We start from the raw sequence: 57,671 nt of genomic DNA on the forward strand, positions 1-57,671 counted from the left end.
CGTCCGGTCGGGGAGTGCTTTTTTAGGATACTCGTCATTCGTTCGTTTTAAAAGACCGTATCGACGAACGACGCCGGCGCACATGTAGCGCGATATCCATGACGACGGTGTGGCAACGCGCGATATCCGGGCGGGAGCGAAACTTGCGCGCGCGCTGCGAATACGGCGTACGCGCATGCGATGCGGCGGAGCGGACGAACGACGCGCGATCGCGCGTGACGTCCTGCATGCGCGCATGACGGCAAGCGGATTCGCTGCCGTGACTCGTGACGCGCGACGCGTCTGCGTCGATGCGCGATCTACATGCCGGCGTGCCGGGAACGTGCGGCGCGGACCGGCGATGCGCGCCGTCGTGCGTGCGTGTTACTCGGCGCACCGGATGGCGACGATGCGCAGCTGAACCGCATGCCGCGCGTGGCCGCGCATCGTGCGGTGCGTGCACGCGCGACGCAGGCGGACAGGCGGAACAGCGTGCGCATCGTCTCCTTCTCGCCGCGTTCCGTTACGCGGCGGCCGGCTGCCAGTGCCGCATGCCGGGTTCCTGTGCATGCATGCCCGGCTGCGCCGCCTGTGCGCCGGACGGCATCCTGAACGCGGCGACCGTTTCGGACAACTCGCGGCCCTGCGCTTCGAGCGACTTCGATGCGGCCGCCGCCTGTTCGACGAGCGCCGCGTTCTGCTGCGTCGTCTCGTCCATCTGCGTGATCGTCAGGTTCACCTGGTCGATGCCGCGACTCTGCTCGGCCGATGCGGCCGCGATCTCGCCCATGATGTCCGTCACGCGCGCGACGGCCTGCGTGACGTCGGACATCGTCTTGCCGGCTTCGCCCGCGAGCGCCGAGCCGTCCTGGATCGTCTGCACCGACGCGGAGATCAGCTCCTTGATCTCCTTCGCCGCTGTCGACGAGCGCTGCGCGAGACTGCGCACCTCGCTCGCGACGACCGCGAAACCACGGCCCTGTTCGCCCGCGCGTGCCGCTTCGACGGCCGCATTCAGCGCGAGGATGTTGGTCTGGAACGCGATGCCTTCGATGATGCCCGTGATGTCGGCGATCTTCGACGAGCTGTGGCCGATCTCCGTCATCGTGTCGACCACGCGGCCGACCACCGAGCTGCCGCGCTGCGCGACGTCCGACGCATTCGCGGCCAGCGTGCTCGCCTGTTGCGCGTTTTCCGCATTCAATCGCACCGTCGACGTGAATTCCTCCATCGTCGCCGCGGTTTCCTGCAGCGACGCGGCCTGTTCCTCGGTGCGCTGGCTCAGGTCGAGGTTGCCCGATGCGATTTCGCTCACCGCGTGCGCGATGCTGTTCGACGAGTCGCGCACGCGGCCGACGATCCCGATCAGCCGCTCGTTCATCGTTCGCAGCGCGTCGAGCAGGTCGCGCGTTTCGTCGTTGCCGCTCACCTGGATGCGGCTGCCGAGATCGCCGTCCGCCACCGTGCGGGCCACGTCCACCGCCGAGCCGATCGGCACCGTGATCTTGCGCGTCAGCCACAGGCCGCCGGCGACGGCCACTGCGACCGCGATCAGGCAGATGCCGGCCAGCAGGTTGCGCTCCGCCGTGTAGCGATCCGAGAATTGCTGCGCGATCGCGAGTTCGCGTTCGTGCGTGTAGGTCGCGTATGCGTCGGTCGCGCGCACCAGCTGCGCGAGCAGCGGGCGGCAGTTGTCGTCGATGTCGGCGGTGGCCTCGTCCTTCTTGCCGGCCTGCGCGAGCCCGACGATGCGCAGCGCCACGGGCCCGTAGCTGGTTTCGACACGCACGATGTCGGCCACCAGTTCGCGTGCGCGATCGGACGTGTCGGTCGCGTTCGCCATCATCTCCTTGAGCTTCGCGAGGTGGTCCTGCACGTCCTTGTGCGCCTGGTTGACTTCGGCCAGTTCGAGCTCGACGTCGGACGGCTTCGTCACGAGCACGAGGTTGCGCGCGGCGATGGCGCGACGGTCGACCGCAGTGCGGATTTGCGCGGACAGGGTTGCCCGCGCATTGATGCCGTTCATGTAGCGTAAAAACTCGGCGTTCGTATCGGACAGCGCCTTGAGGGCCATGCCCGACACGATCACGACGACCGCGGCGAGCAGGCCGAAGCCGCCAAGGAGTTTCGTCTTGATGCTCATTCTGGCGATTTTCACGTTGTGCCTCTGCGCGAGTGGTTGGCAAATGGAATTTATTGTTCGACCAGATACGGGCTCGTGCCGGCATTAACGGGTATTTGGAATGGTTCTTTACCCTTCGAAAACCCTGATATTCGTTTTTTTAGCGATGAGAGCCTTGTCGCACGGGCATTCTTGATCTCGATCAAATACCGTCCGGATCGGCCTTGATTCAAAGGGTTTATACGCAGAATTTGAAACCGGTTTTATTGGTGAAACAAAAATCGTCTTTTTGATAATAATCGTATGATGAATTTGTTCTGATTTATGGGTGAATAAAGGAATTTCGTTGCGGGGGATTTGGGGCGGGACCCGATGCGCGTGATCGGATTGCGCCAATTCAATGGATTGGTGCAATTGGCGGATAAACGGATATTCGCGGCGGAGGGGGCGCGCCGGAAAACGGCCCGCGGCGGGCGCCGCGAGCCGTGAGAGGGTCAGAACGTGGTGCGCAAGCCGGCCATCACGCTGCGGCCGCCTTCCGGTGCGAAACCGCGTACGACCGACGTCGCGTAGCGGATCTCCTGGTTCGTCAGGTTGTCGCCGCGCAGGTACGCGAGCCAGTGCGTCGCGCCGAAGCGGAACTTGTAGGTCAGCATCACGCCGAGCGACGTGTAGCCGTCCGTCGAGAAGTCGTTGTCGGGCACGCGATGTTGCGACCATGCGTGCGTGACCTGCGCGCGCGCACCGAGCGGGCCGTAGCCGTAGTCGGCCGCGAGCGTGGCGCGCAGCGGCGCGATGCGCGGCAACGGCTGGCCCGTGTCGACGTTGCGTGCGTGCGTGTAGTCGGCCGTCAGTTCGAGATCGACCGTGTGGCCGCGCCGCGAGAACGCGCGCCACTTGCCGTCCAGCTCGATGCCGTAGAACTCGGCGCGCACGCCGCGATAGATCGCCTCGTTGAGCGAGCCGTCGGTGCCGGGCGCGACGGGCTCGCCGTCGTCGTTCACGACGCGGCCCGTGTTGTACTCGGCCAGGTAGTTCGAGAAGCGGTTGTAGAACACGCCGACGCTGCCGCGGTTCGGCCCGCTCGCATAGCGCAGCGACAGGTCGGTCGACACGGCCTTTTCCTTTGATGCGTTCGGGTTGCCGATCAGGAACTGGCCGGTCGCATCGTGCGGGCCGTTCGAGTACAGCTCGTAGAAGGTCGGCGCGCGCTCGGTGTACGCGACGTTCGCCGCAACCGACCATACCGGCGTCAGCGAGAACAGCGCGCCGGCCGACAGGCTGCCCGCGTTGAAGTCGCGCGGCTGCGCGCCCGCGAATTTCTCGACGCCGGCCGGATCGGGGTCGACCTTCACATGTTCGAAGCGGCCGCCGAGGCTCAGCTTCAGCGCGGGGACGACCTGCCATTCCTCGAGGCCGAACAGCGCGACGCTGTTGGTGCGCGTGGACGGCACGAGCATTTCGTCGCCGAGCGCGGAGAACGTGTTCTGGCCGAACTGCACGCCGATCGCGCCTTCGAACGGGCCGATCTTGCGATGGCGCGCCTCGATGCGCGCCTCGTAGCCGCGGTTGCGGAAGGTGGTCGCCGTTTCGCCGTTGTCGACTTCCTTGTGGCGGTAGTCGGTGTACGCGAAATCGAATTTCAGCTTCGTGAACGGCCCGCTGAGGTTGCGCACCTCGGAGGCGAGCGCGAGGCGTTCCTGGCGCATCCGCAGCCGCACGTCGCTTTCCGCGACGGAGCCGTAGTTCGATTCGTAACCGCTGTACGACAGGCCCGCGAAACCGTCGGCCCACGTGTACGACGCGCCGACCGCGCCGCCGTGCACACGGCCGTCGCTGTTCGGTACGTTGCCTTCCGGCTGCGGCGTGTCGGGGCCGTCGATCGCGCGTTGCTGGCTGCTGCGCGCGTAGCCGGGAATCCGCAGCTTGCTCGTTTCGCGGTCGAACGCGTCGACGTGGAACGCGAACCGGCCGTTGCCGCCTTCGACCTGCGCGGCACCGGCACGCACGGAATTGGCGCCGCCATAGCGTGCGTCGAGCGCGCCGGTCACGCCCTGGATCGCTTCGCGCGGAATCCGGTTGTCGATCGTGTTGACCACGCCGCCCACCGCGTTGCCGCCGTACAGCAGTGCGGCCGGGCCGCGCACGATTTCGACGCGCTCGATCGACAGCGGATCCTGCGGCACCGCATGGTCGTACGACAGCGATGACGCGTCGTAGGCCGCGACGCCGTTCTGCAGCAGCCGGATCCGGTCGCCGTCCATTCCGCGGATGATCGGGCGGCCGACCATCGGCCCGTAGGTGGTGGTCGACACGCCGGGCAGCCCGTTGAGCGTCTCGCCGAGCGAATCGGCCTGGCGGCGCGTCAGCGCATCGCCGGAGAGCTGGACGGTCGGTGCGATCAGCTCGGTGTCGCCGAGCGGGTTCGCGGTCACGAAGATCGGTGCGAGTGGAGCGGCGGCCGGCGCGGGGTTCGACGACGCGGGCGCATCGGCTTGCGCGTGCGCGACGGCGGCGAACAGCATCAACGAAAGGGACGAAAGCGGGCGAAGCGGTAAGCGAGGGAGGTCGCGCATGGTCGGTGAATCGGTTGGAATCGGATCGGATAACGAGCGATGCGGGCCACCGTAAGATACGATATATTGTTGCGTCATTGACGCGCAGTGACCCGTTGGAACATGGCTCGGCGAGGCTCGGCCACCCACAGTGGAACGCGTCAGACGGACGAGCCTCCAAAATGATATGTTATATCATTTCAAATTCCAAGCTTGCTGGCAGGAAGTCGTATGTTTTCCGTCGGATCGATGAAAAGCTGGCTGGAGCGGCGCGCCGCTCCCGGGAAAGGCGGGATGGGGGTGTCGAGGGCACGAGGCGGGCGGATGGCGCCGCAGCGCCCGCACGACGAGAGTGTGATAGATTTCCGGCGCGGCCAAGGTGCCGCGAACGTTCTCAGGGCGGGGTGAAATTCCCCACCGGCGGTAATCGCGCGATTGCGCGTAGCCCGCGAGCGCTTGCCGACACGCATGTGCACGGCAAGGTCAGCAGACCCGGTTCGATTCCGGGGCCGACGGTCACAGTCCGGATGAGAGAGAGCGGGGTTCGTTGCGTACGCAAGGTACGCGGCTTGTCCCTGTGCGCCCATTCAACTCACACAGGACCTATCGATGACCCAACCTGCTTCCCTTTCCCAAACCGCCGCTCCGCGTATCGCCTTCGTCCAGTCGTGCTGGCACAAGGAGATCGTCGACCAGTGCCGAAACGCGTTCGTCGACGGGCTCGCCAACGCGAACCTGAGCCAGGCGGATTGCGATTTCTTCGAAGTGGCAGGCGCCTTCGAAATTCCGCTGCATGCCAAACTGCTCGCGCAAACCGGCAAGTACGCGGCCATCGCGTGTGCCGGCCTGGTCGTCGACGGCGGCATCTATCGCCATGACTTCGTCGCGCAGGCGGTGATTTCCGGTCTCATGCAGGTGCAGCTCGAAACCGGCGTGGTGGTGCTGTCGGCGGTGCTGACGCCGCATCATTTCCACGGGGCCGAGCATGTCGCCTTCTTCCACGAGCACTTCCTCGTGAAGGGCGCGGAACTCGCGCATGCGTGCGTCGATACGATCGGCAAGGTCGCGGCGCTGAAGGCGGGATCCGTGGCTGCGGCGATCCCGCAGGCGGCCTGACCGCTTTACCGTGTGCGTACCGCTGCGTTGCTTGCGCGGCGGCACGCATGCCGGTTTGGGCGGGATGTCTTCGAAGGGGGCTGCGACACCGCGTTTCAGCCGTCGCTCAGCGCTCCGTCGGAAACCGCTCCTGCAACGTGTGCAGCCAGCGCGCGACGACATCGAGTTCGTCGTCGGAAAACCCGTCGCACAGCTTGCCGTTGAGTTCGCGCAGCAGCACCCGTGCGCGCTTGAGCGCCGCATGGCCTTCGTCGGTCAGGTACAGCCGCGTCGCGCGGCCGTCGTCCGAATCGGCATGACGCGTGATGAGGCCGGCCTTTGCCATCCGGTCGGCGAGCCCCGTCATCGCGGATGGCGCGAGCTGCAGCGCGGCGCCGACTTCACCGATCAGCGCGCCATCCTGCTTCGCGAGACAGAACAGCGCGCCGGCCTGTGCGGCGCTCGCGCGCGTTTCGGTTTCGGCCTTGCGGTCGATCCAGCGCTGCACGCGCCGCTGGCCGATGTTCAACATGAAAAACAGTCGTCGGTCTTCGCTCAAGCTGGGTTCCCGGCTGCAATGGAAAGGGAGGGACGGCCCGTGGTGCGTGGCGTGTCGAGCGCCTGCGCGAGCCAGTCGGCGACGCCCGGCCACAGCACGGTGCCGGGCCGGCTGCGAAAGAAGCCCATGTGCCCGACCGGGCCGCTGCCCGCCGCGTGCGGATCGATCTGGCGGCGTTCGACCTTCGCGCGGGTCAGATAGCTTACCAGCAGGCCGATCGCGGCCGGGTTCGCCCATGGATCGTCGTCGAAGCCGAGCGCCAGGATCGGCAACTGCTGCTTCGAGAAACGCTCGGCCGCGCCGAGCGTCGGGTCGTCGAAGAAATAATGCGGCAGCGTCGTCCAGCGGCTCCACTCGCGGAACACGCCGGCCGGCAGATCCTCGCCGAGCCCGAGCCGCTTGCCGGGCACGTAGCCGAGCAGCGCGGACATCAGCGGGCCGAGCACGCGCAGGATGAGCCGTACCTTCACGCGTTCGGCCGCCTGCGCGATCAGCCGTGTGCTGCCCGCATGCGCGGCGACGAGGACGGCCGCGCGCAGATGGGGCGTGGCGCCGGACAGCCCGATCGCATGCCCGCCGACGCTGTGGCCGACCGCCAGCAGCGGCAGCCCGTCATAAGCCTGCCGCGCCCACGCGGTCGCGGCACCCACGTCGAGTTCCATCCAGTCGCGCATGCGCGCCTGCAGCGCGCCCAGGCGCGCGGGGCGCGACGCGCCGATGCCGCGATAGTTGTAGGTCAGCGCCGCGAAACCGCGTTCGGTGAGGAAGCGCGCGAAGCCCGCATACAGCCGCTCGGGCACGGCCGTGGCCGGATGGATCAGCACCAGCGCGCGGGGCGCGACATCCGGCGACCACAGCGTGCCGTGCAGCGCATAGCCGTCGGCGGCGGAAAATTCGATGGGTTGGGAGGTCATGGCCGTCCTCGTTCCGGGTATTTATTTCGTATGCGAAATATAGTCCAGATTTATTTCGTGCGCGAAATATATATCGAGGAATCATTCGAATAGCAGACGGCGAATGACGGTGGCGGACAGAGTGAGGTCGAGGTCATTTCATAAAATATTTGCATCTTTGCATAGCAGAATATTGCGTTTGTCTCATGAATCGGATCGACGTATCTTCACCGGTTCCATCCGTTCCGCCTGCCGTCGTGCATGGCGGACACAGGGCGACGCCATCGCGCCGCCGCCCGCCAACCCTCCGGGAGATCATGTTGTCGAGCCGAATCGTCACGGCGCTCTTGCTGGCGCTTGCCGCGCAGCCGGGCATCGCCAAGGACACCGTCACGCTGCGCGTCGGTGAACAGAACTACTTCAACATCCAGGCGTCGATGGAGGCGTCCGGCGTGTTGAAGGACCTGCCTTACACGATCGAGTGGAAGCACTTCCAGGCCGCCGCGCCCGTCGCCGAAAGCCTGAACGGCAACGCGATCGACCTCGGCTTCCTCGGCGATTCCGCGCTGCTGACGCTGGCCGCGCGCGGGGCGCCCGTTAAAGTCGTCGCGGTGTCGCGGCAAAGCCTCGACGGCGTCGCGATCCTCGTGCCGAAGAATTCGCCGGTGCGTACCGTGGCCGACCTGCAGGGCAAGACCATTGCGGTATGGCGCGGTGCGTGGAGCCAGCAGCTCGTGCTGCGTGCGCTCGAACACGCGGGGCTGCGCGCCGATTCGGTCAAGTACGCGTACCTGATGCCGATCGACGCGACCAACGCGCTCGCGAACGGCTCGGTCGACGCGGTGTCGCTGTGGGAGCCGTTCGTCAGCACGCTTGCGTTGCGGCAGGGTGCGCGGCCGGTGACGACCGCGCAGGGGTTGATGCCCGCACTGAGCTTCGTCGCCGCGAACGAGCAGGCCGCCTCGGGCAAGCGCGCCGAGATCACCGATTTCCTGCGGCGCGTGGTGGCCGCGCGCCAGTGGGTCGACAGCCATCCGCGCGAATACGCGGATCTGTGGGCGAAGCGCGCGAAGCTCGAACCCGACGTCGCGTACCGCTGGCTCAACAACGCGAAGCAGCGCGTGGGCCCCGTCGACGAAGCGGCCGCGAAGGATGCACAGAACACGGCCGACTTCCTGCACAAGGCCGGGGTGATTCCCGCCGCGTACGACACGGCGAAGCTGCTCGACCGTTCTTATGCGGGCGCGTTCGCGGCACCGGTGCAAAAGACGGCCGCCGCGCAGTGACCGTGCGGCCACGTCCGCGATTCCCACGATTTCGTCGATCCCAGATCGACACACCCGAGGACATTCAGACATGCCAGTCGACATCATCGGCATGATCACCGCGACGCCCGGCGCGGAGGTCGACGTACCGGGCGGCGCGGCCGTTCAGCCCGACTACGTGCGCCGCTTCGCGCAGGCGCACGAGGCCGCCGGCTTCGACCAGATCCTGGTTGGCCATTTCAGCAACGCGGCGGACGGTTTCATCGTCGCGTCGTTCGCGGCCGCCGCGACCGAACGCATCCGTATCCTTCTCGCGCACCGGCCCGGGGTGATCGTGCCGTCGGCCGCCGCGCGGCAGATCGCGACGCTCGACGTGTTCAGTGGCGGCCGGCTCGCGCTGAACGTCGTGTCCGGCGGCGACGATGCGGACCTGCAGCGCGACGGCGATTTCGTGCCGCACGACGCACGCTATCGCCGCACCGGCGAATATATCGACGTACTGAAGCGGGTCTGGCTGGCCGACGCGCCGGTCGATCACGACGGCGCGTTCTACCGGCTGCGCGGCGCGTCGCCGCTGGTGAAGGGCGCGCAGCGGCCGCACGTGCCGATCTATTTCGGCGGGTCGTCACCGGCCGCGCTCGCGGTCGCGGGCGAGCACGCGGATGTCTACATGACGTGGGGCGAGCCGCTCGATGCGGTGCGCGAGCAGATCGCGCGCGTGCGTGCCGCCGCCGCGCCGTTCGGGCGTGCGCCGCGGATCAGCGTGTCGTTCCGGCCGATCGTTGCCGATACCGAGGCGGCCGCGTGGGAGAAGGCCGAGGCGATCCGCGAGCGCGTGCGCGCCGCGCGGCTCGCGAACGGTCAGCCGATCGCCGGCCACACCCCGCAGAATGCGGGTTCGCAGCGGCTGATGGCGGCCGCCGCACAGGGCGACGTACTCGACGAGCGGCTGTGGATGGGCGTCGCGAACCTGACCGGCGCGCGCTGGAATTCGACCGCGCTGGTCGGCACGCCCGAGCAGGTCGCGCGGGCGCTCGGTGCGTATTACCGGCTCGGTGTATCGACGTTCCTGATTCGCGGCTTCGATCCGCTCGACGATGCGCTGGCCTACGGGCGCGACCTGATTCCGGCGATTCACGCCCATGTCGCGGAACTCGACCGCTATCACGCAGCGGTGCCCGCGTAGACTTCACGTCGCCCCGGCATCGCCGTCATGGCGTGCCGGGGCGATTGCATTGAAGGCTCAGAACGACGGCAACCCCGGCGGGTTGGTCTCCGCCCGCGCGACCGCCTCGCTCTGCAACCCCCAGCGCGCAAGCGCCTGCCCGTAGCGGCCGCTGCCGATCAGCGCATTGGTCGCGAGCGTCAGCGCGGGCGCGAGCCCGCTGCCTCGGCGCGTCGCGATCGCGACATCCGCATTGGCCGGCCAGCCCGCATTGACGACGCCGACGCGGCGGATCTTGCCGCTGCGCGCGGCCTCGTACGCGAGCGACGCGTTCGGGTTCAGCTCCGCGTCGGCGCGGCCCGACAGCAGCGCGACGCGCGCCGTCGCATCGTCGTCGAAATAGAGCAGTTCGGTCGGCTTCAGCCCTTGCGCGACGTTGCGCTTGCTCCATTCGAGCAGGATGCGCTCCTGGCTCGTGCCCGCGCCGGTGATGATCCGCAGGCCGGCGATGTCCTTCGGCCCGGCGATCTTCGCGATCGGGCTGCCGGTGCGCACGTAGAAGCCGTGCAGCCCGAGCCGGTAGGTCGTGAAATCGTATTTCTCCTTGCGCTTCTCGGTCACGCCGACGTTCGAGATCACCGCGTCGTACTTGCCGGACGTCAGCCCGAGCGGCCAGTCGGCCCACGCGGTCGGCACCAGCACGAGCGTGCGGCCGAACGCGTCGGCGACGAGCTGTGCATAGTCGGGATCGGCGCCGACCACGGTACGCGCGTCGGTCGCGTAGGTCGACACGGGCGGCGCGTGCGGCGTAATGGCGACCGTGAACGCGCCGTCGCGTACCCAGCGGTAGCCGCTCGCCGCGCGGATCGCCGCGTCGTCGCGTTCCGCACGCAGGCGGCCGGCCTGGCGCGGGTCGAGATCGGCGGTCGCCGCCGCCGCGTGCGCAGTCCGCCAGGGCAGGATCGTTGCCGCAGCCAGCGCGGCGCTGATGAATTGACGCCGGTCGGTCATCGTGCGGCACCTCGCAGATCGGGAGCGGTGCGCATCACAGCACCCGCGACAGGAAGGCGCGCGTGCGCGGATGCGACGGCGCGTCGAGCACGACGGCCGGCGGCCCGGCCTCGACGATGCGCCCGCGCTCCATGAACAGCACGTTGTCGGCGACTTCGCGTGCGAAGCCGATCTCGTGCGTGACGATCACGAGCGTCGTGCCCGAACGCGCGAGTTCCTTGATCACGTCGAGCACTTCGTTGACGAGTTCGGGATCGAGCGCGGACGTCGGCTCGTCGAACAGCAGCACCTTCGGACGCAGCGCGAGCGCCCGCGCGATCGCAACGCGTTGCTGCTGGCCGCCGGACAACTGGCGCGGGTATGCGTCGGCCTTGTCCGCGAGGCCGACACGCGCGAGCAGCGTGCGGGCGGTGCGTTCGGCCGCGTCGCGCGCGACGCCGGCGACGGCGATCGGCGCTTCGATCAAGTTCTCGAGCACCGTCAGGTGCGGGAACAGGTTGAAGTTCTGGAACACCATGCCGACGGCCGTGCGCCGCTTCAGCACGTCGCGCTCCTTCAGTTCGTAGAGCACGTCGCCGTCGCGGCGATAGCCGAGCAGTTCGCCGTCGATGTCGATGAAACCGTCGTCGACGCGTTCGAGATGGTTGATCGTGCGCAGCAGCGTCGACTTGCCGGAGCCAGACGGCCCGACGATCGCGGTCACGCTGCCGCGCGGCGCGACGAACGACACGTTGTCGAGCACGCGCTGCATGCCGAACTGCTTCGATACGCCATGCACGACCACTTCGCCGCCGGTGCGCGGCGTGGCGGCTACCGTATCGGCGAGCGCATTGCCTTCGGTTTGTTCGGTCGGTTCCGTGTTGCGCGACGCGACCCGCTGCCACAGCGCGCCGATGCGCGCGAGCGCGAACGTGAGCACCGACGGCGGCGGATTGCGCAGCGCGCCGCGGGCGTAGTGCCGCTCGACCTGCACCTGGATTGCCGACAGCACGGTCAGGATGATCAGGTACCAGACGGTCGCGACCATCAGCAGCGGGATCACTTCGAGGTTGCGGCGATAGATCACCTGCACCGTGTAGAACAGCTCGGGCATCGCCAGCACGTACACCATCGACGTACCTTTCGCGAGCGAGATCAGGTCGTTGAACGCGGTCGGCAGGATCGCGCGCATCGCCTGCGGCAGCACGATCCGCGACGTCTGGCGGCCGCGCGGCAGCCCGAGCGCGGCGGCGGCTTCGAGCTGGCCCTGGTCGACCGCGAGAATGCCGCCGCGGATCACCTCCGCGGAAAACGCCGCGTGGTTCAGCGTGAGGCCGAGCACGGCCGCGAGGAACGGGCTGATCAGGTCGGTGGTCGGCGTGTCGAACCACACGATGTCGGTGAACGGCACGCCGAGCCGCACGTGTTCGTACAGGTAGCCGAGGTTGTTCAGGATCAGCAGCAGCACGATCAGCGGAATCGAGCGGAACAGCCACACGAAGGTCCACGCGCTGGCGGACAGCAGGCGCGAGCGCGACAGCCGGGCCAGCGCGACGAACGCGCCGAGCACGAAGCCGAATACCGCGCCCAGCAGCGTCAGCACCAGCGTGCGGGCGAGCCCCGACAGCACCGGCGGCGACAGGAACCATTCGGCGAACACCGGCCAGCCCCATTGCGGGTTGCCGAGGATCGAATGCAGCGTGATCGCGATCAGCACGAGTGCGAGCACGGTGCCGGCCGTGCGCGCCCGGTGGCGCGCGGGCACGATCCGGAAACGCGTGTCGGCGTTGCGCGCGCCGGGGGAAGAGAGCGGCGGCAGCGCGCCGCCGAGGTGGGTCGTGTCGCTCATGTCGTTGAAAGTCCTCGATTCGGTCGGGCGGGCGCGCCGCGCACGGGCGGCGCGGTGGCGTCAGGCGTGCGCTTCGGCCGCCGTTTCGTGCGGTGCGTCGGGCGCCGCGTGGCGGCTCGCCTTGCGCGGCAGGCCGAGGTGGTCGCGCAGCGTCGCGCCGGGCAGGTCGCGGCTGTAGCGGCCGCGCGCCTCCAGCGCCGGAATCACGAGTTCGACGAAATCGTCGACACCCTGCGCCTGCACAGGAAAACCGAGGATGAAGCCGTCGCCGGCGCCCGCGTCGTGCCAGCGGATCAGTTCGTCGGCGACGTGCTCGGCCGTGCCGATGAAGTTCGGCCGAGGCGTGGCGACCGCGAGCGCGGTCTCGCGCAGCGACAGGCCTTTCTGCTTCGCGTCGGCCTTGATCCGGTCGGTGGTCGAGCGGAAGCTGTTGCGGCCGAGCTCGCCGAGTTCGGGGAACGGCGCGTCGAGCGCGTACTGCGTGAAATCATGGTGATCGAAATAGCGGCCGAGGTACGCGAGCGCCTCGTCGATCGTCAGCAGGTCGCGGATCGCCTGGTACTTGTCTTCCGCTTCGGCGGCCGTGCGGCCGACGATCGGCCCGACGCCGGGGAAGATCTTCACGTCATCGGCTTGCCGACCGTGCTCGATTGCGCTCTGCTTCACGCGCTTCGTGAACGCAGCCGTTTCCTCGATCGACGGCGAATGCGTGAACACGGCATCCGCGTACTTGCCCGCGAGGCCGATTCCGGTGTCGGACGAGCCGGCCTGGAAGATCACCGGCTGCCCTTGCGGCGAGCGCTGGATGTTCAGCGGGCCCGCGACCTGGAAGAAGCGGCCGTGGTGATCGAGCGTATGCAGCTTGTCGCGATCGAAGAAGCGGCCGGTCGCGCGGTCGCGCACGAAGGCGTCGTCGTCCCAGCTGTCCCACAGGCCCTGCACGACGTCGAGGTATTCGTCGGCGATCTCGTAGCGCAGTTCGTGATCCGGGTGCGCCTTGCCGAAATTCTTCGCGGTGCCTTCGAGCGGCGTCGTCACGACGTTCCAGCCCGCGCGCCCGCCGCTGATCGCATCGAGCGACGCGAGCTGGCGCGCGACCGTGAACGGTTCGCTGTACGACGTCGAGATCGTGCCCGCGAGCCCGATCTTCTTCGTGGCGACCGCGAGCGCCGACAGCACGGTCAGCGGCTCGAAGCGGTTCAGGAAGTGCGGGATCGACTTCTCGTTGATGTAGAGGCCGTCCGCGACGAACGCGAACGCGATGCCGGCGGCTTCCGCCTTGCGCGCGACGCCGATCGCGAAGTCGAGGTTGATGCTGGCGTCGGGCGGGTTGCTCGGATGCCGCCATGCGTTCATGTGGCTGCCTGCGCCTTGCAGCATCAGGCCGAAGGGAATCGATCGTCGGGTCGTCATGGGAGCGTCACGCGTTCTGGTCAGGGGAGAAGGAGCGGTCGGCCGCGAGGGCCGCCTGCAACGGGGTGGCCGACAGCGTGCCGCCGAGCCATTCGGCCGATGCGAGCCGCGCCGCGTAGTCGGACACCGGCGAATCGATCACGAATGCGTCGACGTCGAGCCGCCGGCTCAGCGCGTCGAGTGCGCGATGCACGCGCTCGGGCGTATCGGCCAGGACCGTCGGGCGCAACTCGTCGATCCGGTAGTCGGACGCGCCGCTTTGCCGCGCGAATTCGGCGGCCGCCTGCGCGCTGGCGAGATTGAAGCTCTGGCCGCCCGCGAACTGCAGCTTGAAGATCTTCAGCGACCCGATCAGTTGCTCGGCTTCGTCGCGCGTCGGCGCGGCGACCGCATACAGCGCGACGAGCGGTTTCATGCCGCCTGCGCCGCGGTATGCGTCGAGCGAGCGCTCGAGATTCGCGTCGTCGCCGTTGAAATGCCCCGCGTAGCAGAAGCGCCAGCCGTTGCGTGCGGCGAGCGCGCCGCTGTCGGGCGAGCCGCCGAGCAGGATGCGCTCGGGCGGCTGCGGCGGCACCGGCATCGCGACCGCGCCGGCGAGCGGATGATCTTCGGCGACACCCCAGCCGAGAAACGCGTCGAGCTCCGCGAGCTGGCCCGCGAAGTCGGGCTTGCGCGCCTTGTCGTGGAACCACTGCAGCGCGCGCGTGGTCAGCGGCAGCCCGCCGGGCGCCTTGCCGATGCCGAGGTCGACGCGGCCCGGCGCGAGCGCGGCGAGCAGCTTGAACGTCTCGGCAACCTTGAACGGGCTGTAGTGCTGCAGCATCACGCCGCCCGAGCCGACGCGGATGCGCGACGTGTGCGCGAGCAGGTGCGCGACGACGACCTCCGGGGCCGAGCTCGCGAAGCCCGGCGTTCCGTGATGCTCGGCGACCCAGAAGCGTTCGTAGCCGAGCTGTTCGGCGCGTTGCGCGAGCGTCGTCGTGAAGCGCAGCGCATCGGCGGCGGTCGCACCGTCGGCGATCGGACTCTTGTCCAGCAGCGAAAGCGAATAAGACATGGTGAGCGGCGTTCCTGCGTGAGCGTGGATGGACGGTGGCGTGCGGCGTTCAGCTTTTCGGCAGCCCGGGCGGATTCGTGCGCGACTGGTCGATCGCTTCGGACGCGAGGTTCCAGCGGTCGAGCACCTGCTGGTAGCGGCCGCTCTTGATGAGCCCGTTCAGCGCGACGGTCAGCGGATCGGCCAGGCCGCTGCCGCGGCGCGTCGCGATCGCGATGTCGGCCGTGCGCGGCCAGCCGCCACTGATTGCGCCGACGAGCCGTGTCTTGCCTTGCTGCGCGCTCTGGTACGCGAGCACCGAGTTCACGCTGAACACGGCGTCGGCGCGGCCCGACTGCACGGCGACGATGCGCATCGCCTGGTCGTCGTAGTACTGGATCTGCACGGGTTTCAGCCCGTGCGCGACGTTCTCGCGGTCCCACGCGAGCAGGATCTTTTCCTGGTTGGTGCCGGCGTCGGTCACGATGCGCAGGCCCGCGACGTCCTTCGGCTCGCGGATCGCCTGGATCTTGCTGTCGTTGCGCACGTAGAAGCCGACCTGATCCTTGCGGTAGGTCGAGAAGTCGAGCTTCTGCTTGCGCTCCTCGGTGACGGTCACGTTCGAGATCACCGCGTCGACCTTCCCCGATTCGAGCGCGAGCGGCCAGTCGGCCCACGCGAGCGCGACGATCTTCAGCTTGCGGCCGAGGCTGTCGGACACGAGCTGGCCGATGTCGGCGTCGAAGCCGATCACGGTGCGTGCGTCGGTCGCATACGAGCTGATCGGCGGCAGGCTCGGCGCGATGCCGATCGTCAGCGTGCCGGCTTCGGCGAACTTGAACGACGCGGGCACCGCGCGCTCGACTGCCGCATCGGCCGTGCCGCGCGGGCGGCCGCGCTGTTCGGGGCTCAGGTCGAACGTCGAGGCGGCGGCTGCCGTGGCGAAGGCGGTCAGGCCGATCAGCGCGGCGGCCAGCGTGCGCACGGCACGGGAGGAAAGCGGTACGGCTCGTTGCATGAAAACGTCCTGTCGTGGAAGGCGGAATGTGCGAGGTGAAAGGCGGGGCGTCAGCGCGGCAGCACCGGTTCCGGCACGGGCGCCCACAGGTCGGTGAGCGTCGACGTGCGCGACGGATCGACGAGATCCTTGCCGAAGCGCAGGTGGAAATACGCTTCGGGGTCGATCGACGAATCGAACAGCCGCGTATAGCCGGTGCGGTCGTACAGCGCCCAGGCTTCGGGCTGGCGAAAGCCGGTGGTCAGGTAGAGGCGCTGGTAGCCCTGCTGCGCGGCGCGCAGTTCGAGCGCATCGACGATGCGTCGTGCGAGGCCCTGGCGGCGCAGGTCGGTGTGGGTCCAGATGCGCTTGAGCTCGGCGGTCCGTGCGTCGTAGCGCTTGAATGCGCCGCCGCCGATCGTTTCGCCGTCGCGCAGCAGCAGCACGAACGCGCCTTCGGGCGGCGTGAACAGTTCGGCCGGGTAGCGTGCGAGTTCGTCGCGGGCCGATGCGCGGCTGTCGGGGCGGTATGCGTTGTAACGCGTCGAATACTCGTCGATCAGCGCGTCGATCAGCGGCTGCGCGCGGACGTCGAGCGGCGTCGTGTCGATGAGGCGGTCGTTCGTGGCCATGGGCATCGCGGAGGGCGCGCGATGCGGACGTTCCTGGCGGGGTGCGGGCACGCGGCCCGTCCTGTCTGTTCCGCTATCGCGACGCAGTTGTCGTGATGGCGGCGGTCGCCGTGCATCCTGCGATGCCGTTGGCGGGCCGCCGCCGTTTCGAACACGTTAGCGGGGCGGCCGGCAAAGGCGAACGAAGCAATTTCGATAAGGATTTCGCGGTAAGCGTCAGAAGGCTTGCAGCGGGCGTGGGGTGGGGCGAGGCGAACGGGTGTGGTGGGAAGCCGGGCCCGTTCGGCGTGCGGGCAACGCAGACGAACGTCGCGGAACAGCGGGGTGCGGTGGTTTCGATGATCGGCCAGCCATGCCGATTCGAGACTGGCGCTTCAGGGGCGCCGCGACCCGCCGGCACGGTGGCGGCGGTCCTCGTCGAATGATCGCGTCAGCGCGAAACCCCGCCGTCGCGGGGCGATGATCCCCGGCGACGACGGCGTTCAGGCCGCTGCCGCCTGATCGACCGAGTCGTGCCGATCGCCGCCCAGGATATCGACCAGACCGGTCAGCATCCGCTCCAGTTCACCCGTCATCAGCGTGACGTCGGAGTCGAAGCGTTCATCGTCATTCTGCGCGGTGGGATCCGCCGCCTCCTTGATCACGTCGAGCGGCGTGACACGCTTGATCGTCAGCGACGGTGTCAGCACGAAGGAGATCCGGTCATTCCAGGTCATCGCGAGGCGCATGCATTGCTTGCCGGTTTCGATGTGCCGGCGCATGTCGTTCGCTTCCAGCGCGTGGCCGACGTACCGCACCGTGGCGCCGCCTTCGCCGCTCGAGCGCAGCTCGGCATCCTGGTCGACCGTGAATCCGCCCGGCGCTTCGCCGGACAGCAGCCAGTCCGTCATCGCGGCGACCGGCGAACGCGCCACATGAACGCCGGCGAGCGGCAGCGAGTCGATCGATTTGACGAGCAGGCTGCGAACGTCGTCGCCAAGCGCCTGTGCCGCCGCATCGATGACGAGCCAGCCGTTCACCGTGTCGATCCACACGCGGGTATCGCGGCGAATGCTGAACGCGCGCGGCAGCAGTTCGTCGACAACCTGCTCCTTGAGTTCGCGCAGCTGTTTTCGGCCTACCTTGAAGCCCTGCTGTTCCTCGACTTCAAGCGCACGTGCCTTGGTCACCTGATTGACGACCGACGCCGGGAGCAGCTTCTTTTCGGCACGAAACACCAGCAGCATCTGCCGGTTGATCGAATACACGAGCGCGCCGTCGTCACGCGGCGACGCCCATCCGGCGCTTTGCATGTCGACGCTGTTGCCCGGCTGGAACGCGTGAGGCGCCAGCCATTTTTCCATCTGGTCGGGCGTTACGGCCCAAGGTGCCGGAAGACGATGAAGCTGAAGGTTCTTGAACCACATAGGAGGACGGGCAAAGCGCGTCATTCTATCTTACGTTGACGCTCCCGGCCGGAAGCAGGCGCTTGCGGAAGACCGCGTTCGCGCGGCAAATCGACAAGTCGGCGGTAAAGTTCCCGGCAGAGGCGAATCGGCTTGCGCTAGTCCGTTCCCGGTTTCGGATCGCGAAGGGGATACCGGATCAGAATGTCGCGACATTGCAAGATGATTGCCGGCAGGTACGATTGGTCGATCGATTCCTTGAATTCGTGCCGCTCCAACAAGTGGTCGGGCGTGATGTCGATCTGCACGTCGATGTGCCCGCCTGTTCGGGCTGCCAGGGTCGCGCCGAGATTGGGCTCGATGCAATCAAGCTTCGCGACGCCAGACAGCGATGCGTAGAGATGTTCGGATTCGTCAAGGAACCGCGCCACTTCACCCAAGTGAACGATGGCACCGGCTGTTGAAACGGATGAGTGTCCAGAGTCGTATCGCGCCGTTACGTGCAACCAGTTTCCATCCCAGTAATCCTGCGCCAACGGAAATTGACGGCCATGGACCCAGAGTTTCAAGCGCCCGATCTGCAAGCAGGGTTCACTCGGATCCACATGAGGTTGCTTGGACATTTCAGCTGAATCACTCGACGACCCGCGCCGGCGTCGACAACTCCGCCAGCTGAAACAGGCAATCCCCACGCTGCACCTGCGCGGGCACGCGCTTGCACACCACCTCGCCATCGCCCTTGAACCGGTGCAGCACCGGTTCGCGTAGCGGCGTATCGGGGAAATGCACCCATGCAGCCGGTTGCCCGGCCTTCACCTGGTCGCCGAGTTCGACGAGCGGCTCATATAGCCCGCGCTCGTATGCATAGACGAAATGGCGATCGCCGTCGACGCGCATGAAGCGCGTGACCGTCGGCGGCGCGTCGGGCACGAGTGCGCCATGCAGCAGGCCGATATACCCGAGGTAATGCAGCAGCCCGTGACGGCCGAGCCGGATCAGCGACGGATCGGCCATGCCGGCGCCGCCGAGTTCGGTGACGATCGAGATCGCGCCTTGCCGGCGCGCGGCCGACGCCGAATGCACGGGATTCGGCGCATGCAGCAGCGCATTCTGCAACCCGAACGCGACCAGCAGCCCGTTGAGTTTCTCGGCTTCGGCAGCGTCGAGCGGATCGATCGCGAGCATGTTGCCGCCCTGGTACAGCAGCGAGCTGCCGCCCGAGTGCAGGTCGACCAGATACTGCGCGCGCGACAGCAGCGCGTGCTCGATGTAGTGGGCGATCATCTGCGTCGGCGTGCCGGTCGGGTCGCCGGGGAAGCTGCGGTTCAGGTTGCCTTCGTCGAGCGGCGACACGCGCAGGCCCGCGTCCGCCGCCGGGAAATTCGCCATCGGCAGCAGGATCAGCTGCCCGGCGACCATCTCGGGTTCGATCTCGCGCATCAGTTGCGACACGATGATCTGGCCTTCGTACTCGTCGCCGTGGTTGCCGGCCATCACGAGCGCGACGGGGCCGTCGCCGTTGCGGATCGACGCGATCGGGATCGGCAGCCAGCCGTATGCCGAGCGGTGCACGGAGTGCGGCAGCCGCAGGTAGCCCGCGTGCTTGCCTTGCGCGTCGAGATCGATTTCGCAGTGAATGGGATTTCGGTGTGAGGAGGAGGCGGTCATGGCAGCGTCGTTCGATGAACGGAATCTGCCATCTTATCGGGAAACGACCGCCGCGCGGCGCACCGGGCGCGCGCACCGCGGAACGTCCACGCGCGCTCAATCGAAATACGGCGCCAGTACCGGCTCGATCCAATCCATGAACGCCCGGACGCGCGGCGAGAAATTGCGCCGATGGGCCACGACGAGCGACGCGGTGAGCGGTTCCGGACGCAGGTCGGGCAGCACCTCCACCAGCGCGCCGCTCGCGATGTGATTCGCGACCCCTGAATAGCCGGCCTGGATCAACCCGATGCCGGCAAGCCCGGCCGCGTGATAGGTCTGCACGTTGTTGACCTGCATCGCGCTCGGCAGCGCCAGCGTCGCATAGCCGTCGCCGCTCGGATATTCCCAGCCGGCATGCCGGGCGCCAAGCGTCAGCGAGTAGTGGACCATGCAGTGCCCTTGGCCGAGCAGATCGTCGAGCGTGAGCGGCACGCCATACCGCGCCAGATAGTCGGGACTTGCCGCATTGATCATGCGCAGCCGGCCCAGCGGTCGGGCAATCAGCGTCTCGTCCACGATCGGGCCCATGCGGATCACGCAATCGAATCCTTCCTGCACGAGGTCGACACGCCGATCGGTGCTGGACAGCTCCAGTTCCAGCTCCGGATGTGCCGCCATCAGCTGCGGGAGCGCCGGCACCACGACGCTGCGCGCCAGCTCGGTCGGCATGTCGACGCGCAACCTGCCGCGCAGGCGCGTGCTGCCGCCGGAGAACATCGATTGCAGTTCCTGGACGTCGGCCAGCAGGTCTCGTGCGCGCGAATAGAACGCGCGGCCGTCGTCGGTCAGCTGCACGCTCCGCGTCGTTCGATGCAACAGCGCGACCCCCACGTCGCGTTCGAGTTGACGGACCACCGTCGAGACACGCCCTTTCTGGATGCCCAGGCTTTCGGCCGCCCGCGTAAAGCTCGTCATTTCGGCGACACGCGCAAAGATCAACAGCGCATCGAGGTTTTGCATTGTTCACCCACGGAGTAACAGAACGTTCAATCGGTCGTCATTTATAACTCAGTTATGACCCAGTAGAGTGCCTTCCGATGTCGTCATCCGGCGACAACCTGAACGAAAGGGCACAACCATGACGCGACACGCTTCTCCGGTTAAGACGGCCGTGGTCTACCACTCCGGCTATGGGCATACCCGACGGCTGGCCGAGGCGGTTGCCGAGGGCGCCGGCGCCGTCCTCGTCGCCATCGACGCCGACGGCAACATTGCAGAAGACGCATGGGACACGCTGGCCGGCGCCGATGCGATCCTGTTCGGTTCGCCGACCTACATGGGCGGGCCCAGCTGGCAGTTCAAGAAGTTCGCCGATGCGTCGTCGAAGGCGTGGTTCGACGGCGCATGGCGCAACAAGATCTTCGGCGGCTTTACCAACAGCGCAAGCGTCAACGGCGACAAGCTGAATACGCTCGAATACTTCGTCCTGCTGGCCGGGCAGCACGGCGGTATCTGGGTGAGCATGGACATCAAGCCGGCGAACCTGAAGGCGTCGGTGCGTGACGACCTGAACCGCATGGGCTCCTATATCGCACCGATGGCGCAGACGCCGGCCGACGCGTCGCCCGACGAGATGTCGCCGGGGGATCTCGAGACCGCGCGCCGCTATGGCGCACGCGTCGCGACGATCGCCGCGCAATTTGGCGCCGGGCAGTCCTGAGTCGACTGAAGTCCTGGCATGCGCGGTGCGCCGGACCGGACGTCGCCGCTTCTTTTAAAGCCGAGCCTGAAGGAAATACGATCATGAAATACAAGCGACTGGGCCGCACCGGCCTGTATGTCTCGGAACTGTGTCTCGGCACGATGACGCTGGGCGGCAATGCCGATGCCGGCATGTGGGCGTCGATCGGCGCACTGGATCAGCGTGACGCGACCCGGCTGATTTCACGTGCGCTGGACGCGGGAATCAACTTCATCGATACCGCCGACATCTATTCGTTCGGCCAGTCCGAACGCCTCGTCGGACAGGCGCTACGTGACCTCGGCGTCCCGCGCAGCGAGATCGTGCTGGCGACCAAGACGGCCGGCGCGATGGGCCCGAAGCCCAACGATCAGGGGGCGTCGCGCGGCCACATCATGGATTCCGTGCAGCGAAGCCTTGAACGCCTCCAGGTCGACCATATCGACCTTTACCAGATACACGCGACCGACTCCGTCACGCCGGTCGAAGAGACGTTGCGGGCGCTCGACGACCTGACGCGGCAGGGGCTGGTTCGCTATGTCGGCGTCTCGAACTGGCGCGCCGGAAAAATCGGCAAGGCGCTCGGCCTCAGCCAGGCGCTTCATGCGACGCGCTTCGAGACGCTGCAGGCCTACTATTCGATCGCCGGCCGGGACGTGGAGCGCGAACTCGTGCCGCTCGCGATCGACGAGCAGATGGGGCTCCTGGTCTGGTCGCCGCTCGCCGGCGGGTTGCTGTCGGGGAAGTTCGGTCCCGGCGCGCCGACCGAGGAAGGCTCGCGCCGCAGCCATTTCGATTTTCCGCCGGTCGACCTCGAGCGCGCGTGGCCGTGCGTGGCCGCGATGCGCGCCATCGCCGACGCGCATGGGGTTTCGGTTGCCCGGATCGCGCTCGCGTGGTTGCTCGCGAAGCCGCATGTGACGAGCGTCATCATCGGCGCCAAACGGGTCGAGCAGCTCGACGACAATCTCGGCGCGGTCGAGGTCGAGCTGACCGAAGACGAGCTTGCGCGTCTGGACGCCGTGAGTGCGTTGCCGCCGAGCTATCCCGGCTGGATGATCGATCGTCAGGAAGCGGGCAGGGTGCCGCAGCCTTTTACGGGCGCCGCGTCGAAATAGGACGTAACGCAGCGTTCGAGCCGGGGGCTGCAACGCCGCCCCGTGTCGAGCTGCGTGCGCTTGGCGGAGCGCGGCGTCGGATGGCGCGTGGTGCCAACCCGGCTCCGGCTCCGGCTCCGGCTCCGGCGGTGGTGCGGAGCCGGCTGGCGAGGGGTTCAAGCCCGTCTCGTTCCGCTTCGCCAACCGGGATATCCTGAATAGGATAAAGAATTGCATATTGAACATGCAGTTTTGATGAACTAAGTTCTCCAAAGCCGATGCCAAAAACGGCCGGTGGATCGACCCGACGTACGTTTGAATATGCTCATGTGTTGCATATAGGGCGGCGCTCCCGCCTGACAAGCGACGACAGCGTCCGGTCGACACGCCGACATACAAAACGGATCGCACACGATCCCCAATGGAGACACCACTGATGAGCAGCGTTATCGAGCCAGGCGCCCCGGCGGGCGCCGCGCCTTTCTTTTCGAAGGAAGCCACCATCGCGCAACCGGGATTTTCGCGCTGGATGGTGCCACCCGCGGCGCTGGCCGTGCATCTGTGCATCGGCCAGGCCTATGCGTTCTCGGTGTTCAACGGTCCGCTCACGAAAGTGATCGGCGTCACCGATTCCGCGCCGGGCGACTGGTCGTTGACGACGCTTGGCTGGATCTTCTCGCTCGCCATCTTCTTCCTCGGCCTGTCGGCGGCCTTCGCCGGCAAGTGGCTCGAACGGGTCGGCCCGCGTCGCACCATGTTCACGGCTGCGTGCTGCTTCGGCGGCGGCTTCCTGATTTCCGCGCTCGGCGTGAAGACGCACCAGATCATGCTGCTGTACTTCGGCTACGGCGTGGTCGGCGGCATCGGATTGGGGCTCGGTTACGTGTCGCCGGTGTCGACCCTGATCCGCTGGTTCCCCGATCGCCGCGGGATGGCGACCGGGATGGCGATCATGGGTTTCGGCGGCGGCGCGATGATCGCCGCGCCGCTGTCCGTCGCGCTGATGAATCACTTCAAGAGCGCGACGAGTGTCGGCGTTGCCGAGACGTTCGTCGTGCTCGGCATCGCGTACTTCATCTCGATGTCGATCGGCGCGCTCGCGATCCGCGTGCCGCCCGCCGGGTGGAAACCGGCCGGCTGGACAGCGCCCGCGGTGACGAAGAACAAGATGATCACGTCCAATCACGTGCACATCGACGAAGCGCTGAAGACGCCGCAGTTCTACCTGATCTGGCTCGTGCTGTTCCTCAACGTGACCGCCGGGATCGGCATCATCGGGCAGGCGTCGGTGATGATTCAGGAAAGCTTCAAGGGCGCGGTGAGCGCGGCGGCTGCGGCCGGCTTCGTCGGGCTGCTGTCGCTGTTCAACATGGGCGGGCGTTTCGTGTGGGCGTCGGCGTCGGACTGGGTGGGGCGCAAGAACACGTATTTCATTTTCTTCGCGTTCGGGGCGGTGCTGTATTTCTGCGCGCCGCTGTTTGCATCGTCGGGGCAGATCGCGTTGTTCGTGCTGACGTTCTGTCTGATCCTGTCGATGTATGGCGGCGGGTTCTCGACGGTGCCGGCGTATCTCGCGGATATGTTCGGGACCGCGTATGTCGGCGGCATTCACGGGCGGCTGCTGACTGCCTGGGCCGCGGCGGGTATCGCGGGGCCGGTCCTCGTGAACTACATCCGTGCGTATGAAGTGGCGCACGGCGTCGTGAAGGCCGATGCGTACACGATGACGGTTCACATCATGGCGGCGCTGCTCGTGATCGGTTTCGTCTGCAACCTGTTCGTCAAGCACGTGGACGAGCGCCATCACATGACCGATACCCAGCTCGAAGCCGGCAAATGAATTCAGGAGACGCCGCAATGAATGAAACCGCTACTGCCGTTCGTCCGACCAACAAGGCGGTGTTGGCCGTGTTCTGGCTTTATGTGCTGGTGCCGCTGGCCTGGGGCGTGGTGAACACGTTGACGACGGCGATGAAGCTGTTTGGGTGAGGGCGTGCGCGTCCGATCGGACACGATCGGTCGACGCAGGTTCGACGATCGCAGACGCCGCGCGCAGTCGCATCTTTGCCAATCGCTATCTGTCATGAGGAAGTGGCGCCCCCTGCTTACCGTGGCAAGCGCACTGACGAGTACATGCTTCATGGCGTCTCGACGTCATCGAGACCGACAACCGCGGGCCTGTTCCACGACACGCGAAACGGTATCCGGAGGCATTCCATGCAGGAAGAGGGAATACGTGAAGCGCTGAATGCGCACTGGCAAGCGTCGGCGGACGGCGATCTCGACGCGGAACACGATATCTACGACGACGATGCGGTCTGCGACTATCCGCAGTCAGGGGAGCGCATCCTCGGGCGAACGAACTTGCAGGCTTTGCGGAGTCATCATCCCGGCAAGCCGGCAGGTTTCGATGTCAGGCGAATTCAGGGGGAAGGCAATCTGTGGATCACGGAATACGCGATCACGTATGACGGGCGGCCGGCTTACACGGTGAGCATCATGGAGTTCCGCAACGGCAAGGTCGTCCACGAGACCCAGTATTTTTCGGATCCCTTCGACGCGCCCGCATGGCGGAGGCAATGGGTTCAGCCGATCGCGTGACCACGACGATCGGCGCTGCAACGGTGTCGCGTGCGCCGGCGAAGCGACATCCTTGCTTCGCCGATGGACACCGATTTTGCTCGGCGGGCACGACACGAGGGACGACGCGCGATGTTGCATCGATGAACGCATGCCGATGCGCGGGCCGGCTGCGTTCAGGTATTGGATTTCGCGCCGCCCCCTTGTCGCAACAGGGCCGGCGCATGCAATCGTCTTACCGTCCCGATGTTTCAGCTTCGAGACGTCCTTCTTCCCACAGTGCCCAGAAACGGCTGCCTGCGCGATACGGATTCGCGCGTCGCGCACCGTGATCGGCGACGCCCTGGCGGAACGCGCCGTACAGCGTCAACGGCGGATTGTCGATCGATGCGGCTTCGCGTACGGCCGGCATGCGGCGTTCGGACACGAGCCGGCGGATCAGCGATTCGCCGTCGATCACGTCCAGTTCGTCGATGGTTTCGCTGCGGCTGAGGACTTCGACGGTATTCATGCTGGGTCTCCCTGACCACCTGTTTCCCTGACAGGGAGCAATAAGAGTGCCAGCCTTGAAAAGCCGTGCGCTGCATCGATCGTGCCGGCTTCTGCGGCCAACGTGAGACGTGGCGAGCGGCGATGTTACGGAACACGTCACGTGACACGCGAACGCGCGACGCCACGTGCGAACCCGCAAAGCGTTTCGGAATTGAATCGTCGGGAGGATGCGGCAGGCAGGGAAAAGCCGGGGAAGCAGCGGGCGGTGCGCGCGTCGCCTCAGGTTGCGGCGGCCGGCGCCAAGCGGCGGCTGCCGCTCGAATAGAAGCAGTAGATGCCCTTGCCGGCCGACTTCGCGTCGTACAGCGCGCTGTCGGCCTGCCGGATCAGTTCGTCGGGCGAGCCGTGCCCGTCGTCGAGCGCGATGCCGATGCTGATACCGATGCAGACGGTCTCGCCGATCGACAGCGCGTACGGCGCCGAGATCTGCCGGATGATCCGCGCGGCGAGGATCGAGCATGCCTGCATCGTCGTGTCGTCGATCGCGACGATGAACTCGTCGCCGCCGACGCGCGCGGCGAGCTCGCCGGGCGGCAGCGTCTTGCCGAGCCGTTCGGCGACTTGCGTGAGCACTTCGTCGCCGGCCTGGTGGCCGAACCGGTCGTTGATCGACTTGAAACCGTCCAGGTCGAGGTACATGACGGCGAAAGCGGGGTTCGGCAGGCGCGGCCGGCGCGCGAGCATCCGCTTGAGCTCCGCATGCAGTTCGTGGCGGTTCGGCAGACCGGTCAGTGCATCGTGCCGCGCGAGGTGCCGGATGTGCTGTTCGGTCTGGCGGCGCGCGGTGACGTCCTCGACGATGATCACCGCGTTGCCGTCCGGCACGCGGTGGCGTGTCATTTCGAGCTGGCGGCCGTTGGTGAGCGCGATGTCGAACGGCACGGGCTCGTTGCGGCTCAGCCATGCTTCGCACTGCGCGGCGAGGCCGGTACCGCCGGGATCGGTTGCGGTGTTCGTGCCGAGCGCCGCGACGACGGCGGGCAGCGGCGTATCGAGCATGATCTCGCGCGGCGAGCCGAACAGTTGCGCGGTGCGCCGGTTCGCGACGATCACGCGGCTGTCGCCGTCGATCATGCACAGGCCGTGCGGCATGTAGGTGAGGGCCGCGTCGAAGCGCGCGACGAGTTCGGCGTTGCGCTGGCGCGCGGCGATCAGCGCGACGAGCACGCGGTAGTGGCGCTGGACGACCGTGCGCATGGCCGCGAGATAGATCGCGAGCGGCGGCAGCAGCAGCCACGCGCCCGCCCGGTGCGCGAGCAGCGCGCCGACGCCGATCGGCAGCACGCCGAGTGCGACCTGCGTCATCGCGAGCCGCGGCAGCGCCGAATTGCGCGACGCAATGCCGCCGAACACGCCGCCCGCGACCATCACCGACAGCGTGCCGAGCTCGACGTCGACGGCCTGCACGCAGCCCATCACGCCGAGGCCGAGCACGAAGCACGCGACGAGCGACACCGGCGCATAGCGCCTGGCCCAGTACTCGGCGCGGTCGTCGCCGGCGTTGCGCCGTACCGCATAGGCCCGCGCGATCGACAGGCGCGCGATGAGCAGGCCGATGTCGACGACGAGCCACGCGACGCACCACAGCTGCTGCAGCCGGATCAGCGCGACGGCGGCGACGAAGCCGCTCGCGAGCCCGGACAGCGCCATCGGGCGCACGTCCTCGAACAGCGTCACGAGCATCGATGGACGCAGCGCGGCCGTCACGCGGTGGTTGCCGGAGGGGGGAGTGGCGAGAACGGAGTTCAGGAGAGATGCCCTGACTGCCATGGTTTTTGACCTCGACACGATGTCGGGATGGCTGGCGGCGCCCGCACGGCACGTGGCGGAAGCCCCGGCCGGGCCGGATGCGCACGACATTACCATGAAAAATGGACAGCGCGGGCCGGTCGGCGCGCACCGCGCGCTAGTCGTAAACCACGCCAGCGAAGGGCTTGCACATTCGACGGCGCGGGGGCAGCATCGTTGCGAACGGAACGATGCGCGATGGCCGACCGGAGACCGGCCGTGATGCGTGACGTGCAGGCTTGCCGCATGCCGTCGACATGGCCAAAGCCGGCGTGAACCCGGGGTAAACGCAGACGAATTTGCCCTCGCGAACGCCCGCCGCAGCCCGGCTGAATCCCGTTATAAGAAATTCAATAAGTATTTCATGCGAGAAATACTATAGGCGATATATCTAAAACAATGCCAGAATGCGCGCCGCTCCGAACGTCGCGACACCCGATCGCCGTCCGAGCCGCATCAGGAGGTTCCCCCACATGAAAAACCACGGCCTGTCACGGCGGGGTTTTCTGAAAGCCAGCGTGCTGGCGGGCGTCGCAGTGTATGTCGCGCCCCTGGGCAGCCGCGCATTCGCGGCGCTCTTCGAAGAAAAACTCCTCACCCCCGTCAAATGGGATAGCGTCACCGGCATCCCCCAATTCCGCATCGACGGCATCGCGAAAGTCACGGGCTCGAAAGTGTTCGCCCGCGACGTGCGCGCGGCCGACATGCCGCACTGGCCGCAGCAGCAGTCGCATGCGTTGATCCTGCGCGTCACGCAGGCCGACCGCACGTACGAAGGCTTCGACCTGTCGCTGCTCGGCGACGACCTGAAACCGGACCGCGTGGTCACGGCCGACGATCTCGCGCGCGACGGCGTCGCGTTCCCGACGTTCTACGGCGACGACATGCTGTTGCCGGCCGGCAAGACGCCCGCGTATCTCGGCCATGCGGTCGCGATCCTGATCTATCACGATTTCGCGCGCTTCCGCTTCGCGAAGAACGCACTCAAGTTCCGCGACGACGTGATCCGCTACGGCGCGGTCACGGGCCCGCTCGAGCGCGATCCGTGGGGCACCTTCCGCTACGTGCGCGTGGGCGGCAAGACGGCCTACGACGACGACGTCTATTCGAGCCTGAAGGACGCGCCGATCTTCCCGAGCATGATGCGCAAGCACCTGCCGGTGTGGCCGGACGGCAAGGAGCACGGCAAGCTCGACGAGCAGGGCATGTTCCTGGCCGGGCAGATCGCCGGTGAGCTCGACCATCCGTCGGCCGACTGGCTCGTGTTCGACCGCGAATACAACACGCAGTCGGTCGATACGTCCGCGCTCGAACCCGACAACGCGAACTGCTGGTACGACGCCGCGACGCAGTCGCTGCACCTCGTCGTGCCGACCCAGTCGCCGCTCGAAGTGGCGGAGAACGCGGCCGCGATGGTCGCGAAATGCCGCTTCCCGGTGAAGAAGCTGTTCGTGCATCCGTGCTACACGGTCGGCTACGGCTCGAAAGATCACTTCAACGTGCCGTTCTACGGCCTCGTCTGCGCGCTGTACGCGGACGGCCGCCCGGTGCGTTTCGCGAACGACCGCTACGAGCAGTTCCAGACGTCGCTGAAGCGTCACGCGTTCAAGATGCATTACCGGATCGCGGTTGACCGCAACACGGGCCTGCTGCAGTCGTTCAAGGGCGACTTCGAGGCGAATGGCGGCGGCCGCTGCAACTTCTCGCCGTCGGTCGCGATGGTCGGCGCCACGGCCGCGCAATCGATCTACTACTTCCCGAAGAGCGACCTGGCTTCGGTCGCGATCGCGTCGCGCGCGATCGACGCCGGCTCCGCACGCGGCTACGGCACGCTGCAGAGCATGGCCGCGACCGAGATGGCGGTCGACGAGATCGCCGCGCAACTGAACCTCGACCCGATCGATTTCCGCCTGCGCAACGCGCTGCGCTCGGGGATGAAGAACACGCAGGGTGCGATTCCCGCCGGCGCGCTGCGCGTCGACGAAGTGCTGGAACGCGCGAAGCAGCATCCGCTGTGGACGCGCCGCGTCGCGCGCAAGGCCGAATTCGAGGCCGCGCACCCGGGCAAGCGCTACGGCGTCGGCTTCGCGTGCGTGCAGAAGGATTTCGGCACGGGCGCGGAAACGTCGTTCGCGAAGGTCGAATTCGACGAGAACGGCAAGGTGTCGCTGCGGCACACGGCGGCCGAGATCGGCACCGGGATGTCGACGTCGCAGGCCGTCGCGGTCGCGAAATGGCTCGGCCGTCCGGCGACGGACGTGCTCGTGGCCGTGACCGAATGGCCGGACCTGCCGGTCGAGACGAGCGGCGATCCGTACCTGATGTCGCAGGCCGACCAGGATCGGCTGAGCGCGAACCCGCGCTGGTCGCCGGGCTATGCGTCGCCTTCGAGCGCGACGAACTCGGCGTACTACTTCACGCACAGCACGCGCGAAGCCGCCCGTGCGGTGTTCCGCTACGGCCTGTGGCCGGCCGCGATGTCGATCTGGACGCGCGGCCTCGGCGGCGGCCAGGCGGCGCCGTACACGATCCGCATCGAGGACGCGCGCTGGGTCGACGGCAAGCTGACCGCCGACGGCCTCGAGCCGCTGACGTTCGAACAGCTCGCGAAGCAGGCGCATGCGCTTGGCCTGCCGACCGGCGCCGCCGTGCACGTGTTCAACCGCTGGCAGTGGACCGAAGCCGAGTTCGAAGTCGGTGGTACGGTCGAGCGCCTGCCGATTGACGCGCTGTCGCTGCGCGTTGCCGCGCCGAAGACGGGCGCCGACAACGGCCAGGTGCCGGGCACGGCCGCGCCGGCCGGCGCGACCGCGATGCGCGGCACGCTGCCGCCGACCGCGAACGGCTACCGCGTGCTGGACCGCAAGCGCGTGTTCATTCCGCCGACGAGCCGCAACAACGCGGCCGTCACGTACTACACGGCGGTCGGCACGCTCGTCGAGCTGGCTGTGCACGAAGCGACCGGCAAGGTCGAGCTGCTCACGCACCACTCGATCATGGAATGCGGCAACCAGATTTCGCCGCAGCTCGTGTCGGGCCAGCTGCAGGGCGGCCTCGCGATGGGTATCGGCCACGCGCTGCACGAATACCTGCCGCTCTACGAGGACGGCCCCGGCAACGGCACGTGGAACTTCAACCGTTACCAGCTGCCGCGCGCGTCGGATGTCGCCGTGTGGACGCAGACGGGCGACATCCTGCCGCCGCTGTCCGAAACCGATCCGCCGAAGGGTGTCGCCGAAGTGGTGATGATCCCCGTCGTCGGCGCGATCGTGAACGGCATCGCGCACGCGATCGGCCATCGTTTCACCGATCTGCCGGTGACCCCGCAAAAGATTCAGGAGGTGCTCGCATGACGACCGCCCAAACCGCGGCTTCGGCCGCGAGCGCCAGCGCGACTGCGACCGGCGCTTCCGCACCGGCGGCGGCTTCGGCCGCACCGGCGTCCGTTCCTGCCGCGCCGGCTGCGCCGGCATCGGCACCGGCCGCCGTCGAGCGTCCGCTCGTCCGGTTCCAGCAGAAGCCGCTGTCGGTCAATATCAACGGCAAGTCCGTCGGCCCGATGCAGGTGCCGGAAGGGCTGATGATGATCGAGTTCCTGCACGAGTACGCAGGCCTCACCGGTTCGCGGCTCGGCTGCGGGCAGGGCATCTGCCACGCATGCGTCGTGATCGTCGACAAGCCGGACGGCACGAGCGAGGAAATGCGCACCTGCATCACCGGCGCGCACTTCTTCCACGGCCGTTCGATCCGCACGATCGAAGGCCACGCGAAGCGCAACGAAGCCGGCGAAGTGGTCGAGCTGTCGCCGATCCAGCAGAAGTTTCTCGAGCACTTCAGTTTCCAGTGCGGCTACTGCACGCCGGGCTTCGTCAACGCGGCGACCGTGCTGATCGAACGCCTGAAGCGCGAGCCGGTTGCAAAGGCCGACGTCGAACGCACGATCACCGAAGCGCTCGACGCGCACATCTGCCGCTGCACGGGCTATGTCCGCTACTACGAAGCCGTCAAGGACGTGGTGCTGACGACGCCGGGACTCGTGAAGGACGCCGCATGAAACGCACACTCGCTCATCGTGTCGCGCGGGCTGCGGGCCTGCCCGCGCTCGCGGCGGCCTGCGCGCTGCTGCTCGCCGCGTGCGGCGGCCACGACGCACCGGCCTCGAACGCGGCTTCCGGTGCGCCCGGCGCCGACCAGGTCGCGCGCGGCCGTTATCTCGTCAAGGCGGCCGACTGCGCGGCGTGCCACACCGCGAAGGACGGCGCGCCGTTCGCCGGTGGCGCGGCGCTCGAATCGCCGTTCGGCACGTTCTACGGTTCGAACATCACGCCCGACAAGGATCACGGGATCGGCAACTGGAGCGCGGACGAGTTCTACGCCGCGCTGCACGACGGCAAGGCGCCGGGCAAGCGCCTGTATCCGTCGATGCCGTACACGTCGTACCGGCAGCTCACGCGCGCCGACGCCGACGCGATGTACGCGTACCTGATGACGGTCAAGCCCGTCGCGCAGGAAAACCGCGCGCACGACCTGAAGTTCCCGTACAACCTGCGCTTCGGCATGGTGTTCTGGGACATGGTGTTCCTGAAGGACAGCCTGCCGGATGCGTCGGTCGGGCAATCCGCCGACTGGCAGCGCGGCCGCTACCTTGCGGGCGCGCTCGGCCACTGTGCGGAATGCCACACGCCGCGCGCGTTCACGGGCCAGCTCGACAGTGCGAAGCCGTTCGCGGGCGCCGCGCTCGGCCGCGTGGCCGCACCCGACATCACGCCGGCGGGCCTCGCCGCGCGCGGCTGGACGGGCGCCGACCTGCAGACGTTCTTCGGCGTCGGCATCGCGCCGCAAGGCTCGGCGTTCGGCGAAATGTATCCGGTCGTGCACCTGAGCACGCAATACATGACGAAGGACGACCTGCGTGCGCTGTCGGTCTATCTGCTCGGCGACACGCCGCCCGCACCGCAACCGGTGAAGCCGGTGTCGGCCGACGCCGCGCAACTGGCCGCCGGCCGCTCGGTGTACCTCGCGGTCTGCGCGGGCTGTCACGGCTTCAACGGCGAAGGCAAGCCGCACGTGGCGGTGCCGATGAACGGCAACTCCACGGTGCGTCAGGGCGACTCGCGCAACCTGCTGGTCGCGATGCTCGACGGCATCGACGAGCAGAAGTTCGCGGGCCTCGAAAACCTGCAGCGGATGCCGGGCTTCGCACACACGCTGAGCGACGACGAACTCGCCCAGCTCGCGAACTACCTGCGCGCGACGTGGGGCGGCCAGCCCGCGAGCGTCACGCCGGCCGACGTCAAGGCGATGCGTTAAGTCGTGCCCCGGGGCGGGGCGTCGTGCGCGAGACAGCCGGCTTCCGGCGCTTGCGCGCGACGCGTCGCCCCGTTTTTTTTTGCGGCTATGCGTCAGTAGCCGCTCCCTCCGCCATTGCCTGCGCTCCCTCCGGAGCCGCCTCCGCCGTACCGGCTCATGCCCGGTCCTTGCGACCCGCCGCTGCCCGACGACGTACATCCCGCCGACAGCACGAACATCAGCGCCGCGACCAGCGCCGCGGCCAACCTTGCCGATTTCATTGCACTCTCCTTGCAGCGCGCAGGCCGCAGGTCAGGCCGGTTCGCGTGAACCGTGCGTCTGCGCGATGAAGAGACGTTTCGGCGGGCCGTTTATTCCATGCTTTTTGTGTATCGTCGCCGGCGAAGGGGCCGGATCGGCGGCTCGGCGTGGCGACTTGATACACTCCGGGACGCCGCCATTCCGATTCCGACAACAACAGCCATGAGTGCCATCACCGAGCGCCCGCCGCGCGCGCCGTTGCGAACCTCCCGTCCCGTCCTGTTCGGTTGCTTGTCGTTTGCGATCGGCGGCCCGTTGGTTGCTGCGATCGTATGGCCGGCGGTGGCGCTGGTTGCATGGTCCATCATCGACGGCCCGCAATGGGACACGCTGAAACTCTGTGCCGGCATGGTGTTGATGATCTTCATCGCGTCGTTCGTGTTCGGCTATTTCCTGCCCGCGATCGTTACCGGCGGCATCATGAGCGCGGTCGGCGTGCGGATCCGGCGACGCTGGTTCGTCTTGCTGGGCGTGATCGTCGGCACGGGCGCGATGACCGGATTTGTGTGGCTGAAGGCCTTCCTGCTCGGCCTGGACGATATCGGCGGCATCGACGGTGTGGCGATACTCGATTCGATCGTGACGTCGGCGGTGATGTCCTACTGGTTGCATCGGCGGCTCGAACGGCCGCGTTGACCGGGGAGCGGGATACGGGCGGGCACCGTGACACGGCAACCGCCCCGTGCGATTCGCCGCCGCGCGTTGCCGCCACGGTTTTTGCAGTCTGTGCGGGGCAGGTCTATATTTCTATCACGAGATGACACATCTCCAGCGGATCGACGCGCGTCCATCGCGATACGCGGCGACCGACGCCCCGCCATGCACGTTACCGCGCGACGCCGTCCGTTCTGGAGCGGTCGTCCCATCTCGCCGCCGGCCGCCGACGTGAATCCCGCCTCTTTCCGGACGATCCCGCACCACGCGGGCCTCGCGTCTTTCGGCCGCCGAACCCGTCAAAAGCAAATCAATCACACAGGGGGAGGTCGTTTGCAAGGAGTCTGGCATGAGCACGACCTCGAGCCTCAACCTGGAAGGCAAGCTGCGACGCGATGCCGGCATCGTCGGCCTGCTGTTCGCCAGCACGACCAGCATGGTCGGATCCGGCTGGCTGTTCGGCGCGTATCACGCGTCGCGCATCGCCGGGCCGCTGAGCATCGGCAGCTGGGTGCTCGGCGCGATCATCATCCTGTTGATCGCGCTGTGTTTCGCCGAGCTGGCCGCGCTGTTTCCGCGTAGCGGCGCACTCGTTCACATGAGCCACGCCAGTCATGGAGAAGGACTGGGACGCATCTGGTGCTGGCTGCTGTTTCTCGCATACGTGCCGGTGCCGGCCGTCGAAGCCGAAGCGATCGTCACGTACGCGAACAACTATCTGCCGTGGTTCATCCGCCCGGGCAGTGCGGGGCTGCTCACCGTGACGGGGTTCGTCACGTGCGCCGCACTGCTCGGCGTGATGGCGTTGCTGAACCTGATGGTCGTGCGCTGGCTGCTCAACGTGAATTCGACGATCACGTGGTGGAAGATCGGCGTGCCGCTCGTGACGATCGCCGGCCTGCTCGGCGCGAGCACGCACTGGGGCGTGATGAAGGCCGCGCCCGACAGCTACAGCCTGTCCGGCATGTTCACCGCGTTGCCGGCGGCCGGGATCGTGTTCAGCTATCTCGGCTTTCGCACGGCGATCGACCTCGGCGGCGAAAGCGCGAACCCGCGCCGCAACATTCCGCTGGCGGTGATCGGCGCGGTGCTGCTGGCCGCGGTGATCTACATCCTGCTGCAGGTGGCATTCATCTATGCGCTGTCGCCCGCCGATCTCGCCCGTGGCTGGAACCATCTCAGCTTCACCGGCGAAACCGGGCCGTTCGCGGGGCTGGCCGCGACGCTCGGGCTCGGCTGGATGGCGACGCTGCTCTACATCGACGCGTACGTGTCGCCGGGCGGAACGGGGCTGATGTACATGACGGGCGGCTCGCGCATCCTGTATGCGGCCGGCGAGCTCGAGGCAGGCCCGCGCGCGCTGACGCGCCTGAACGGCAACCGGATTCCGTGGATGTCGGTTGCGGTGATGTGGGCGTTCGGCGTGGTGTTCCTGTTGCCGTTCCCCGCGTGGCAGCAGATGGTCAACTACATCACGTCGGTCACGGTGCTGACCTACGGGCTCGGGCCCGTCGCGCTGATGGTCCTGCGCCGCAACCTGCCGGACATGGAGCGGCAGTTCCGCATGAAGGGGGCGGGCCCCTGCTCGCACCGCTCGCGTTCGTGTGCAGTGATCTCGTGATCTACTGGACCGGGTTTCGTACCAACAACTTCCTGTTTTCGCTCGTCGCGATCGGGTTCGTCGTCTATGCGATCTACCATCACGTGATCCGGCGCCGCAGCGCGCGCGAATTCGGCTGGGCGCACATCGCGTGGCTGCTGCCATGGTTCGGCGGCCTCTGGATGCTGTCGTGGTTGGGCGGAATCGGTGGCGGGCTGGGTGTCGTCGGCTTCGGCTGGGACATCCTGCTGGTGTCGCTGTGGAGCGTGTTCGTGTTTGTGCTCGCGATGCGCAGCGCACTCGGCCGCGACGAAACCGCGGCGATGATGGCGCGCATGAACCAGACGAGCTGAACGCGCCGGCGCGGCCGGGGCCGGGCGGCCCGCGGCCTGCTACATGGCCGGTCATGCGGACGCCGCCGTCGCGGCGGCGTCCGATCAACGATAGACGAGATCGGCGCGGCGGTTCTGCGCCCACGAATCCTCGTCGTGGCCGAGCGCGACCGGCTTTTCCTTGCCGAGACTGACCGCCTCGAGTTGCGTTGCCGGCACGCCGAGCGTTTCGAGTGCGCTCATCACGGCCTGCGAACGGCGCTCGCCGAGCGCGAGGTTGTATTCGGACGTGCCGCGCTCGTCGGTGTTGCCCTGGATCAGCACGTGCCGTGCCGGATGGCTGCGCAGGTAGTCGGCGTGCGCCTGCAGCAGCGACTGGTACTCGGGCTTCACGGAGTACTGGTCGAAATCGAAGTAGAGGCTGCGCTTGGCGAGCGGGCTGTTCGGATTGTTGAGATCGTCGGCCGTTACCGTCGCGACGGTTTCGCTCGAGGGCGTCGGCGGCGTGCCGGCGTTCTCGGGCGTTTTTGCCGCGTTGTGGCAACCGGCCAGTAGTACGAAAGTTGCCAGCACCGCAAATCGGTTCATTTTGCTCATCGTTCGTCTCCAGCGGTTGACTGCGTTGAAAGCGTGGTGCGTGCCATCTGCAACGTCACGTATCCGGCCGCCATGGCGCGAAAGGTTCGGCTCCGTTGACCCGATGCAGGTTCGTAAGCCGGCGGTGCGCCAGATGAAAGAGTGTTGCGGCCGGAACGCCGAATCACGGCGTCGCTGCAAATAGATTAGGAAAAATGTCACAACGTGACCAGTTTCTCCGCATTTTTTGCGCAGACGCGACAGCCGGGGAGACATTCCTGCTCCCGCCGGTCGTGCGATGCCGGGGCTGCCGGCCGGCGCGTCACGCGTCGCCGTGTTCGTCGTGCCCGATCACGAGCTCGGTCGACGACGTGAACAGGTAGCGCGGCACGTCGAGGTTCTGCGGCGCCGGTTTGTCACGGAACACGCGGCCCGCGAGATCGTAGGTCGAGCCGTGGCACGGGCACAGGAAACCGCCGGGCCAGTCGTCCGGCAGGTTGGGTTGCGCGCCTGGCTGGAAGCGCGGAATCGGCGTGCAGCCCAGGTGCGTGCACACGCCGACGACCACCAGCAGGTTGCGGCGCCCGGCCCGCGCGCGGAACGGATTGCGGCAATAGTCGGGCAACGGCATCGAGAACGGGTGCAGCGTGTCGGGATCGGCCACCATCGGCGTGGCCTTCGTGACGGCATCGAGCATTGCTGCCGTCCGGTTGACGATGAAGACCGGCTTGCCGCGCCATCCGACCGTCATCATGCCGCCGGGGTCGAGCCGGCCGATGTCGACCGTCACCGGCGCACCGGCGGCCAGCGCGCTGGCCGGCGGCGACAGCGAATCCACGAACGGAATCGCGGTGGCGACGCAACCGATTCCGCCGGTCACGGTCGTCGCAATGAGCAACGTGCGCCGATGCACGTCGATGGCTTCAACAAGCGGTTGAGGTTGGGCGTTCATGACGGCCTCCGCCAGCGTCGGGTGGCGTTGCGGCGCGGCATGCGAGACGGCGTTGCGCGGACGGGCGACAACGTTGTGCGCCACAGCGGAAAGGCCGCGCACAGGCGCGGCCTTTCCAGCGTAGGCAGCGGCGATTAAGCGAGGCTTAAAACCGCCGCGTCGTCAGAATTTGTGCCGCAGCCCCAGCGCGACGACGACCTGGTTGCTGTTGGTCGACGGCGTCATCGTCCAGATCGTCGCGTTGAACGCGGGGTTGCCGTTGCCGCCGCTCACGCTCTGGTAGGTACCTTCGAGATACGCGTCCGTGCGCTTCGACAGCGCGTAGTCGGCCTGTGCGACGACCTGGTTCCATTTCGGGCGCGTCTGGCCCGTGCGCGAATCGAAGCGGGCCATCGTGTACGTATAGGCGGCGGCGACGCTCAACGCGCGGGTGACGAAGTAGCGCCCGTCGACCGTGAAGTTGTCGAACACCAGCGATTCGCCCTTCAGCGGTGCGATGTTGCCGCCCTGGAGCACGCCCGTCACGCCGTCGGTCGTCGAGTGCGACCATGCTGCGCCGACCGAATTCAGCCCGAACGCATAGCGGCCGGCCGCGGACCAGATCTGCTGGTTGCCGCCCGTGATCGTCGCCGAGCCGTCGACCGTGCTCAGCGCGCCGTCCGGGTTCGGTGCATGGCGGTCGCGGCTGATCTTCAGGTAGCCGGCGCCGAGCTTGACCGGCCCGTTCTCGTACGAAACACCCGCGCTCCACGCCGCGTTGTTGCTGAACTGGCCGGCCGCGTTCGAGAAGCCGAACATCGCGCCGAATCGCAGCCCGCGAACCGTCGGGCTCGTGTATTTCACCGCGTTGTTGATGCGCAGGTTGCGGTTCGAATCGTCGTTGTCGTATGGATGCACCGCGAGGTTGCCGCCCCAGCCGGGGCCGGACGCGCCGAGCGGCGTCACGAAATCGAGGATCAGGTCGTACTGGCGGCCGAAGGTGAGCGAGCCCGCCGTCGCCGAGCTGACGCCGACCCACGCCTGGCGGCCGAACATGTCGACGCCTTTCTGCGACAGCTTGCCGGTGGCGCCCGAGAAGCCGTTCTCGAGCGCGAAGACCGCGGCCATCCCGCCACCGAGATCCTCGCGGCCGCGTAGCCCCCAGCGCGACGCGTTCAGCGCACCGCTCGTCAGCGCGACGGCGCTGCCGCCGGGCGAGCCGACGCCGTGCGAGCGCTGGTTGGTCGAGTAGGTGATGGACGTGTCGAGCAGGCCGTACAGCGTCACGCTGCTCTGCGCGTGTGCGATGCACGGTGCAAAGCCGGTCAGGCATGCGGTAATGACGGTCCCCGCGACGCGTGCGCCGGCATGCTGGTTTTTCTGGTAGGAGTGCATAGGAGTTTTTGTTGTTTGGCCGGCCGTGCGGCCGGCGGATCGAGCCGTCATTATTGGAGAGGGTGCGGTGGTCGATTAAGGCGTCGCACAGGAAAGGTCCTCTGCGAAATCGAGCGGAATCGCGGGGCGTCGACTGCGGGAATACGGTCGGGAAGGGGGCGTGCGGTGCGCCGTGCGTGGCGGTTCAGGCGGCGTTTGTGCGATGGCCGGTCGAACCTCTAGCGGCGGAGGATCGGCAATGCGGCGTCGGCGCCGCCGCTTCGATAGGCGGCACGTACGGCGTTCGCCCTGGCGTCGAGCGCTTCCGGCGACAGCGAAGGTCTCAACCGCACGACGACGTGCGGCAACGCGGCCAGCTGTTGTCGCAATTGCACGATCGACTGGCAGCAACGGAACGTCGACGATCGCGCGTCGGGACCGGACGCGGCTTCTGCCAGATCGGCCGTCCATTTAACGCCGCGATGGTGCCTGACGTGGTCGAGGTGCAGCAGGAAGCGGGCGTCGCCCGACAACGCGATCAGCAGCGCGGCCCACTGCGCGCCGTACCATCCGAAGTCGACTTCGTGTGTCAGGTCGGTCAGCAGTGCGTCGTCGAGCACCGACAGGCTTTGCTGGCACAGGTAGTGGAAGTCGAGCGGCTGGTAGCGGACCTGCGGGTAGTCGCGCAGCACCTGTTCGAGTTCGTTGCCGGTATCGACGGCCGCGGCGAGAAACCGTTCGGCCGGGGCCGGGCGGTTCAACTGCAGCGTCGGAATGCTCCGGAACAGCCGGCGGATGTCGTCTGGGTGGTAGTGCATTGCGAAAGTCCGGGTGGTCGCCTGGCGCCGATGTTGTGCTGCGTGACGGACGGAAGCGCCGCGTAATGCCGCGGCATGTTCTCGGGTTCGACCGCTTCGATTGCCTGCCCGATCTCCAGCGCGGTGGCGGCCGGGACTCATGCCGGGTATCGGGTCGGCAACGACGAACAGGCCGATTCTACAAACGAATCGCATGGCCCGTGCAACGCCGTGACCCGCGTGACGCTGCGGGCGCCAATCGCTAGAATCCCGGTGGTTCGGCATCCTGCGCGCAACCTATACCGGCCGGTTCCCTTCATGCGACTGATCACGCCTCGTCACTTTTCCCTCGGGAAACGCGCGGCCCTGCTGTTCGCGTTCACCTTCGTGACGATGACGGTCACGCTGGTGACGCTCGGCCACGTCGACGGCACGGGGACGATCGACACGCAGGCAGGCAATCCTTACGTCATCGGCGTGCAAGCCGGTGTGATCGGCCTTTACGCGCTGCTCGGCTGGATGTGGATCGTGCGTCCGGCCCGTCACAACCAGCTGTATTTCCCCGGGATCGTCAACCAGGACCGTCAGCTGATCGCGTGGTTCGTGCTGGTCCTGAACGGCGCGATATTCGTGATGGTCCCGCTTCTTTTCAATACCTCGACCGTCAACCGGATGGCCGAGCGCACGCAGCATGTCCGCAGCGTCATTGCGCGCACGTATCACTGGCAGGCCACGACGGGCGGCGGGAAGAACATTCCACGCCACCACTATACGGCCACCGGGCTGCTGTTCGCCGACGCGGCAGGACGCGGGATGGAGCGCGTGCCGTCGCCCGACGGGCCGTCCGGCGACGGCGCCACCTGCTTCGTCGAGCACACGGGCTGGCTCGGCCAGCGGTGGATCAGCGGCGTGCATCCGTGCGATACGCCCGTCGAACACATCCGGCTCGAGCGGCTGGCCGACGGCGGCGGCGAACAGGTCGCCCGGCCCGGGCTGCAATGCCTGGACGACGAGCCGGCGACCGCGGTGCTCACGATGGGCGCCGACGCCGCGCGATGTCCGGCTGTCGTCCGCCGCGATGGCCGCTGGGTCGTCGTCGCGAACGGGGCCGCGCCGTCCGCTCCCGTCCTGGCCACGCTCCCGTTGCCGGACAGCTTCTGGAATGATCCGAAAGTTGCGTCGATTTCACCGGACGGCGACCGGATCTTGGTCGGCGATTTCGGACTGCGCAGCCCGCTGTTTCTGTGGCGCAGGCGTACGGGCGCGTGGGTCGCGCTGCAACTGCCGCTCATTTATCGGTACACCGCGCCCGACAGCTACGTGCTGACGGACGACGCGCAGACGATCGACGTTTGCCCGCAGGGGCCGCACCGCACGTGCGAACGATGGGGCGGCGCGGATGGGTGACCGGTGGCTGGCGGTCCGTGGAAATGACTGGAGTCGCGGCGAAGGCGCGAGCGAAATCAGGCCGGGGGCGGCGGGATTGCCGCCGCTGGAAGGTGCAGTGGCGCATTGACCGGCACGATGATTCGCCGCAAGCCTTGGCGCCCGCGAGTGGACACGCGTGGTGTCGATGCGGTTGAGTGCGGTTGAGTGCGGCTGGAAGGCGCGATACGGCGCGGCAGACTGGCCGCGCCGTATCGTGCTGCGAGACGCTACTTGACGGAACTTGCACTGACCTTGGCAAAATCCAGACTGCCGAAGCCGGTGTCGTCGTCCCAACCCGCCTTCGCGGTATAGCCGTGGCTGCTGTAGCCGTTGTTGCCCGACGTCACGTCGTGGCGCAGCGACGTATTGGTCGGCAGGCCCTGATAGAACGCCGAAGTCGGCAGGCCGAGACTGTTGTTGTTGGCCGATTCGACGCGCGCCCAGCCACCGACGAAGATCGGCGATGCGAGGCTCGTGCCGCCGACGAGCTGGTTCGTCTGCCCGTTGATGACGATGTACGCGCCCGTCGACTGCGCGGCGTCGAATGCGACGTCGGGCAGCACGCGCTTCGTGACCGTGCTGCCGAGCGCCGCGGTCTGCCAGCTCGGCGCGGTCTCGAACGCGCTCACGCCGCCGCCCGTTGCCCAGATCCGCACGGCGTTGTCGACCGGGTTGCCGTTGCTGTCGAGGTCAGCATAGGCGACGCCTTCGTTCCATACGGTTTCGCCGGCCCACGACGTCGTGCCGGTGGTCGAGAGCGTCGTGCCGCCGACTGCGACGACATACGGCGAACTCGCGGGAGACGACACGCTGTACTTGGACAGGTTGATCGTCGTCTTGACCGAGGTGCCGTTGTACGTGCCGATATAGCCCGGCGCACCTTGCGGCGACGTCGACCACTGGTAGACGCCTGCGTCGCCCGCCGAGACGGAGAAGACCTGTCCTTGCGCGACCGCCTGCTTGAACACCGCGTCGTCGGCGGCGAGCGAACCGTCCGAATTGGCGGCAGTTTCGTCGAGGCCGAGCGAGACGTTGATGACGGTCGCCTGGTTGTCGGTCACCGCTTTGTTGTAGGCGGCGGTCAGCGTCGCGTCGGTGAGCCCGCTGTCATTGCTGTCGCCGTTGACGGCCGAATAGAAGATCAGCTGCTTGACGCCGCCCGAGGTGCCGATGATGTCCTGGCTGTCGAGATCCCATTCGCCCGGATCGCCGTCGTCGGCCAGCGTGCCGGACCCGCCCGCGACCACCGCGGTGTTGACGGTCGGCAGGCCCGCATTCTGCGTAAAGGTGTTCAGGTCGGCAATGGTCTGGGTCATGTCGCCCCAGGTGATGATGCCCACCGTGGTGTTCGTCGCGGCGGGCAGGCCGCTCGCGTCGTAGATCGCCGCGAAATCGGTCGGCTGGTGGCCGACTTGCTGCGACGCGGCCGCCGCATTCTTCGAGATCGCGTTCGGCTCGACGACGGCGGCCGGCGCGAAGCGGTGGAGCAGGCGGTGCGGCACGGCGGCATTCTGCAGGCCGAGCACCGAATCGACGATCGGGCCAAGCGAGGCCGGGATCAGTGCCGCCGAATCGTTCGCGTACACCGGCTTGCCGCGATAGTTGAAGCGTTTGACGCTCGCCTGGAAGCCGCGTTGCACGCTGCCGGCATTACCGTCGGCGGCGATCAGCGAATTGTTCTCCGAGACCGTGATGTTGCTGAAGCCGTTCGCCTTCAGGTGAGCGACCACGGCCGCGACCTGCGCGTCGGTCGGCGAGAAGCGCGCCTTGAACTGGGCCGGCGTGAGGTACTTGTGGTAACTCGCGCTACCCGGCTGGTTGACGTCGTGGAGGAAGGTATCCAGCTGATCGGTGTTGCGGTTCTTCAGGACCACGGTGACGTGCAGCGGCTGGCTCAATTCGAGCGGCGTCACGTGCGTATCGGTGAGCGTCGGCGTGCCGACGCTGTTCAGCGAGTAGCTGGGGGCCGCGGCTGATGCGGCCGGTGCCTGCGACGCAGCCGTGGCCGGTGCACTCGACAGGAGGAACGCGCTGGTGCGGGTTTGGACCCAGTTGGTGGCCGCCTGGGCGGACAGCGGGACCATCGTGGCTGCTACTCCAACTGCAATTGCCGTCAGCGCAAAGCGTTGCAGGAATGTGCGATTGACGTATTGGGTTCTCTGCATTGTGAGCTCCGAGATTTCGACGAAGAACGGGTGCAGCGCGCGGCCCGGATCGCGGGTAGCGAAGGGCGGCCGATGCAACCTGACGCAAGCCAGAACGAACAGCAGGATTCAAGGCGACATAAGTATTTCTCCCCCTACCACCATCAGGATTGGAGGCCGGTCGGGTATCGGGCTCGCGTATCACGGGCATCGATTCGGCGCACGGCCTTCTGTTATGTCGGGCCGTGCCGCGCTCCTGCGTGCGGCGGTCCGACGAATGCTTTGGGTACATTCCGCGGTTTGCTGGTGCAGCCACTTCGATTCGTTATCTATTGATTAGGAATCCAATTTATTAGGCGTGGAAAAGGAGGCATTACGGTGCCATTTGACGGCTCGGGCTGCTGCGGTTACGGGCTATTGCAATGCTGCACGCGACCGACGCCGCAACGGCGCGCGGTGTGAACGGTGTGGCTCGGCAAGCGGGGCGCGGCGGATCAAACCTGCCATGCCATCAAGCAGATCGTGATGCTGACGACGTTTCCTTGCTCAAGGCCGCCGACGTACCGTGACGAAATCGTCCAGCCGGAAGCGGAGCTGGGCGAGGTGGATCGAGAGTTTTTCCCTGGTGGAAGTAATCTCGGTTTTGCGAACGGATATCGTCCTCGCAATAACGTAATTGAAATGGAAGTCATTTGTCGGGAGTTTGATTTATTGACGCAGATCAAGCTCCCGTCGGTATTTCTTGCGGGAAAAGATAGCAAGGAAGAAAACGGAGCGTCAAACATTTTTTGATGAAATCTAAAATGGTTAGATCGAGGTTGGCCCGGGTGCTGGCGCAAGGGGCCAGCGCTGATCGAGACCGCAAGGTAAACGTATGGGAGGTGCGCCGACCGTGTGCGGTGACGCAAGGCGGGAGCGGTGGCCTCGTTGCCTGTTCGGATGTGAATTCGCGGATGGCTACGCCGGTTGACGCGGAGCAATTGCGAGGGTGCGGCCGCATCGTTGTCGCGATTTCCTTCGGCGACGGATGGTGGCGTAGCCAGGCGACGCGTGGCTACCATGCAGGCTGATTCCGCAGGCGAACGATTGGCGCGCTGCATGCGGATGTCCGAGGCACGTGTTGCACAACGAAATCCCGTGATCGGATTTCATCAGGAAAACGTGCAATTTCAACCGGGAACGGCGCGGGGCAGGATGGAGCGTGGAGCGCGGCGCGAATCCGCTTGACGTGGTCAATCCGCGAACCGGATTTACGCATCCGCCACCGGCACAGGACACGCAGCGCTGGTGCACGACGATGGGCAATCGTGTTGGCGGTCGGGTTTCGTGTTGAGGCATGCAGATTCGCAGAAGGATAATGGTGTGATTCGATATCAATGTTTTTCGGATAGATAAAAAATAACGAATTGGTTATTTAAAAAATTGATATTCAGAGATTTAAAAATGTACTGCAGAAATTGGCAATCATTCAATGCTCGAAGAATGCGACGATGGCAAAAATACCGCACGTAGCCGTCAACGCGTTTTGTGCGCGTGCACAGGCATTTCATGAATTCCGGCCGAATCGTTTCTGATTCTGAGTCGAAGTGGCGGATTGAATCGAATCGAGAACGAAAACGCGTAGCCGCTGCTCGTGGCAAAAGCGCTGTTCCCACATCACGCTCGCTACCGAAGGCAACCGCGACGGCGAAACGGACCAGCTCCGGTTTGCACGGTGCTGCGCGACCAAGGGCCGATGGCCTCTGCGTGCGGTTGCGGAAGACCTTTGCCATGGCGAATTTCGTCGGACGCCGCCGCCGCGCTTTCCATGTCGGGCATGGCTCGCGACAGCGGAATGGCCCAGGCATGCCGGCACACGACATCCCGCCGTCATCGCCCAGGCAAACCTCCCGCGCGCAGCCATCGACGTCATCTCCGCGGCGGCATATCGACGTGGAAAGTTTCAATCTTTTAAAAATTTCCTTGACATCTGTAATGTGGATGTCATTTCATACGGGCTGTAATATTTCATTGTGTTACAAAGAATTCGACTCAATAGTTTAGTTTTACTTAATAAACAGGGTGTCGGAGAACATGAAAAAAACACAACGGGCGGGGGATCGTCCATCTTTCACGAACAATGTCCGGCTGCTGAGTCTGCTCGTACCGATTGCAATTCAGCTGGCCGGATGCGGCGGGGATGATTCACCTTCGCCGCGCGCATCGAACGACGGGAGCGCGTCAGGCCAGCCCGGCACCGTGACGACGGCCCCCGCGCCTGCGCCCTTTACGCCGCCCACGCCGGTACCCGAAGTCGGCGCGCAATACGAGCGCTCGCCGACCGGGTTGTCCTATCCGAAGCTCGCCGGGCTGTATCCGGGACACGACGGCCCGACCGTCGAGAACGGCATGATCCTGCCGTGGCTGTCGATGCGGCCGCCGCTGAAGCTGAACGTGATGGTGCAGACGCCGTTCGACACCGACGGGGACGGCAAGCCCGACCGGATCGCGCTGCGCATCGTGCAGCCCGCCGAAGTGGCCGAGGGGCTCAAGACTCCGGTCATCGTGCGGCCGTCGGTGTACTACGCGGATCCGACCTACGCGACGCAGGCGCGCGCGCCGTTCCTCGGCGAGGCGGAGTACCTGCGGATGGGTTACACGATCGTCTACGCCGATTCGATCGGCACCAACCAGTCGGACGGCTGTTGGTCGGTGATGGACCGTACCGAACGCGACGCAATGGCGAGCGTCGTGCGCTGGCTGACGGGCGATCCGGTCGCACCGGGTTTCGACGCCCAGGGCAAACAGGTTGCGGCATCCTGGTCGACCGGGCACGTCGCGATGGAGGGGATTTCCTACGGCGGCACGCTGCCCACGATGGTCGCGGCGACCGGCGTGCCGGGGCTCGAGGCGATCGTGCCGGTGGAGGGCATCAGCAGCGGGTACGACTATTTCCGCTACAACGGCGTGATCGCGGATATCGACAACACGGTATCGCTCGGCAGCTACATGAAATCCCAGCAGGCGTCCGCTCGTGCGTCGATCTGCGAACCCGCGCGCGTCGCAGCCGTTACGGCATCCGACAACGCGACCTATGCGTACAACGATTTCTGGAAGGCGCGCAACACGGTGTCGCTGGTCGACCGGATCCAGGCAGCGACGCTGATTGCGCAGGGGCAGGCCGACAACAACGTCAAGACGAAGAACGCGACGCAGTTGTACGACGCGTTGTATCGCGCGAAGAAGCCGGTGCAGCTCTGGCTGCACAGCCGAAACCACGACGATCCCGCCTGGCAAAAGGAATGGCAGAAGCAGATCGTGATGTGGTACTCGCGCTACCTGTTCGGTGTCAACAATGGCGTCGAGACGCAGCCGACGTACGTGCGGGAGACGCCGACGGGTGACATCCCGGTTGGCGCAACGCTGCCCCCCGATCCGAACGACACCGACGACACGCTGATCGGCCACTGCCATTCGGGCCACAATCCGCGCGACTGCATCCCGACGGGCGAGCTGTTCGTCAAGGAGGATGCATGGCCGAAGACGGTCGACACGTCCTACTACCTCCGCGGCGACGGGCGGGCGGGAGGATTGCTGACGCCGAACACGGCGGACGGCCCCCAGGTTGCGTCGGTCGATCTGGGCAATGCAACGGCCGTGACTTACGAGACGAAATCGCTCGCGAACGCGACCCGCTACGCCGGTGCGATCCGGGTTGCGATGCGTGGCCGGTTTGCGCCGGCCGTCACCAACATCAAGGCCACCCTGTCGGTCGACGGGCACGACGTGACCTACGGTTGGGCGAATCCGCGCTTCTACAGGGGGCTGGACGTCGCACAAACGATCGCGCCGAACACGGACTACGATTTCTCGCTGGAGATGATGCCGCGCGATTTCACGGTACTGCCGGGCAGCAAGGTCAAGTTGAAGCTCGAGGGTTACCAGGGCACGTCACTGGTGACGCTCGATCTGTCGCACACGGTGCTTGCCATGCCGGTTGTGCCGAAGGCACGCGTGGCGGCGGTCATGGTGGCGAAGTAGCAGCAGGGGGACGCGTGCACCGATGGTCGGCGTCGGGATGCATGGCCGATTCCATCGGGCACGACGAGGTAGGTGAAGAGGGGTTTCCGGGTTGGTCGAAGTCGTTGTTGCTTTATAAGCATATCTAATGAATCGAACTGTTCAGGAGATTGATCGATGACCATGAGAATTCCAGTCTGGGCCGTGGCCACAGCGCTCGCTACTGCAGTGCTGGCCGCATGCGGGGGTGACGACCCGTCATCCACCGCCGTGAGCGCGGCGAGCACGACGGTCACCACGCCGTCAACGCCGGTCGCGACGGCAGACGAATCGGAACTGGACGTGTTCGCCAGAGTCGCGCCGGCCGACAAGGTGTTGAATGACGGCAACACCTACGATACGACGATCAACGGATCGATCGCGATGTCCAGGATCAACGAGGAATCGTCGGTCAAGCAACACACGATCACCATCAACGGGAAGGTGCTGCCGTACGTTGCCCGCGCCGGGCACCTGGTTGCCTACCGGCAGGACGCGTCGGGCAAGAAGGCCGAGGCGGCGATCTTCTACACGGCGTATACGCGGGACGCCCTGCCCAAGGAGAATCGCCCGGTCACGTTCCTGTGGAACGGCGGCCCCGGTTCGGCATCGATCTGGCTGCACATGGGATCGTGGGGCCCGAAACGGCTCAAGTCCGATGCGCCGAACATGCCCGATCCGACGAAGCAGCCCGACAGCTTTCCGTTCGAGGACAATGCGATTTCGCTGCTCGACCAGTCGGATATCGTCTTCGTCGATCCGCCGGGGACGGGCCTTTCCACGGCCATCGAGCCGCTCAAGAACGGCGATCTGTGGGGAACCGACGTCGATGCCCAGGTGGTGGCCGACTTCATCACGAGCTATACGAACAAGTACAGCCGGCAGAGCTCGCCGAAGTACCTGTACGGCGAATCCTACGGCGGCATCCGCACGCCGATCGTCGCCAACCTGCTGGAGCAGGCGGGCACCAGCGGCTATGCTCCCGATCCGTCCGGCAAGCCGGCCAAGGTCCTGGCAGGATTCATCCTCAATTCGCCGCTCGTCGACTACAACTCCAATTGCGACATGATGGGCGGGCGGGTGACTTGCGAGGGTTACATCCCGTCCTACGCGATGACGGCGGACTACTTCAAGAAATCCGTCAAGCGCGGCACGCAAACACAGGAGCAGTATCTCGCCGAGTTGCGCACGCTGGCGAGGACGACGTTCCAGACGACCTACGGTGCCTATTTCAACAACGGCCGACCGAACAACCAATGGAATGCGTACGCGGCAAGCGCTGCGGGCCAGGCGCTCCTGAACCGGATGGCCGACTATACCGGGATTCCCGCGTCGACCTGGAAGAGTTCGTTCAACTACACGCCGGGGCCGTTTCGAAGCGCGCTGGTTCCGGGCTACAACCTCGGTCGCTATGATGCGCGCATGAAGGTGCCGAACGGGAACAGCTTCGCCGCGGACAGCTACATCGACGTGGCCTTCCTGAATCAGCTGAAGACGTATTTCCCCGATTTCGTCAACTACAAGACCCAGTCGAGCTACCAGCCGCTGAATAATGCGACGATAGGGAACTGGAAATGGCAGAGGGCAGGGAGCAAATCCTATTACCCGCAGAGCATTACCGACATCCAGGCCGTGCTGACTGCCAACCCCGATGCCAAGCTGCTGATTCTTCACGGTTATGAAGATATCGCGACGCCTGGTTTCCAGACCGAACTGGATCTCGAGGGGGTGAACCTGAGCGATCGCATCCCGGTCAAATGGTTCGAAGGCGGGCACATGATCTACAACACGGAGGCATCGCGCGCGCCACTGAAACAGACGATCGACAGCTATTACACGTCGCCGGCGCGTATCGCGGACGGTTCCTTACTGTAAGCCGAGGACAGCTATGAAAATCGTGACTTATTTTGGTTTCACCGTAGCCGCCTCCGTCATTTCGATGTCAGGCATCGGCGCGGCGCTTGCCTATGACGATATGCCGAAGCCGCCACCGCCGCCCGAGGGCTGGGTTCAACCGCCCAAGCAATCGGAAGGCTCCGTTACCCGGGACGTGGATAACCAGGTCGCCCAGCGTTTTACCGCCGCCACCGGCGGCAATCCCGACGGACTCCTGTCGAAAACACAGGCCAAGGCGGCTGGCTGGGGACTGGTCAGCGACCATTTTTCGGAGATCGATCGTGCGGGGACGGGCTATGTCCGGCTCGACGACGTGCTGCGGTTCATGTCTGAACGAACGCCGCAGCACATCATGCGCATGAAGAATGCGACGAAACAGAATCAGCAGTTGTGAGGTGACGTAGCGTCCGGGCCGTGTCCATGCAGCCAGGTATCGGTCCGGCTTGAAGGCGGCTCGTGCCGGAGTGAGATCTCCCGCGCGAGTCGCTTGCTTGAAAGCAACTCGCGCCCCGGTTCGCCATCAACGACCCCATATTCGAGGTGATCCCGGGCCTTGGCGATAGCGCAAAGGACGTGCTGTCGACAATCTGCTCGCCGCGATTCCACCGGTCAATGCGACGCCGGGAGCGCACGGGCGTTCCAGTCGATCCGATACGCGTGATCGGAAGCCAGCCGCTTCGCCGGATTGAAAACCGTCTTCAGCGCGACAGGCATGACGAAGTGCATCAGCGCCTTGCCCAACGGTCCCATTGCCTTGCGGGTGTTGGTCCTGGCCGCCGCCGCCGCGATCGTTTCGACACGCCCGCGACGCAACTGCTCGTAGCATGCGAATGCCAGCGAGGGCGACGCAATATCGCGCAAACAACGTGCGAGCTGAATCGCACTTTCAATGGCCAGCGACGCGCCCTGGCCCGAACTCGACGAAGGCGCGTGTACGGCATCGCCGACCAGCACCATGCGGTCGCTATGCCAGCGCGGAACAGGCGGCATCATCTCGCTGGCAATGGGCGCCAGTAGCTGATCAGGGGCGGTGTTTCGCAGCAGCGTTTGCGCGGGATAGTCATCCGCGTACAGCTCGCGCAGTTGCGCGAGCCACTGTGCCGACGGAATCTCACGCACCGCCTCGATCGACGCAGGCATCGCATACGGCAGATTGCCGAACCAGCAGATGCCGCGATCCGGATCCGCCCAGTAGCCAAGAAACGCATGCTTGCCGAACACGAAGGTCATCGTGTCGACGGGAATGCGCAGGGTATCGAGCGGCACCAGCGCGCCAAACCCCAGGGTTCCCGCATAGTGCGGCGCCGGCGCGCCGGGATCGATCAAGCCACGCACCGCGGACCGGATGCCGTCCGCGCCGATCAGGATGTCGCCGCTCGCGTGGCTGCCGTCTTCGAACGACGCGCTGACACCGTCGGCCGTCTCGCTCGCGCTCACGAGCCGCTTGCCGTGCACGACCGGAATGTTCGCTGCCACCACGGCATCGCGCAGCACCCGGTACAGATCGGAGCGATACACGACGCGGCTCGGCTGCATGCCTTCCACACCATCGAAACGGGTCAGCACCTTGCCCCGGCCATCCGCCATGGCCATATGGGCAATCGGCTGGCTCACCGCGCGAAGCGCGGCATCCACGCCGACGATCTTCAGTGCCTCGAGCCCGTTGGGCGAAACCATCAGGCTCGCCCCGATGCCGTCCGCCGGTGAGGCATACGACTCGTAGATGGTCGAGCGAATACCGGCCCTGGCCAGCGCCAGCGCGACAACGGGGCCCGCGATGCCACCGCCGGCGATCAACGCATGCTGCACTTTCTCCATTTCGACCACCTCATAATCATATTATGACTACAGTATAGTCAAAGTATGACTATGCAGGCAAGACATGCCACTCTTCGATACCAGGATCCACAATTGAAACCCCGCACGAGGCAACCTTCTCCGCTCGCGATGGTGATTCTCGGCTTCGTGCTGGAGGCCCCGTCGCACGCGTACCGCATGCACGAACTCATCCGGCAACGTGGCAAGGACAACGTGGTCAACGTCGCGCAACGCAACAGCGTCTACCAGACCCTCTCACAGCTGAAGACGGCCGAATTCATCCGCGTTCGCGAGACGGCGCAAGGGGAAGGGCGTCCCGAGCGGGTGGTCTACGAGATCACGCCGCTGGGCAGGAAGACGTTCTACGCGTGGCTGGAAACGATGCTCGGCGAGCCTCGGCGCGAATTCAACGAGTTCCCGGCCGCGCTCGCGACGATCATGGCGCTGACACCCGAGGTCGCGCGCACGCAGCTTCAGCAACGCCGTGACACGCTGAAGCTGCAATTGGCCGAGTCGGAGTCGACGTTCAGGACGTGGCAGAACAAGGGGTTGCCGCGTCTCGTCATGCTGGACGACGAGTACAAGCAGGTGTTGCTGAAAGCCGAGATCACATGGCTGGACGGATTGATCTCGGCGCTCGAGTCGGGTGCGATGACCTGGAGCGAGCAATATTTGCGGGAACTCGCTGCTCAGTTCGGGTAATTCGTCCAGGGGGGCGGCTGGTTTGCTGTAGCTGTTCCGGCGATGTCGAGCCTCAAATTTCAATCCAGTTCGGGCATCGTCATCGTGATCCGTTCCGTTGCAGCCGTCGCAGCCTCCGGCGCTGGACACCCGGCGCCGGACAGCTTACGCGGCCCGAAAGCGGACATTTCTATGTAGCCAAAAGCGGACATTTCAATCTAGCCACTACAATCAAAACTGTCGATAATTCACGTTATGTCAAATATTGACGGAAACTCTTAGAGTCGCTAACACAACCTGGATTGCTGGTTTCGGCAAACTGCGCATTCGCTTCGAGCGTCGTCTTGACATTCATGTTGCGCTGCCCTCCCTTGCTGCTGCCGTTATCTGTTCACGCTTCGTTGATGACTTGTGTTAGCGACTCTTAGCAAAATTCTCGCGACGTAGTCGGGGTGCCCTCATACGATTCTCCAGATCCGAAAGGCGGGCCTCCCTGCCTGTAGTGACTGCATCGTTCCTGCTGTTCTATTCGGCGCGAAATATGCTCAGCACATTTTCCGCTTCGGTCATCGTCGAGCGCATATCTTTCGCATCCATGTTCGTGTACCGCGCACACCAATGCGTGATCGATGCCTTGGCGCGCGAGTACCCGAAATTCACGGAAAACGGAGCAATGTTCGGAATCCCAATTCTGGTATGTGGGTGCGCCGTTCTGCTGGTCATCGCGCGACAACTCGAGCGAATGCTATTTTCCAGGCGCTCACCCAATCTCATCACTTGATGCCGCCGGCCTGCCACGAGAACGATGCAGCCACATTGGTCACACTCGAAATCGCGATGTACGAAAAGCCCGTAGTCGATACCGCGGTGATCAGATAACTGACGGCCCCATTCGTGCTCGTCGGCGTCAGTGTAATGCTAGAAGCGGACGGAGCCACCGTATAGGCGACAGGGAACGTGACGCTCGTGGTCGGCGACGAAAAGAGCGTGCCGTAGCCGCTCCATCCGGTCGCGGCCGTCGTTGTGGTTCCCGTCTGCGAATCTAGGTCTACGATCGTGCTTGTGCTGCTGTTCGAAACGGTCGTCGAGAGAGAAGCATAAACGTTCTTGCCGATCTTGCCGTTCGAGCTGCTCGATAGGATCGAGATCCCCGTCGGGCCACCGCCGTTTCCCTTGAAGGTATTGCCCGAAATGTCGAAATCGGTGACGGTTGACAACTGAACGCCATAACTGGTGCTGCTCGAAAGATTGCAGACGTTGCCCGTGTACGTCAGCTCATTGATGAAACTGCTTCCATCGGTCTGCAGGCATGTCGGCTCGACTCCCATCTGATTGCCTACGATGACGATGTTCGAAACCTTGAACGTACCGGACGTGCCCGTGCCCGGGCGCGCAAGCGAAATCGCTTGCGAGGTCATGTTCTCGATCGAGTTGCCGACTAGCAGAATATCACTCGTGTTGGACGCGCCATTGAACTGCATGCCGAAGCCGACATTGCCGCCAAGCATTTTGTTGCCGATGACTTTTAGGCCGCCCGACGATTTCCACAGAACGGCGACGCCCGCGGTACCGGGCGTGTTGAACAGCGAACCCTGAACGACGCTATCCCCAGCGTCGGTATTGTTGGTATTCGCGACCTGGATGCCGGCGGCGTTGTAACCTAGAAACTCCGAATTGTTGATCGACCAGTACGCCGCCGCGACGAAATCGATACCGATCGGGCAGTACGCGAGCGTCACATTGTCGAAATGCGCGTAGTCGATCTCGCCCGACGTTGGATTGAGCTGAAGGCACGCCCCCCCCGTTTTGACGGGAAGGTTCGACGAGACGGGTGCAGTTAACGCGAAGTCTTTGAAAATCGGCGAATAGGCCGAGCCATTGAATACGATCAAATTCGACGACGAGGTATCGGTCGAGTTCAGGCGAGTCGCCGTGCGCCCCATTCCGACAATGCCGCCGGAAGAAAAGGCGCTGAGCGTCGTGAAATTCCACGTGCCGACCGGATAGCGGATGACGGCGCCGGTCGCGTGCGCCGCGTTCATCACCGTCGTGTTGTCCGTCGAGCCGTCGCCCTTGGCGCCCCATTCGCGAACGTCTTCGGGGCCGGACGGAAAGCTCGCGAGCCAGCATTTACCGTCCGCGCTCTTGACCTGCGAACCGTTGTCTCCGTTGCCCGAACTGAGCGAGCACGCGCTCGCGCTCGCCGTGTAAATTAGCGGCGGGGCGTCGCCTGCAGTATAGAACCCGAGCCGAGTGACCACACTCGTCGTCGTTGTGGCGACCGCCTGCAGTGCCGCGTTCGTCGGAACGGTCGTGTTCGGATACGTCTGGGCGATCGCCATCGCCGGTACCAAAAGGGCCGTCAGAAGAATTTTCTTGATCATGGTCGGTCAGGAGCGGGAAATGACGCCGTCATTATTCCAGACAATGCCCTTTGAGGCGGGCATGGTGGTCGGCAGTGGAAGATCTCTCTGAATCTCCGGACACCCAGCATCTCTCAAAATAGAGGGTAGTCCAGTGATTAGCTTTAAGACTATGCCCAACATACCTGGAGTCGAAATTCTGATGGAGCCGGAGCGCCGCCGGCGGCGCTCCCTGCGGGAAAGAGTGGCAATCGTGCAGGAGACGTTCGAGCCGGGCACATCGGTGTCGGGCGTGGCTCGCCGGCACGGCGTCAATCACAAGTCATCAACGAATCCACGCTGCGCCGAGCGATACGGGCCATGATGCCACGCTGCGTCAGGTAACGCCGACAGCGAGCAAAGTCGTAGCCCTTGTCCGCATGCAGCTTGCACGGGCGTTTGCGGGGCTGCCCATTCAGACCCGGCACTGCGGGCTCAGAGAGAGGAAAAGGCTGCTCACGGGTACGGATCGGCATTCTCCAGAAAAATGCCAATCCAAGTATTCATAGTGGGCCAAAAGTCCACAAAATCAGGCTCTGTAGGTTTTTCATGCCAGTAGATAAGCCCGGATGCAATGCCATTTTCGTTGCAAGCAGCGACGTTCAGGCACAAATAGTCACCCGCCCCGTTCTGGAAGACCGTGACGACCTGTTGCGGATCCACCGGCATCCGGGCGATTGTGTCGGGGCTCAGATCGAAATGGTCCTCCGAAAGGAAGCACCAGTTCCGAAGCGGTAGCGGGCCCATTGCGTTAGAGGCGAGGAATGTCCAGCCGTTGTGGACCTCTGAGTAAAATTGTCGTAGGCCCTGCGGTACCGACTGCCAAACGGCTCCGAGCTTTTCAGGTACGGGCTCTTGAAGCGGAACGCGACCTTCAAAGAAGTTAACATCTCCCTGGTCAGCAGTATAGACATACAGAAGAGACGGCGCTTCGCGCTGGAACAGGATTAGCACGTCTTGCAACTGGGTTCGCACGAAGTGTTCGGCCGATGGGACATTCGCTGCAAATTCCCCCCAACCTTCAAGCACAGCGTCTCGTTTGGCACCAAGATCCTGCTGCAGAATCGTCAGCCACGATTCCGGCACGTTGTTCTGAGGCGGCACTTCATCCGGGGTAGTTGCAAGCCTTGGTAAGTCGATGAACCATTCCAGTTTGGCGAGCACCGCTTTCTTGTCCATTTATCGAACACTCCTTTCTATCTCCGGTCGCCTATTACTTTTGGGACGGTCAATGGTCACTATATCAGACCGATGAGGAGCATGAGGGCACTCTCAGTTCAGTCCGGGATTCGGTACGGCAGCTACCGAGTACGCTGCTCGTCGAGCAATTGATGGATGTATTGCTGTAACCTGGGATGCAATTTCTTTTCCTCCTCCATCATCTTTTTTCTAAAGTCCGGGTCGACATCAATCTTCCCCGTCTCGTACCTCGTCCATTCTTCAAAGGTTTTGCTTCCCCTCGACTCATTGGCTGTCGGGCTGAGGCCAGCGAAATTGGCCTCGTAGTTTAATACTTTTTCCTGATTATTAGGCGTCAGATCCCAGAAGCCATTCATCTCGGTGATTGCCTTGTAGCTGACAATATGATCGGCATGCAGCCTTTCGGTAATCATCAATCCCGGTAGAGCAAAGTCAGGCATTGGGAGTTTGATGCCCTTATTAACCTTGTTGGTTAGCGCGGTGGTCGGCGTACTGCCGCGTAGGTCTTTCTGCAGATCCGTTATCTTCTTCTTCTTAGCTTCAATAGCATGACTCATTCGATTCTGCTGATTTTCGTGCGAGTCAGGCTGTGCGTCGTGGCCGTGCGAGGAAACATGTGGTTCATCATAATGATAAAGATCTGCGCCGAAACCATGCTTCTCGTTAATATGGGTTTCTAGTTCGCCAATTTTTGTCTGCAGATCTGATATTTCGTCCTTGAGCCGTCTTATCTCCTTGTTTTTCCTTTCTTGAGCCTTCTCTTGATCCGTCATGCCCGGATCCTCTTTACTCTCGCAATCAGGACACTCGCTGGAGGGTTCATTCCCGTGTAGTGGACACGCGTCTAGCCCTAACACGTCTACAGAAACGAGCGGATTCGCCGTATACGCGTACAGATTAATCCCCCCCGATTGCCCCGCTGGATCGGATTGCAAATAGCGCCCGAGGGCCGGGCTGTACGATCGGAACCGGTTATAGTGCAACCCGGTTTCAACGTCGAACCAATGCCCCGGCCAGCGAAGGTCATACTCAATCGCATTCCCCGTTGTCACCCGAATCGAGCCGTAAGGCTCGATCTCTTCCGCACGCCATACCTCCAGGCCCATGTCGCCCTCGATCCGCTCGGGCAGTCCGACCTGGTTACAAAAAACGTAATACGCGATGCCGGATTCCGGCTCAGCGTCGCTGCTCGGATAATCGATGAACATGAACGGTAGATACGACGCCTCATTCACATAGACGTAGATCCGCAATCGTCCGTCTGGTGCAACCTCGGCGGCCAGGCGGTCGCCGTCCCAGAAGTATTGCGTGCGCGCTTGCCCTATCGCTTTCGCGATACGTCGGCACAGGCCGTCGTACTCAGACTTCCAGCTCTCCTGGCGATCGCTCCATTTGACCTGTACCAGCAGATCCATGCTGTTGTAGTAATAGGTCGTGCGGCGGTTATTTTCTTCGATCTGCTCGGTCAGGTGATTGCGGTTGTTGTAGCGATACGCACCACACGCGGCGCTCGAAAGCCGGTTGCCCTCGGTATAGCGCATCCACTGGCATGTCGGCGTCGACAAGAGGTTTCCGCCGCGATCATACTCAAAGCGTCGAACGGTCCATCCATCGCGACTCTCGCCGACCAACCGGTGGGCGGCATCATATTGATATTCTATGGCGCCGCCCTTGCTATCGATCACGCCCCGCAACTCGCCCATCGCGCTGTACCGGTATTGCACGCAATGGACCTCTGTCGTGTGTCCCTCCGGCCAGCTCAGCCGCCCGGTGCATCGACCGTCGGCATCGAACCCGAACAGCACATTGGTGCGGTTGCCAAGTCGCAGCAGTACCGTGCCGTCCGCTGCGCGCTGTAGTCGATGAATACCACCACCCGGCGTATGAATCACCACATTGCCAGATGGGCCCGTTTCGTAGCGCACAACGAAGCGCCCGAAATAGGTAGTGCTCTCGAGACGTCCATCGACGAAGCAATGGTCGATACCGCGCCCATTGCGTTTGTCGCCTGTGCGGCGACCGTATGCGTCGTATGTGAGTGTGACGTCGAACTTATCCGTCGACGCCCTGGTGAAGTTGCCGCCTTGGTCGTACTCGTAGGTATGCGTTTCGCCGCTCGCGAGGATGCGCGTGTGCTGCAGACCATTCCCGCCCACCTCGAAACGCAGCAATACGTTCCCAGCCCCATCGCGTTTTTCGATCAGCCGGTCGCCCGCGTCGTACGCGTAGGCCTCACGCGCTACGCCATGCCGCGTAACGCCGGTAATACGGCCCTTGTAGTCGTATGTGTACGCGCTTTCGTTGCCATTCGCATCGACGATAGCCGTGATCTCTTGCTTGGGTGAATACCGGTATCGGACAATGTTGCCCAGCGGATCGGTCTCACTCTCGCGCAGGTTCCACGATGCGATGCGGTACTGGTACTCGCGTCCGTCTTTGTCGCAGACTTGAACAATATTTCCGGCAGCATCGCGTTGGAATCGCTCGACTCCCCCTTGTTCGTCTGTACGAGCAACTACCTGCCCGCTGGCATCATGTTGTTCGCTGGGAGAAAATGCGGGCTGCTGAAATAGAGATTCCGCAACTTTCTGTATTTCTGGAGGAAGCAGAACCATATCTGTCAGCTCTGTAGACTTGACCTCTCCCCATTGCAGACCAAGCGGCGTAACCGGTACGGTATGCGCCAATGGGTTCGGCAAGACAGGGGCTTCGTCTCTCGTCGGCCAGCGATTGCCCCATCGGTCCATGCGTCCCGTGTTCCCTCCGCGCTCGTCATAGCGCCAGCGCATCACACGTCCGCCCGAGTCGATCTCGCGAAGAATGCGGCCGTCGTCGCCGATCACTCGC

General features: G+C 65.1%; 46 protein-coding genes, 3 pseudogenes and 1 riboswitch (1 of these 50 running past the window's edge). Of the genes and pseudogenes, 22 read left to right on the forward strand and 27 right to left on the reverse strand.

All coding sequences use genetic code 11. The features are described 5' to 3' along the window. Window positions 1-502: 502 nt before the first annotated feature. On the reverse strand, window positions 503-2,122 hold the full coding sequence (locus tag AC5LXK_RS23635; RefSeq protein WP_493394040.1) for a methyl-accepting chemotaxis protein: 1,620 nt from the start codon (window positions 2,120-2,122) through the stop codon (window positions 503-505). Window positions 2,123-2,595: 473 nt separating this feature from the next. After that, window positions 2,596-4,626 (reverse strand): TonB-dependent receptor, encoded by a 2,031-nt coding sequence (locus AC5LXK_RS23640; protein ID WP_493393894.1) that lies wholly within the window; start codon window positions 4,624-4,626, stop codon window positions 2,596-2,598. A gap of 416 nt (window positions 4,627-5,042) precedes the next feature. Then, window positions 5,043-5,199: riboswitch (FMN riboswitch) on the forward strand. A gap of 66 nt (window positions 5,200-5,265) precedes the next feature. On the opposite strand from AC5LXK_RS23640, the gene AC5LXK_RS23645 reads away from it, so the two are divergent. Further along, on the forward strand, window positions 5,266-5,772 hold the full coding sequence (locus AC5LXK_RS23645; protein WP_493393895.1) for a 6,7-dimethyl-8-ribityllumazine synthase: 507 nt from the start codon (window positions 5,266-5,268) through the stop codon (window positions 5,770-5,772). A gap of 106 nt (window positions 5,773-5,878) precedes the next feature. Here the strand turns inward: AC5LXK_RS23645 and AC5LXK_RS23650 are convergent, their stop codons facing one another. Together AC5LXK_RS23650 and AC5LXK_RS23655 are read right to left on the reverse strand one after the other, a co-directional pair. Then, a complete protein-coding gene (locus AC5LXK_RS23650; protein ID WP_493393896.1) occupies window positions 5,879-6,310 on the reverse strand; it encodes a MarR family winged helix-turn-helix transcriptional regulator in 432 nt (143 codons plus the stop codon). Continuing rightward, window positions 6,307-7,224: an alpha/beta hydrolase family protein gene (locus AC5LXK_RS23655; RefSeq protein WP_493393897.1), complete on the reverse strand. Its 918-nt coding sequence runs from the start codon at window positions 7,222-7,224 to the stop codon at window positions 6,307-6,309. Before AC5LXK_RS23655 ends, AC5LXK_RS23650 begins: the two co-directional genes overlap by 4 nt. Before the next feature lie 296 nt (window positions 7,225-7,520). Here AC5LXK_RS23655 and AC5LXK_RS23660 point away from each other — a divergent pair, with 296 nt between their 5' ends. Both AC5LXK_RS23660 and AC5LXK_RS23665 read left to right on the forward strand, forming a co-directional pair. Then, on the forward strand, window positions 7,521-8,489 hold the full coding sequence (locus AC5LXK_RS23660) for an ABC transporter substrate-binding protein (RefSeq protein WP_493393898.1): 969 nt from the start codon (window positions 7,521-7,523) through the stop codon (window positions 8,487-8,489). Window positions 8,490-8,559: 70 nt separating this feature from the next. Then, window positions 8,560-9,654, forward strand: coding sequence for an LLM class flavin-dependent oxidoreductase (locus AC5LXK_RS23665; RefSeq protein WP_493393899.1), 1,095 nt, complete (start codon window positions 8,560-8,562; stop codon window positions 9,652-9,654). A 57-nt stretch (window positions 9,655-9,711) separates the two neighbouring features. Here the strand turns inward: AC5LXK_RS23665 and AC5LXK_RS23670 are convergent, their stop codons facing one another. The 10 genes from AC5LXK_RS23670 to AC5LXK_RS23715 form a co-directional block, all read right to left on the reverse strand. Then, the gene (locus AC5LXK_RS23670) at window positions 9,712-10,644 is read right to left on the reverse strand and encodes an ABC transporter substrate-binding protein (RefSeq protein ID WP_493393900.1); all 933 of its coding nucleotides are present in this window, start codon (window positions 10,642-10,644) and stop codon (window positions 9,712-9,714) included. A 34-nt stretch (window positions 10,645-10,678) separates the two neighbouring features. After that, window positions 10,679-12,472, reverse strand: a complete 1,794-nt coding sequence (locus AC5LXK_RS23675) for an amino acid ABC transporter permease/ATP-binding protein (protein WP_493393901.1) — start codon at window positions 12,470-12,472, stop codon at window positions 10,679-10,681. A gap of 60 nt (window positions 12,473-12,532) precedes the next feature. Further along, window positions 12,533-13,885: an LLM class flavin-dependent oxidoreductase gene (locus AC5LXK_RS23680; RefSeq protein ID WP_493393902.1), complete on the reverse strand. Its 1,353-nt coding sequence runs from the start codon at window positions 13,883-13,885 to the stop codon at window positions 12,533-12,535. A gap of 7 nt (window positions 13,886-13,892) precedes the next feature. Continuing rightward, window positions 13,893-14,942 (reverse strand): LLM class flavin-dependent oxidoreductase, encoded by a 1,050-nt coding sequence (locus AC5LXK_RS23685; RefSeq protein ID WP_493393903.1) that lies wholly within the window; start codon window positions 14,940-14,942, stop codon window positions 13,893-13,895. 49 nt (window positions 14,943-14,991) lie between these two features. Then, window positions 14,992-15,939 carry an ABC transporter substrate-binding protein gene (locus AC5LXK_RS23690; RefSeq protein WP_493393904.1) on the reverse strand — a complete coding sequence of 316 codons (948 nt, stop codon included), beginning with the start codon at window positions 15,937-15,939 and terminating at the stop codon, window positions 14,992-14,994. 50 nt (window positions 15,940-15,989) lie between these two features. After that, complete coding sequence (locus AC5LXK_RS23695; protein ID WP_493393905.1) at window positions 15,990-16,550, reverse strand: GNAT family N-acetyltransferase; 561 nt, start codon at window positions 16,548-16,550, stop codon at window positions 15,990-15,992. Between the two features lie 482 nt (window positions 16,551-17,032). Continuing rightward, window positions 17,033-17,956 carry a recombination-associated protein RdgC gene (locus AC5LXK_RS23700; protein ID WP_493393906.1) on the reverse strand — a complete coding sequence of 308 codons (924 nt, stop codon included), beginning with the start codon at window positions 17,954-17,956 and terminating at the stop codon, window positions 17,033-17,035. A gap of 137 nt (window positions 17,957-18,093) precedes the next feature. Further along, the gene (locus tag AC5LXK_RS23705; RefSeq protein ID WP_493393907.1) at window positions 18,094-18,504 is read right to left on the reverse strand and encodes a WapI family immunity protein; all 411 of its coding nucleotides are present in this window, start codon (window positions 18,502-18,504) and stop codon (window positions 18,094-18,096) included. 64 nt (window positions 18,505-18,568) lie between these two features. Continuing rightward, window positions 18,569-19,603 carry a succinylglutamate desuccinylase/aspartoacylase family protein gene (locus AC5LXK_RS23710; RefSeq protein ID WP_493393908.1) on the reverse strand — a complete coding sequence of 345 codons (1,035 nt, stop codon included), beginning with the start codon at window positions 19,601-19,603 and terminating at the stop codon, window positions 18,569-18,571. 96 nt (window positions 19,604-19,699) lie between these two features. Beyond that, window positions 19,700-20,605: a LysR family transcriptional regulator gene (locus AC5LXK_RS23715; RefSeq protein ID WP_493393909.1), complete on the reverse strand. Its 906-nt coding sequence runs from the start codon at window positions 20,603-20,605 to the stop codon at window positions 19,700-19,702. Between the two features lie 118 nt (window positions 20,606-20,723). Between AC5LXK_RS23715 and AC5LXK_RS23720 the strand changes: the two genes are divergently transcribed. From AC5LXK_RS23720 to AC5LXK_RS23740, 5 genes are all read left to right on the forward strand, one after another. After that, on the forward strand, window positions 20,724-21,305 hold the full coding sequence (locus AC5LXK_RS23720) for a flavodoxin family protein (protein ID WP_493394041.1): 582 nt from the start codon (window positions 20,724-20,726) through the stop codon (window positions 21,303-21,305). 83 nt (window positions 21,306-21,388) lie between these two features. After that, window positions 21,389-22,444: an aldo/keto reductase gene (locus AC5LXK_RS23725; RefSeq protein WP_493393910.1), complete on the forward strand. Its 1,056-nt coding sequence runs from the start codon at window positions 21,389-21,391 to the stop codon at window positions 22,442-22,444. A 415-nt stretch (window positions 22,445-22,859) separates the two neighbouring features. Then, complete coding sequence (locus tag AC5LXK_RS23730) at window positions 22,860-24,263, forward strand: L-lactate MFS transporter (protein WP_493393911.1); 1,404 nt, start codon at window positions 22,860-22,862, stop codon at window positions 24,261-24,263. 17 nt (window positions 24,264-24,280) lie between these two features. After that, the gene (locus tag AC5LXK_RS23735; RefSeq protein ID WP_493393912.1) at window positions 24,281-24,412 is read left to right on the forward strand and encodes an MFS transporter small subunit; all 132 of its coding nucleotides are present in this window, start codon (window positions 24,281-24,283) and stop codon (window positions 24,410-24,412) included. Window positions 24,413-24,640: 228 nt separating this feature from the next. Then, complete coding sequence (locus AC5LXK_RS23740) at window positions 24,641-25,024, forward strand: nuclear transport factor 2 family protein (RefSeq protein WP_493393913.1); 384 nt, start codon at window positions 24,641-24,643, stop codon at window positions 25,022-25,024. A gap of 214 nt (window positions 25,025-25,238) precedes the next feature. On the opposite strand, the gene AC5LXK_RS23745 is transcribed toward AC5LXK_RS23740, so the two are convergent. Together AC5LXK_RS23745 and AC5LXK_RS23750 are read right to left on the reverse strand one after the other, a co-directional pair. Further along, on the reverse strand, window positions 25,239-25,514 hold the full coding sequence (locus AC5LXK_RS23745) for a hypothetical protein (protein WP_493393914.1): 276 nt from the start codon (window positions 25,512-25,514) through the stop codon (window positions 25,239-25,241). A 260-nt stretch (window positions 25,515-25,774) separates the two neighbouring features. Next, window positions 25,775-27,325 carry a diguanylate cyclase domain-containing protein gene (locus AC5LXK_RS23750; RefSeq protein ID WP_493393915.1) on the reverse strand — a complete coding sequence of 517 codons (1,551 nt, stop codon included), beginning with the start codon at window positions 27,323-27,325 and terminating at the stop codon, window positions 25,775-25,777. 491 nt (window positions 27,326-27,816) lie between these two features. On the opposite strand from AC5LXK_RS23750, the gene AC5LXK_RS23755 reads away from it, so the two are divergent. The 6 genes from AC5LXK_RS23755 to AC5LXK_RS23780 all read left to right on the forward strand — a co-directional run bounded on the left by AC5LXK_RS23755 (window position 27,817) and on the right by AC5LXK_RS23780 (window position 35,560). After that, window positions 27,817-30,696: a xanthine dehydrogenase family protein molybdopterin-binding subunit gene (locus tag AC5LXK_RS23755; RefSeq protein ID WP_493393916.1), complete on the forward strand. Its 2,880-nt coding sequence runs from the start codon at window positions 27,817-27,819 to the stop codon at window positions 30,694-30,696. After that, the gene (locus tag AC5LXK_RS23760; RefSeq protein ID WP_493393917.1) at window positions 30,693-31,397 is read left to right on the forward strand and encodes a (2Fe-2S)-binding protein; all 705 of its coding nucleotides are present in this window, start codon (window positions 30,693-30,695) and stop codon (window positions 31,395-31,397) included. The genes AC5LXK_RS23755 and AC5LXK_RS23760 overlap by 4 nt, the downstream gene beginning before the upstream one ends. Beyond that, window positions 31,394-32,653, forward strand: coding sequence for a c-type cytochrome (locus AC5LXK_RS23765; protein WP_493393918.1), 1,260 nt, complete (start codon window positions 31,394-31,396; stop codon window positions 32,651-32,653). Before AC5LXK_RS23760 ends, AC5LXK_RS23765 begins: the two co-directional genes overlap by 4 nt. Window positions 32,654-32,965: 312 nt before the next feature. Next, window positions 32,966-33,589, forward strand: coding sequence for a hypothetical protein (locus tag AC5LXK_RS23770; protein ID WP_493393919.1), 624 nt, complete (start codon window positions 32,966-32,968; stop codon window positions 33,587-33,589). A 367-nt stretch (window positions 33,590-33,956) separates the two neighbouring features. Continuing rightward, the gene (locus AC5LXK_RS23775; protein ID WP_493393920.1) at window positions 33,957-35,228 is read left to right on the forward strand and encodes an APC family permease; all 1,272 of its coding nucleotides are present in this window, start codon (window positions 33,957-33,959) and stop codon (window positions 35,226-35,228) included. Next, window positions 35,225-35,560, forward strand: coding sequence for a hypothetical protein (locus AC5LXK_RS23780; protein ID WP_493393921.1), 336 nt, complete (start codon window positions 35,225-35,227; stop codon window positions 35,558-35,560). Before AC5LXK_RS23775 ends, AC5LXK_RS23780 begins: the two co-directional genes overlap by 4 nt. Window positions 35,561-35,644: 84 nt before the next feature. Here the strand turns inward: AC5LXK_RS23780 and pal are convergent, their stop codons facing one another. The 4 genes from pal to AC5LXK_RS23800 all read right to left on the reverse strand — a co-directional run bounded on the left by pal (window position 35,645) and on the right by AC5LXK_RS23800 (window position 39,238). Then, entirely contained in the window at window positions 35,645-36,136 is a 492-nt protein-coding gene (pal, locus tag AC5LXK_RS23785; protein ID WP_493393922.1) for a peptidoglycan-associated lipoprotein Pal, read from the reverse strand. Window positions 36,137-36,437: 301 nt separating this feature from the next. After that, the gene (petA, locus tag AC5LXK_RS23790; protein WP_493393923.1) at window positions 36,438-37,067 is read right to left on the reverse strand and encodes a ubiquinol-cytochrome c reductase iron-sulfur subunit; all 630 of its coding nucleotides are present in this window, start codon (window positions 37,065-37,067) and stop codon (window positions 36,438-36,440) included. A 162-nt stretch (window positions 37,068-37,229) separates the two neighbouring features. Further along, entirely contained in the window at window positions 37,230-38,441 is a 1,212-nt protein-coding gene (locus tag AC5LXK_RS23795) for a porin (protein WP_493393924.1), read from the reverse strand. A gap of 218 nt (window positions 38,442-38,659) precedes the next feature. Continuing rightward, window positions 38,660-39,238 (reverse strand): hypothetical protein, encoded by a 579-nt coding sequence (locus tag AC5LXK_RS23800; protein WP_493393925.1) that lies wholly within the window; start codon window positions 39,236-39,238, stop codon window positions 38,660-38,662. 297 nt (window positions 39,239-39,535) lie between these two features. Between AC5LXK_RS23800 and AC5LXK_RS23805 the strand changes: the two genes are divergently transcribed. After that, a complete protein-coding gene (locus AC5LXK_RS23805; RefSeq protein WP_493393926.1) occupies window positions 39,536-40,624 on the forward strand; it encodes a hypothetical protein in 1,089 nt (362 codons plus the stop codon). Between the two features lie 248 nt (window positions 40,625-40,872). Here AC5LXK_RS23805 and AC5LXK_RS23810 read toward each other — a convergent pair whose 3' ends face one another. Continuing rightward, complete coding sequence (locus tag AC5LXK_RS23810; RefSeq protein ID WP_493393927.1) at window positions 40,873-42,810, reverse strand: S53 family peptidase; 1,938 nt, start codon at window positions 42,808-42,810, stop codon at window positions 40,873-40,875. Between the two features lie 444 nt (window positions 42,811-43,254). Here AC5LXK_RS23810 and AC5LXK_RS23815 point away from each other — a divergent pair, with 444 nt between their 5' ends. Beyond that, a complete protein-coding gene (locus AC5LXK_RS23815; protein ID WP_493393928.1) occupies window positions 43,255-43,581 on the forward strand; it encodes a hypothetical protein in 327 nt (108 codons plus the stop codon). A 581-nt stretch (window positions 43,582-44,162) separates the two neighbouring features. Here the strand turns inward: AC5LXK_RS23815 and AC5LXK_RS23820 are convergent. Beyond that, the gene (locus tag AC5LXK_RS23820) at window positions 44,163-44,561 is read right to left on the reverse strand and encodes a hypothetical protein (protein WP_493393929.1); all 399 of its coding nucleotides are present in this window, start codon (window positions 44,559-44,561) and stop codon (window positions 44,163-44,165) included. Window positions 44,562-44,862: 301 nt separating this feature from the next. On the opposite strand from AC5LXK_RS23820, the gene AC5LXK_RS23825 reads away from it, so the two are divergent. The 3 genes from AC5LXK_RS23825 to AC5LXK_RS23835 all read left to right on the forward strand — a co-directional run bounded on the left by AC5LXK_RS23825 (window position 44,863) and on the right by AC5LXK_RS23835 (window position 49,117). Continuing rightward, window positions 44,863-46,809 carry a Xaa-Pro dipeptidyl-peptidase gene (locus AC5LXK_RS23825; protein WP_493393930.1) on the forward strand — a complete coding sequence of 649 codons (1,947 nt, stop codon included), beginning with the start codon at window positions 44,863-44,865 and terminating at the stop codon, window positions 46,807-46,809. Between the two features lie 156 nt (window positions 46,810-46,965). Then, window positions 46,966-48,702 (forward strand): S10 family serine carboxypeptidase-like protein, encoded by a 1,737-nt coding sequence (locus AC5LXK_RS23830; protein ID WP_493393931.1) that lies wholly within the window; start codon window positions 46,966-46,968, stop codon window positions 48,700-48,702. Between the two features lie 13 nt (window positions 48,703-48,715). Further along, window positions 48,716-49,117 (forward strand): hypothetical protein, encoded by a 402-nt coding sequence (locus AC5LXK_RS23835; RefSeq protein WP_493393932.1) that lies wholly within the window; start codon window positions 48,716-48,718, stop codon window positions 49,115-49,117. A 215-nt stretch (window positions 49,118-49,332) separates the two neighbouring features. Here the strand turns inward: AC5LXK_RS23835 and AC5LXK_RS23840 are convergent, their stop codons facing one another. Continuing rightward, window positions 49,333-50,541 carry an FAD-dependent oxidoreductase gene (locus AC5LXK_RS23840; RefSeq protein ID WP_493393933.1) on the reverse strand — a complete coding sequence of 403 codons (1,209 nt, stop codon included), beginning with the start codon at window positions 50,539-50,541 and terminating at the stop codon, window positions 49,333-49,335. 93 nt (window positions 50,542-50,634) lie between these two features. Here AC5LXK_RS23840 and AC5LXK_RS23845 point away from each other — a divergent pair, with 93 nt between their 5' ends. Then, window positions 50,635-51,243 (forward strand): PadR family transcriptional regulator, encoded by a 609-nt coding sequence (locus tag AC5LXK_RS23845; RefSeq protein ID WP_493393934.1) that lies wholly within the window; start codon window positions 50,635-50,637, stop codon window positions 51,241-51,243. Between the two features lie 277 nt (window positions 51,244-51,520). Next, window positions 51,521-51,640: pseudogene (locus AC5LXK_RS23850) on the forward strand (IS5/IS1182 family transposase); the annotation flags it as partial. 355 nt (window positions 51,641-51,995) lie between these two features. Here the strand turns inward: AC5LXK_RS23850 and AC5LXK_RS23855 are convergent. Next, a complete protein-coding gene (locus AC5LXK_RS23855; protein ID WP_493393935.1) occupies window positions 51,996-53,606 on the reverse strand; it encodes a right-handed parallel beta-helix repeat-containing protein in 1,611 nt (536 codons plus the stop codon). A 151-nt stretch (window positions 53,607-53,757) separates the two neighbouring features. On the opposite strand from AC5LXK_RS23855, the pseudogene AC5LXK_RS23860 reads away from it, so the two are divergent. Next, a pseudogene (locus AC5LXK_RS23860) lies at window positions 53,758-53,901 on the forward strand (transposase); the annotation flags it as partial. Window positions 53,902-53,914: 13 nt separating this feature from the next. On the opposite strand, the pseudogene AC5LXK_RS23865 reads toward AC5LXK_RS23860, so the two are convergent. From AC5LXK_RS23865 to AC5LXK_RS23875, 3 genes and pseudogenes are all read right to left on the reverse strand, one after another. Next, window positions 53,915-54,055 (reverse strand): annotated as a pseudogene (locus AC5LXK_RS23865) (IS5/IS1182 family transposase); the annotation flags it as partial. A gap of 25 nt (window positions 54,056-54,080) precedes the next feature. Further along, complete coding sequence (locus tag AC5LXK_RS23870; RefSeq protein WP_493393936.1) at window positions 54,081-54,803, reverse strand: SMI1/KNR4 family protein; 723 nt, start codon at window positions 54,801-54,803, stop codon at window positions 54,081-54,083. Window positions 54,804-54,925: 122 nt separating this feature from the next. Next, window positions 54,926-57,671, reverse strand: the 3' portion of a protein-coding gene (locus AC5LXK_RS23875; protein WP_493393937.1) for an RHS repeat-associated core domain-containing protein. Its footprint extends 1,883 nt past the window's final position; the window shows 2,746 of its 4,629 coding nt (coding positions 1,884-4,629); its start codon lies off the right edge, out of view; its stop codon occupies window positions 54,926-54,928.

The organism is Burkholderia pulmonis (genome assembly GCF_984667975.1).

Coding starts and splice junctions, on each gene's coding strand:
- AC5LXK_RS23635 (WP_493394040.1), bottom strand. CDS start 2,122: ATGAGCATCAAGACGAAACTCCTTGGCGGCTTCGGCCTGCTCGCCGCG.
- AC5LXK_RS23640 (WP_493393894.1), bottom strand. CDS start 4,626: ATGCTGTTCGCCGCCGTCGCGCACGCGCAAGCCGATGCGCCCGCGTCG.
- AC5LXK_RS23645 (WP_493393895.1), top strand. CDS start 5,266: ATGACCCAACCTGCTTCCCTTTCCCAAACCGCCGCTCCGCGTATCGCC.
- AC5LXK_RS23655 (WP_493393897.1), bottom strand. CDS start 7,224: ATGACCTCCCAACCCATCGAATTTTCCGCCGCCGACGGCTATGCGCTG.
- AC5LXK_RS23660 (WP_493393898.1), top strand. CDS start 7,521: ATGTTGTCGAGCCGAATCGTCACGGCGCTCTTGCTGGCGCTTGCCGCG.
- AC5LXK_RS23665 (WP_493393899.1), top strand. CDS start 8,560: ATGCCAGTCGACATCATCGGCATGATCACCGCGACGCCCGGCGCGGAG.
- AC5LXK_RS23670 (WP_493393900.1), bottom strand. CDS start 10,644: ATGACCGACCGGCGTCAATTCATCAGCGCCGCGCTGGCTGCGGCAACG.
- AC5LXK_RS23675 (WP_493393901.1), bottom strand. CDS start 12,472: ATGAGCGACACGACCCACCTCGGCGGCGCGCTGCCGCCGCTCTCTTCC.
- AC5LXK_RS23680 (WP_493393902.1), bottom strand. CDS start 13,885: ATGACGACCCGACGATCGATTCCCTTCGGCCTGATGCTGCAAGGCGCA.
- AC5LXK_RS23685 (WP_493393903.1), bottom strand. CDS start 14,942: ATGTCTTATTCGCTTTCGCTGCTGGACAAGAGTCCGATCGCCGACGGT.
- AC5LXK_RS23690 (WP_493393904.1), bottom strand. CDS start 15,939: ATGCAACGAGCCGTACCGCTTTCCTCCCGTGCCGTGCGCACGCTGGCC.
- AC5LXK_RS23695 (WP_493393905.1), bottom strand. CDS start 16,550: ATGGCCACGAACGACCGCCTCATCGACACGACGCCGCTCGACGTCCGC.
- AC5LXK_RS23700 (WP_493393906.1), bottom strand. CDS start 17,956: ATGTGGTTCAAGAACCTTCAGCTTCATCGTCTTCCGGCACCTTGGGCC.
- AC5LXK_RS23710 (WP_493393908.1), bottom strand. CDS start 19,603: ATGACCGCCTCCTCCTCACACCGAAATCCCATTCACTGCGAAATCGAT.
- AC5LXK_RS23715 (WP_493393909.1), bottom strand. CDS start 20,605: ATGCAAAACCTCGATGCGCTGTTGATCTTTGCGCGTGTCGCCGAAATG.
- AC5LXK_RS23720 (WP_493394041.1), top strand. CDS start 20,724: ATGACGCGACACGCTTCTCCGGTTAAGACGGCCGTGGTCTACCACTCC.
- AC5LXK_RS23725 (WP_493393910.1), top strand. CDS start 21,389: ATGAAATACAAGCGACTGGGCCGCACCGGCCTGTATGTCTCGGAACTG.
- AC5LXK_RS23730 (WP_493393911.1), top strand. CDS start 22,860: ATGAGCAGCGTTATCGAGCCAGGCGCCCCGGCGGGCGCCGCGCCTTTC.
- AC5LXK_RS23735 (WP_493393912.1), top strand. CDS start 24,281: ATGAATGAAACCGCTACTGCCGTTCGTCCGACCAACAAGGCGGTGTTG.
- AC5LXK_RS23740 (WP_493393913.1), top strand. CDS start 24,641: ATGCAGGAAGAGGGAATACGTGAAGCGCTGAATGCGCACTGGCAAGCG.
- AC5LXK_RS23745 (WP_493393914.1), bottom strand. CDS start 25,514: ATGAATACCGTCGAAGTCCTCAGCCGCAGCGAAACCATCGACGAACTG.
- AC5LXK_RS23750 (WP_493393915.1), bottom strand. CDS start 27,325: ATGGCAGTCAGGGCATCTCTCCTGAACTCCGTTCTCGCCACTCCCCCC.
- AC5LXK_RS23755 (WP_493393916.1), top strand. CDS start 27,817: ATGAAAAACCACGGCCTGTCACGGCGGGGTTTTCTGAAAGCCAGCGTG.
- AC5LXK_RS23760 (WP_493393917.1), top strand. CDS start 30,693: ATGACGACCGCCCAAACCGCGGCTTCGGCCGCGAGCGCCAGCGCGACT.
- AC5LXK_RS23765 (WP_493393918.1), top strand. CDS start 31,394: ATGAAACGCACACTCGCTCATCGTGTCGCGCGGGCTGCGGGCCTGCCC.
- AC5LXK_RS23775 (WP_493393920.1), top strand. CDS start 33,957: ATGAGCACGACCTCGAGCCTCAACCTGGAAGGCAAGCTGCGACGCGAT.
- pal (WP_493393922.1), bottom strand. CDS start 36,136: ATGAGCAAAATGAACCGATTTGCGGTGCTGGCAACTTTCGTACTACTG.
- petA (WP_493393923.1), bottom strand. CDS start 37,067: ATGAACGCCCAACCTCAACCGCTTGTTGAAGCCATCGACGTGCATCGG.
- AC5LXK_RS23795 (WP_493393924.1), bottom strand. CDS start 38,441: ATGCACTCCTACCAGAAAAACCAGCATGCCGGCGCACGCGTCGCGGGG.
- AC5LXK_RS23800 (WP_493393925.1), bottom strand. CDS start 39,238: ATGCACTACCACCCAGACGACATCCGCCGGCTGTTCCGGAGCATTCCG.
- AC5LXK_RS23805 (WP_493393926.1), top strand. CDS start 39,536: ATGCGACTGATCACGCCTCGTCACTTTTCCCTCGGGAAACGCGCGGCC.
- AC5LXK_RS23810 (WP_493393927.1), bottom strand. CDS start 42,810: ATGCAGAGAACCCAATACGTCAATCGCACATTCCTGCAACGCTTTGCG.
- AC5LXK_RS23820 (WP_493393929.1), bottom strand. CDS start 44,561: ATGGCAAAGGTCTTCCGCAACCGCACGCAGAGGCCATCGGCCCTTGGT.
- AC5LXK_RS23825 (WP_493393930.1), top strand. CDS start 44,863: ATGAAAAAAACACAACGGGCGGGGGATCGTCCATCTTTCACGAACAAT.
- AC5LXK_RS23830 (WP_493393931.1), top strand. CDS start 46,966: ATGACCATGAGAATTCCAGTCTGGGCCGTGGCCACAGCGCTCGCTACT.
- AC5LXK_RS23835 (WP_493393932.1), top strand. CDS start 48,716: ATGAAAATCGTGACTTATTTTGGTTTCACCGTAGCCGCCTCCGTCATT.
- AC5LXK_RS23840 (WP_493393933.1), bottom strand. CDS start 50,541: ATGGAGAAAGTGCAGCATGCGTTGATCGCCGGCGGTGGCATCGCGGGC.
- AC5LXK_RS23855 (WP_493393935.1), bottom strand. CDS start 53,606: ATGATCAAGAAAATTCTTCTGACGGCCCTTTTGGTACCGGCGATGGCG.
- AC5LXK_RS23870 (WP_493393936.1), bottom strand. CDS start 54,803: ATGGACAAGAAAGCGGTGCTCGCCAAACTGGAATGGTTCATCGACTTA.